The following is a 56859-nucleotide window of genomic DNA, read 5'->3' as shown; positions in this document are numbered from 1 at the left end:
CAATCGGAAAATCGAACCTGGCCCGATATTGCTCGGCGGTTACAGGCGCGACACCAAAATGCTCGCCGCAGCGATTCACGGCGAAGACAGCAAGATCGATGTCGTCGATCAAAGTACCGTTCCAGTCGAACACCACATGCTCGATGCCGGAAAAATGCAGGATATCGTCAATCATTGTCGAGTATTCCGAGAAAGTAGGGCGTTAAGCGCAATGCGCGACACAATTGCCGGCGCATAAACCCGGGCGGGGTTGACCACCAGATTGGTCACTCCGATCTGTGTTTCCAGTGCACGGCGGTTGTCCGCCGAGAGCGAGCCCAGCCCGGCACCGTACCAGTGGTCGAAACGGGTGCGCCATGTGCGTTCCCCCGAGGTTTCCGGGAAACGAAAGTCTTCGGTCGTGGCCATGTTCCAGGCACCGTCGACGACACCGCACAGCAAGCCTTGCAACTGATGGCAACCGAGCGAGCGGTCCAGCAGTGCATCAAGGCGTTGATCGATGCAGTCGGCTTCAAGCGCGCCGATGGTCATGCCCTGGCTGTAAAGCGGATTCATGCTGCTCAAGGCATCACCCACGACCAGCAAACCCTCTGGCCAGCGCTCGAGACGGTCGTAATGAGTACGGCGACTGCCGGGCATTCTGAAGGTAAAGACCTCGGACAGTGGCTCGGCCTCGCGGATGACATCATGGATGTCTGGCACAGGCAGGCCGGCCAGTGCCTGAAGGAACTCGTCCGGATCCTTGCCGGGGAAGTTGCCGAACCAGCCACCGGTGGTGACCATCCAGCGATCGCCCTCGATCGGGCTGATGACCCCCATCGAACGTTGGGCCGGAGCGGTCGGCAGCACCAGCAGTACTTGCCATTGTTCAGCGAAGGCAGGCAGCCGTTTGTAGATGCGCGATGCGTAGCCCAACTCGGTCTTGACCACGCTGTTCTGCACGCTGCCAAAGCCTGCTTCTTTCAGCCAGGAAGGCATGTGCGTGCCCCGGCCACTGGCATCCACCAGCAGGTCGCAGGACAGGCTGCGCTCGCCCGAGCCGTCATCAATGATGACGCCGCTTACCTGACCTGGCTTTTCAACACCTGCAAACTCGATACGCGTTACCCGCGTACCCGAAAGAACAGTGACCTGCGGGACTGTCGTCAGGCAACGGCGCAACTGGTTGTCGATGAGCCTGCGGCTGCAGTAGTGAGCCTCGATACCGCTGCGATAACGATTTTTCCAGCGGCCGCGCTGGTACCACTTCACATCATGTCCGAGGTCCGCTACCTGAGCGCCGTTTTGTTCAAGTGCGCTCAGCAGGCCCGGGAAGATCCGCTCCATGATCTGCTTGCCGCGTAACAGCAACAGGTGCACATGATGCTCTTGAGGGAGGCTCTGACGCGGCCCCGTCTCGTCGTGAAAGTCGCCTTTCTCGACAACGGTGACACGCTCGAAACGGCGTGCCAGTACAGCAGCGGTCAGGCAGCCTGTGACACTGCCGCCAATCACTACCGCATGGCCCGAACGCAGGGCCGGTTCAACCGGGAGAGTAGTCATTGAGCACCTCGGCGATGTAATGCAGATCGTCGTCCAGCAGGTTCGGATGCAACGGCACCGTCGTCAACGAACGCAGCAACCTGGCAGCGTTGGGGCAATCGCGGTGATACCGGGTCAGCAGCGGCAGTTGATAAAGCGGCTGGTTGTCATATTTGCCGATGTCCGATTCGATGCCGTGGCGTTGCTGGTAGTGCACCAGTTGGCGACCGTCATGCCCCACCGATTGCAGTAGCAGGGAATAGGCATTGACCGCGCCGCCTTTGACGACAGGCAGCTCGCGAAACGCCGGGTTGTCGAGCATTGATAGAAGCTGTTCGCGGTTGCTCATGCGGCGTTCAAGATGCGAATAGAGCTGACGCGAGCGCGCCAGCCCCAGTGCTGCCTGCAGACCGCCCAGTTTCAGGTTGATGCCCAGCGATTCGCCCGTCAGGTTGCCGAAACGGGTATAGGCACGGATACGTCTGGCCCGGTCATCGTCATCGGTCATCACGAAACCGCCTTCGCCGGTCGAGATGAACTTGCAGTCATGGGTGCTGAAACAGCTGATATCGCCATGTCGCGCGAGCCACGTGCCGTCCAGCCGGGTCATGTGGGCGTGGGCCAGGTCTTGAATCAAGGTGATACCGGCTTGTTGCAGAAACGCCCAGGTGTCCTTTGAGCGGATCGGATACCCCCACATGGGCACTTCGATGACTGCGCAGGTACGCGGGCCGATACAGCGCTGCAGGTCTTCCGGGTCCAGACCGAAGCTGTCCGGCGCGACATCACAGAACACCGGCACAAGCCCCAGCGAGAGAATCGGCAGGACCGTACAGATCGGGCCTGTCGGTGCAACGATGACTTCATCGCCCGGCTTGAAGTCGACGCCGGCAAGCGCAGCGGTTACCGACGCCGCACCCGAAGAAACGGCGATCACATGCCTGATGCCATACAGCGCCGAAAGTGCTGCTTCGTATTCGTCGACCACCTGCGAAGTGCCTGTCAGGCCCGAATGCAGGGCGCGCTCCAGCTCATGCAGGTCATCGATCGAATGCATCGGCCCTTTCTGGGTAATGGTGCGCATCTGGGTAATGGTTCGCAGGTTCATTGCGCCACCTTGATTCCTACCAGGTCCCACAGCGCATCGTCTGCAAAAACCCGGTCGACCATTCGCCGGAAGTTGGGAAACATCTTCAGGTCTGCGGTTTCCTGCTGGCTGAAGAAGCGCGCATGCTCGACTTCCCTGTTATCCGGGCAGGCAAGCAGACTGGTCGCCGTGACATAAATCAGGTCCAGGTGATAGTGCGGGCCGCGTTTGTCGTCGATGTATTCGCACAGCACTCTGTAAGGCTGATGCAGTACGGTGACATCGGTTTCGACGTCGGCGAGCTCTTCATCGCGCTCGCCGAGCAGCTCGGCATGAATACCGGTTTCCTCGAAAATTTCCCTGAGCACTGCGACGTCCGGGGTTTCTCCCTGTTCTATGTGCCCGCCCGGGTAAAGCCAGACTCCGAGCTTGCGGTGATGCAGCAGCAGCATCTTCCGTTCCGGGTTCAAGACGAACCCGGACGCGGTGAAATGCCGATCCAGTTGTGAGCGATCGAGTGGTTCGGTCATTTATGCGGCACCATACTGGTTGATGCGATCAGCCATGTAGTCGAGTTCCGCCCGGGTAATGTCCGGATGCACCGGAATCGTCGTCATGCCAGCCAGCAGCGCTTCCGCATTCGGGCATTCGTTGCGGTACTGCGCGAGTGCCGGAAATTCATAGAGCGCCTTGCACCCGTAGCGCTTGATGTCGGACGGGATACCGGCCTCGTCGAGGTAGTCGATGAATGCACGGTTGTCGGCGAAGTGCAGCTCAAGGTTCAGGAAGTAATAGTTGGGCACACCGCCCTCGATGATCTTTTTCTCCCGGACCTTGCTGTGGTCGAGCCTGGCAAGAAAGTAGGCTGCGTTCTCTCGGCGTTGCTGGATCTGGCCCGTCAACGATGCAAGGCGGCTGCCACCCAGTGCCGCTGGCAGTGCCGCGAGTTTGTAGTTGAGGCCGAAATCCTTGCCATTGAGGTTGCCGAAACGACTGTAGTCGCGGCAGCGCTGCGCCAGTGCATCGTCGTCGGTGAGAATGAAGCCGCCTTCACCGGTTGCCAGTGGCTTGCGTTCATGGGTACTGAAGCAGGACAGGTCGCCGAACTGCGACAGCGGGCGGCCTTCCAGGGTAGTGCCGTGCGAATGAGCCAGGTCCAGAATGAGTTTGATACCCAGCTCGTGGGTCAAGGTGCGCAACTCGTCGACTTCGGTCGGATAGCCCCACATCGGAATATCGATGATGGCCTTGGTGCGTGGCGTTATCCGCGCTTTTATCGACACAGGATCGGCGCCAAAACCGTGGGCCCGGGTGTCGACAAAGATGGGGTTGGCCCCGGCCGCGATAATCGGGTAAATCGTGCACAGCGGGCAGCTTGGGGTCAGCAGAACGTCGTCGCCCGGACCGACACCGGACGCATAAATAGCCACGCTTAACGCTGCGCCGCCTGACGATACGGCAATGGCGTGTTGTGCTTCGAACCAGGCGGCGAGCTTGCTCTCGTACTCACCGACCACATCGCTGGTGCCCGACAGTGGGCGTTCCAGTGTCAGTTGCATGGTCAGCAGGTCATCGGCGTAAACCGGGCGATATTTATCCGAGACAGCAGGTCGAGCAGTTGCGCTATTGGAAAGACTGGACATTTTTGCAAGCTCCGAAAACAGGCATTGGGTTGGCGTAGAGGGTCAGGCACTCAGAGCAAGGTCTGGTCGAGCCATGGCGTCTGCATTACAAATGCTCTCGATGACCTGGTAGGTCGGTCGCAGGCTTTCGAAGCTCGCTTCATAGGCGGTGTTGGTACGAACGGAATGGAAAAACTGTTCCAGCTCGCCGAAGTAGCCGCTGCGCTCATACCCGGAATCAAGAGGCCCCGGCTGCCATGCGCCTCTCCAGCGTTTGCCCGGACCGGTAGCGCTGGTGCCGTGTTCCGGCTCGTGCATGGTGATGTTCCACAGGTTATTGAGCTCGACCATCATCGAGTTCGAACTGACGATCTTCATGTCGAATTCGAAGTAGGGGAACATGGTGCCGCTGAGCAGGCTGACACTGGCACCCGTGGTGAATTGCAGCTCCAGACTGACCAGCAACGAATCGCCATGACGCTGCACTCGGGATTCGATATCACGCAGCTCGCCGCCGCCGAACGTGACGCCCAGGTCGATCGTATGAATGGCCTGGGCGAGCAGGAAAGACCTCAATGTCGAATCGAGGCCCCAGAGTGGCGATGTGGGCTTGCTGGCGTAGTGGTTGAGCTGGATATGCACGATCTGGCCGAATTGCTCGGCACTGGTCATCTGGCGCAACTGGCGCATGGGCTTGGCAAATTTGAAGTTCATGCCGACGCCGGTGATCACTTTCGCGCGGCGACTTGCATCGATCAGCTCTTCCAGCTCGGCAAGGGTGAAGCAGGGCGGCTTCTCGACAAAAACATGCACGCCTTTGGCCATCGCCTTGAACGCAAGATCGCGATGAGCCTGCGGCGGGCAGGCCATGACAACGGCATCGAGTCCGGCTTCTGCGAGCATGTCGTCGAAATTGTCCGTGATCATCACGTTCGATACGAAACGATTGATCTGCTCGGCTCGACTGCGATCACTGTCGCAGACCGCCACAATACGAATGTCCGGCATTTGCAAAAGCGTGGGCAGCAGATTTTCCTGCATCTGTGCGCCGAGACCAACGATGCCAACTTTGAGTCCAGTCATAATCATCTCCGTCTTGAAAAGTCAGATGTAGTTCATTGGAAAACAAGGGTGAGCGCGTACACGAATCCCGTGACGGATTACCCGCAGGGCAAACCGAATGAGTTCGATGTTCGTCTTGAGTCGGTAGAGCCGGGCAGTGATGCCCTAAGGTGTGGGGTCAGTCTGGTAGCGAAGGCTGCCATCGCTTGTTGCAGACAGGCCTGTGACGGGCGTCATCAGGTCAGGGCCGTGGGGAGTCCGGGGTATTCTGGACAAACCACTGTGCTGGCTGCCTGTCAGGGTATGGACATGAAAATCGAGGGGGTTCAAGAAACCGGAACGCCGGGAGCTTTTGTTGTTCTGACTGATTCCAGGGAGGATCAGTACACGTGCGCAGTGCTCATGCGGGGCAGCGAGCGGGGAGTGACAGCTTTCGTTCGGGCAAGTATTCATCTATTGAATCCTCCTTGAACATCCGATTCTTCCATGGCCGCTGAGTGATCCTGCAGGGAACATCTCAACAGTTAGTTGCACTAACCTAGTGCGGAAATGAATCTACCCCAGCCATTTGTGCATAGCAACCAGCGGCCATAGACCGAAAACACATAAGGAAATGTTATGCAGATTATGCTTTGGTATTAAGTTTTATGAAACATTTAGCAATGCTTTTGATATTAAAGGACTTTTCCAGATTCTTTTTTTCAAATACTGGCTTTATGCCTTCTTTGGTTAATGGAATTATTCATGTTCAAAAGCGTTTTGGAACCTGCTCGAGGTGAGCGCCTGACATATGTTTGTTTAACTAATCAGTTTTTGAAATGCCGGGTTGTCGACTCGGTGCAATCCGATTCCAAAAAGGAGCATGCATGACCTCTTTCAGCACCGCAGCCCAGGATGCCAAGGCTCGGGCGGAACAATCCTCAACGCGTATAGCGTTTTTCATTGCCGGTTTCAGTGTGGCGTCCTGGGCGCCACTGGTGCCTTACGTCAAACAGCGGATGGGCCTTGATGAGGGCACGCTCGGGCTTTTGTTGCTGTGCCTCGGCGTAGGCTCGATTCTCTCGATGCCGTTGGCCGGTGCGCTGGCTGCGCGGTTTGGCTGCCGGCGGTTGTTGGTCTGCTCGACGGTATTGATCTGTCTGTGTTTACCGCTATTGGCGACGATATCCAGTCTGCCGCTACTCATCGCCACGCTGTTTCTGTTTGGCGCGAGCATGGGGGGTTTGGATTGCACGGCCAACGTTCAGGCTGTGATTGTCGAGCGTGCCAGCGGCAAGACCATGATGTCGGGGTTCCATGGCCTGTTCAGCCTTGGCGGTATCGTCGGCGCTGCCGGTGTAGCCGGTCTGCTCAGCCTGGATATTTCACCTTTCCAGTCGATGCTCGTCGTGGTGATGCTGACCTTGATGGCGCTGGCCAAGGCCGCTCCGAACCTGTTGCCTTATGGCAGCCCGTCCGACGGACCTGCCTTTGCGATCCCGCGTGGCGTGGTGCTGTTCATCGGTCTGCTGTGCTTCACCGTCTTCCTGGCCGAAGGTGCAATGCTGGACTGGAGCGCGGTGTTCCTGACGTCATTGCGCGGCGTCGAAGCGTCCTACGCCGGGCTTGGCTACGCAGTCTTTGCGGTGACCATGACGCTGGGGCGGCTGTCTGGCGACGCCATTGTGCGGCGGGTCGGCTCCAACCGGGTCATCATTCTGGGCGGCTTGTGCGCTGCGGGTGGCCTGGCGGTTGCCACGCTGATTCCGGTCTGGCAGGCGGCGTTGCTGGGTTACGCATTGGTGGGGGCAGGGTGCTCGAACATCGTACCGGTCTGCTACAGCGCGGTCGGTCGGCAGAAGACCATGCCGGAAAGCGTGGCGATCCCGGCGATCACCACGGTCGGTTACGCCGGGATTCTGATTGGTCCTGCGGCAATCGGTTTCATCGCCCATGTCAGCAGCCTTGAGCTGGCGTTCATGATCGTTGCCGTGATGTTGCTGGGCGTGGCAATAGGCGGCAGCAAACTCAGGACCTGATTCTGACTACAACGTGCGCGCCATCCCCGACACCCGGATCGAACTCCCGGGCTGCTCGGGGATTTCCGCGCGCAGTCGTGACGGGCTGCCCATGTCCTCGCCCTGAATGATGTCTATCAGGCCACCGTGCGGCCAGCCTGTATCGCGCAGATAACCCCCCAGGGCAGCCGTGGCCGCACCGGTAGCCGGGTCTTCATAGACGCCACCGAAGGCAAACGGGTTGCGAGTGTGGAACAGCTGTTCGGTTTCGGCCCATACCAGCAAAATAGTCGCCCAGCCTTCGCGTACCATCAGCTCCCGACCGGCCTGCTGGTCATAGTGCATGGCCTTGAGCTGCGCCCGGTTGTGCAGCGCCAGCACCAGGTGCCCGGCACCGCCGTTGATGTGCGCTGGCTTGATGCGTTCATCCAGATCGCTGTGCGTATAGCCGAATAGCGCCAGGGCTTCTTCCAGCAACTGCGCACCGATCGGCTTGCTGAAGGTCGGTGGCGATTGCAACGCTGCCGAAGTCAGAGAGCCTTGCGCATGGCCCTCGACAGTGATCTGCGCCTGATTGAGTATCAGGTTGAACACGCCGTCGCCTTGCCGTGCCGCCAGCGCTGCGCCCAAAGCGATGGTCGCGTGTCCGCAGAACGGGACCTCTGCCAGCGGCGAGAAATAACGCACCCGCCAGCAACCTTCCACGGGAGCGGCAAACACGGTTTCGGAAAAGCCGACCTCGGCGGCAAGCTGCTGCATGACGACGTCATCGGGCAACGCATCGCCAATCCACACGCCTGCCGGGTTTCCACCGCGATCGCCATCGCTGAATGCCGCCAGTTTGAGTATTTCAGTTGTCATTGAAGGGTGTCCTTGCCGTGGTCAGTGGGCGACAGTGTGCAACGGGGCTGATTTGATAATCCAGTGAGAAGAACTGATGCAGTGCATCTATATGGCTGATGCCTGAGCGCCTGCGCAGACGTCTTCTCTCAAAGCACCTCACACCTTGCCATACGCCGCTGCACTACACGTTCACGCAGTGCGTCATAGGCCCAGTTGAACAGCATGGTGTAAGGCAGAAACATCAGCAGCAGGCCGATATCCAGCCAGAATGCTTCCATCAGGCTGATCGTCAGCCACCATGCGGCCAGTGGCACGACGGCCAGAATCAGTCCGGCTTCGAAACCTGTTGCGTGCAGCACGCGAGTGGTCAGGCTCATGGCAAACCCGTACCTGTTGCGCAGCCTGTCGAACAGGGCGTTGTAGAGCATGTTCCAGAGCATGGCGATGGTGGAGATCATCACTGTCATGGCCCCCATCATTGCCAGCGAATGGTTCATGAGCCAGGCCAGCAGCGGCGCGACCAGAATCACGCCGCCGATCTCGAACAGGCTGGCGTGCAGCGCCCTTTCACGCAGGGTTTTGGACGCTACGGATGCGTGCTGGCTGGCGTGTTTTGGGCTGTTGCTCATGATAAGACTGTCCTTTGTGCTCGTGGGTGGCAGCATTATTATCGGTGTTTGCGTTAACCTGAAAATCAATACCATCGGTAAAGCCGATAAGAGAGTGTCATGAGTTATTCGCCGGAAGCCCTGGAAGCCTTCGCCCAGATTGCCGCGCTGGGTTCGTTCAGTGCGGCTGCACGCCGTCTGGGCAAGAGTCAGTCGACGATCAGTGAAGCAATCGCCCGCCTGGAGATCGATCTTGGGCTGGAGCTGTTCGATCGCTCTTCCAGGCAGCCGGTTCTGACCGAAGCCGGGAGGGTCATGCTCGGCCGTGTCGATGACCTGTTGTGCGCCTCGGACCGACTGCGCCGCGCCGCTGCACGGCTTGCGGCAGGCGTCGAGCCAAGGCTGACGCTGGTGCTGTCGGACGCCAACCAGTTCGCCGATTTCGAGCGGCTGATGACCGAGCTGGATCAGCGCTTTCCGGAGCTGGAGATGGAATGCGTATTCGCCGAGCACGGTGATGCCATCAGCCTGGTGCAGTCGGGCAGGGCATCATTGGGGCTGCTGTCGGCGCAAGCCAGCTACCCACCGGAGATCGGTCACGCGACCATCGACGAAAGTGCCGATTTCGGTCTGTTCGTCTCGCATAAACATCCACTCGCCGCGCTGGAACGGGTCGATTATCAGCAACTGGCAGGTTACCGCGCATTGCGCCTCAACACGCTGGTCGAGCACAGCATCCCCACCGACGACCTGCCCACCAGCGGCCATCGTCATTGGTCAGCGCCCAATTACCTGCTGTTGATGGACATGGCTGCCTTCGGTTTTGGCTGGTCGGCGTTGCCGCGCTGGCTGGTGTCGCGCTATTCGGGCGGGCTGCTCAAAGAGCTGAAGGTCTCGGGCTGGCCGCGTCGCTCGGCGGTCGATGTCATCTGGTCATTCCAGCGCAGCCTGGGGCCAGCAGGTGCATGGCTGCTGGAGTCGCTTGTGCCGTTTGCCGGAGAGTAAACGGATCGGCTCTCATAACCGGCAGTCAGCAGTCGCGGGGCTTGCTGATTTCCAGCTATAAAGCACAGACTTTCAACACTGTCGGGCAGGGTAACGCATGACATTCGACTGGCACTCCGATCCTGTTACACGTGATACCCCGGTGGACGACCGCTACCGAAATACGCAGAACGTGAGGCGCTTCATGACCGGACAATGCGGGCCGTCGTTCAGGTTCAACCGGCCATTCATGGCGTGGATCACTAATGGCGAGCCTAAAAACATGGGCCAGGTCGTGGATGAATGGTTGCGTCTGCGAACAGCAGGATCGGAATGAGCTGACGTCGTGTGCTGTTGGAGGGCTGCCCGCCCGGGCTCGCTCTGGCTGTATCGAGAAGCACATACCGCCCTGACTTTCGAAAATCATCGATTTTCGAATGCAAAATGCCATTATTTTTGCAACTGAGCGTTTTTTCTCGTAGCGTGCTCGTGCCGCCCTGCCTGAAGGGAACGCGGCGTAACCAACACCGCAGGTGCCTCCGCCGTGACCCCGACAGATCTACAACATCTCCAGAGCCGATTATCGGCTCTGGAGCAGGAAAACGCCTCGCTTAAAGAGCGCCTGAGCGTCAGTGGTCAGGAGGCCGAAAACGCTCTGGCGCACTCTCAGGAGCGTTATCGTTTTCTGTTCAACGCGATGGATGAAGGCTTTTGCATCATCGAGTTCTTTGACGGCCCGCACGGCCCGTTGAGCGATTACATTCATATTGAAGCCAACCCGGCTTACGAGTATCACGCCGGCATTCCCAATGTGGTGGGCAAGAAGCTGCGCGAGATGGTTCGCGAAGAGGCGGATGGCTGGGTCGAGTTCTACGGCAAGGTATTGCGCACCGGTGAGCCGGTCCGCTTCGAGCGCGAGCTGGTGGCGACCGGACGCTACCTGGCACTGACCGCGTTCCGCATCGAGCCGGCCAGCCGCAAGCAGGTAGCGGTGTTGTTTCAAGACATCACCGAACGCAAGCGCGCAGAGCTGGCGTTACAGCAGATGAATGAAACGCTTGAGGCTCGTATTGTCGAGGCCGTCGCCGAGCGCAATGTGCTCGCCGATGTCGTCAATGGCACCAATGCATTCATCCATGTCATCGACGCCAATTACCGCTGGATGGCCATCAATGGCTCAGCGCTACGCGAGTTCGAGCGTCTTTTTGGCGTCCGTCCTCAGGTAGGCGACAATATGCTCGACCTGCTGGACGATTGTCCGCAGAGCAAAGCGGGCCTTAAACAGCGCTGGACGCGGGCGTTGGCAGGCGAGGAGTTTGCCGAAAGCGTCAGCTTCAGCGATTCGAAGGATCCGGCCAGCCACTTCGAAATGCGCTACAGCACGCTGCGCGATGCACAAGGCCAGGCCATTGGCGCGTATCTGTTTGCCTACGACGTCAGCGAACGGTTGCGCGAGCAGGAACGCCTGGCTCAGGCTGAGGACGCCTTGCGTCAGTCGCAGAAGATGGAAGCGGTTGGTCAGTTGACTGGCGGTATCGCCCACGATTTCAACAACCTGCTGACCGGTATCACCGGCTCGCTGGAACTGCTCAAGACGCGCATGAGCCAGGGCCGTTTCACTGAAATAGATCGCTATATAGGGGCTGCGCAGGATGCATCCAAGCGTGCTGCTTCGCTGACTCACCGCCTGCTGGCGTTTTCACGTCGACAGACGCTGGACCCCAAGCCGGTCGATATCAACCGGCTGGTGATCGGGATGGAAGAGCTGATTCGACGTACGGTCGGACCTCACATCACGCTGGAAGTCGTGACCTCGGTCGGGTTGTGGTCGACGTTCATTGACGCGCCGCAACTGGAAAACGCGCTGTTGAACCTGTGTATCAATGCCAGGGATGCCATGCCGCGAGGCGGGCGAATCACCATCGAAACCGCCAACCGGTGGATTGACGAGCGCGGCTCCCAGAGCCGGGAGCTGACACCGGGGCAATACCTGTCGCTGTGTGTCAGTGACACCGGTACCGGCATGTCGCCTGAGGTTATCAACCGCGCGTTCGACCCGTTTTTCACCACCAAGCCACTCGGGCAGGGCACGGGTCTGGGATTGTCGATGGTGTACGGTTTTGTGCGCCAGTCCGGTGGGCAGGTGCGTATCTACTCTGAGCCCGAGCAGGGCACGACCATGTGCCTGTACCTGCCGCGTCATTACCTTGGGGTCCCGGAAGAAGTCGAGGCTGTCGAGACTTGCGAATCGGCGCCTGCGCAGACCGAGCGTACGGTGATGATTGTCGACGATGAGCCGACCATCCGCATGCTGGTGGCCGAAGTGCTGGAGGATCAGGGGTATATCCCGATCGAGGCGGGCGAGGGCGCGTCTGCGCTGAAGATGCTGGAGTCCGATATGCGTATCGACCTGCTGGTGACCGACGTCGGGTTGCCTGGCGGCATGAACGGTCGGCAACTGGCGGATGCCGCGCGCATCATTCGACCAGACCTTAAAGTGCTGTTCATCACCGGTTACGCAGAGAACGCCATCATTGGTAACGGCCATCTGGATCCGGGGATGTGGGTGCTCACCAAGCCGTTCACCATGGACGCGTTCGCCAGCCGCATCTACGAAATGATCGAGCGCAAGGATTAAGCCCAAAACCGTCAGCGGGCAGGCAGCGTCTGGAATTCGCCTTTCGACAAGCCCTGCACGTCGTTGCCCATGCTGTCACGGATGGTCAGGTCGGCGCCTTGGTCGGTCAACGCCTTGAGCACTTCAGTGCGTTTGAACAGCGCCGCGTACATGGCCGCCGTCTGCCCGGCATTGTTGGTCAGGTTTGGGCCGCAATCGGCCTGAACCAGGCGCTTGGCGATGCTCAGTTCACCCTTGAAAATCGCTCCCATCAGTGCGGTGTTGCCGCGATTGTCCTTGGCGCAAGGGTCTGCACCGGCATTGATCAGGCGTTCCACAGAGTCTTCATGGCCGTGATAGGCCGCCAGAATAAGGCCGGTATAACCTTGTTCGTCACGCACGTTGAGGTCGTAATGGGCTTCGATGAAGGTGTCCAGCATCGGGTTGTTGCCTTCACGGGACGCGTCGAAAAACAGCGTGCGCAGCTGGCTGGCGGTCTGTTCAGCGGTCAGTTCGGGGGCGGCTGCCGGGGCAGGTGGTGTTGCGTTTGCGGCTGCAGCAAACAGCAGCAAGGCATAGATCAGATTTTTCACAGGCGTTCTCCTGGCTGGAACCGCCCCGGCGTCGGAAACGCCAGGGCGGGACATCAGATCATCAGTCTTTGAGGCTTGCAGCCAGCGACTTGACCTTGCTCAGATCGCCCTTGGCGACTTCGGTTACCCGAGTGCCATAGTCCGGATCTGCCTTGTACAGGAACGACAGCATGATGTTCTTGCTTTCGGTGTCGGTGTCAGCCAGCGATTCACCAAAGCTCTGTACCAGGTCGGTCTTCTCTTTAGGGCTGTAGGAGCGATACAGATCACCCGCCTGCTTGAAGTTCTGCTCACGCGTAATCTTCGCCTGCTGGGTGGTGCCGCTGATCGGCAGTTCGCTGTAGCGCGCTTTTTCGTCGGCTGGACGTGGCTCCAGACGGCTCGGCTCATAGTTGACGCCGCTGGTGGTGTGACCGGTATTCAGAGCACCGTCCTGATTACCGTTGTTCACCGCAACCTTGGGCTGGTTGACCGGCAGGCTCAGACCATTCGCGCCCAGGCGATACATCTGGGTGTCGGCGTAGGAGAACACACGGCCTTGCAGCAGACGGTCCTCGGAAGGCTCGATACCAGGAACCAGGTTAGCCGGGGCCATGGCGACCTGTTCGGTTTCCTGGAAGAAGTTGTCGACGTTCTTGTTCAAGACCATCTGACCGATTTTCTTCTCAGGGACGTCAGGCCAGATCTTGGTGGCGTCCAGTGGGTCGAAGTCGAATTTCGACAGCTCTTCAGGCTTCAGGACCTGAACGTACAAGTCCCATTTCGGGAAGTCGCCTTTTTTGATGGCACCGACCAGATCGTTGGTCAGATGGCTGTAGTCCTTGGACTGGACCTGAGCGACTTCTTTCGGATCGAGGTTCTTGATGCCTTGCAGGCTTTTCCAGTGGAACTTGACGTAGTGCACTTCGCCTTTGGCATTCACCAGTTTGTAGGCGTGTACGCCGTTGCCGTCCATGAAGCGATAGCCTGCAGGCGTACCCTCATTTGAGTACAGCAGGGTCAGCGTACGTGTGGCTTCCGGAACATGCGAGAAGAAGTCAAAGCGACGCGAATCGTTGTCCAGGTTTGTACGCGGGTCAGGTTTGAAGGCGTGGACCATGTCCGGGAACTTGATGGCGTCACGGATGAAGAAGGTCGGAAAGTTGTTGCCTACCAGGTCCCAGTTACCGTCTGCCGTGTAGAACTTGGTGGCGAAGCCGTGTGGGTCGCGCAGGGTTTCAGGCGAGTGGTTGCCATGGACAACGGAGGAAAAGCGCACGAAGACCGGGGTTTTTTCGCCCGATTTGAACACCGTGGCCTTGCTCAGATCGCTGATATCGGCCGATGCGGTGAACTCACCTTTGACGCCCGTGCCGCGGGCATGGACCACGCGCTCCGGGATACGCTCGCGATCAAAGCGCTGCAGCTTTTGCAACAGCTGCACATCTTGCAGCAGGACAGGCCCTTGGGCGCCTGCAGTCTGAGAGTTCTGATTGTCGCCGACGACGGCACCATTGTCGCGAGTCAGGGTGTCTGCTGCATAGGCGGTCGGAACCGTAACGAGACCGACTGCAGTCAAACACACCATGTGTCTGGACCAGTTTAATAACGGCATTTTGAATCCCTCATATTTTTAGTAGGCCGGTTAATCTTAGGCGCGTGAGGGCAGGGCGGTGATTATAAAAATATATCGGGGTGATTAAGATAAATACTGAGAGGGGAAAGGAACCGAGTAAAAAACTTTCACAATTAGTTGAATAATTTCCTTGGGTATGAGGAAAACGGGCTACAGGTGAACGTATAAAAAATCATGGTTTTATTTATGTATCATTATGAAAATAAAAGAATTTTTATTAAATGTTGGTATTAATAAAAGGCACGTTTAATCACGCCATTCGGGGTTAATAGTAATCATTATCATTTTGAAAGCTCTTCATTAATACAGTGCTTGCGCCCCATTGTGGAACGATCGTGCAACTAAATAATGTGACATTCAAGATTGCTGGCTTTTTGATATTGTCTTCTGAGGTCGTCGTATAAGTTACAACTAAGTTATCCTGCGGCAAAGTGACATTATCGGTTTTGAAAGCGTTGACGCGCTATCATGTGGCCACACCTTGTGCAGCCACGCCGCGTTTAATGGAGCCCCTCGTCTCATGCCCACCATCATGTTGCTACAAACCCCGCCACCGGAGTTCATCCGTAGCCAGATCCAGCAGATGGTCGTGGACTACGTGACCGACATCAGCATGGTAGCCATTTCGCCGAGCAATCCGCTGTACAACCTTTATCAGTATGGCGTGGGGTATGAGGTGCATCTCTACCTGAATGCCATGGACGGCTCACAAAACCTGGCGGTCGAACTGATCGTCGCGCTGGACGATGAGGACCCGGAAACCGTATTGGGGTTTTTACTGTACCTGCCTGTGCAGGATGATCCACAGGCTTGTGCCGTGGCCTATATGGCGGTGCGCGAAAGCCATCGTCGCCAGGGCATTGCACGCTCGATGCTGAATAAAATGGTCGGTCGCTACCCGCACGCAGAACTGTATTGCGTAGTGGGCAAGGTGGCGTATTTCGAGGCGATGGGCTTCCAGGTCCTGGGCGCGCGCGGCCCGCAGGTCATCATGAATACCCTGGATCACGGAACGGACGGCCTGCTTGCGGTCATGGACATCGCTCCGGTCTACAGCTCGGTGGAGGTGCGTCAGATTCATGCGTACCTGCTCAAACAGCACGGCAAGAGCGCGATGCTCGATGCAGAGAAGCAGCGTGACCGCCATCTCGACCGCATGACCCGGGATGCCAGGGCGTTCGCCGAGCAGCGTCTTGAAAACCCTGGCGTGCCGGAAGGTGTTGCGCAAGCGTCAAGGCTGCACTGACAGCCAGCGTGTGGCGCAGGCAGACCTGTATTGATAGACGGAAGTAGTTGCACAAGCGCTATCTATCAAAAAGTGGGGAGTGCGTTGGAACGATCCAAATGGAGTGAAGTCATTATGACATCACGACTATTTGGTCACTCTCAGGCACGGATGTCGCCCCTCATTCAGCAACAGGTAAGCCCCATGAATTTCCTGCGTCAGTCCAAGTTTTCGACCAAGCTTCTTTCGGCATTCATTTTCTGTGCTCTGATCACACTGGCCGTTGGTGGCCTGGGCATGGTCGGGGTTACCCGCTTGGGCAACGCGCTTGAGCTTACTTTTTCCAACAACCTTGTTTCTGTCAGCAACACCAATGAAACGCTGACCAGCCTCACCGCACACAACCGTGGACTGTACCGTTTGCTGGATGCGCAGGATGGCGGTGTCCCTGAAGCCGACAGGGAACGTGTTCGTCAGGCGTTGAGCGAAGATCTGGCTCGCGCGCAGAAAGTGTTTGCGACTTACCGTGCAACGCCTCTGGAAGATGACGAGCGTGCCGCCGGTGACCAGTTTGAGCTGATGATGCCCGGCTACGTTGCCGGAGCCCAGCAGATCGTCGACCTGATAAGGGCCGGTGATAACGACGCTGCCCGCACCCGACTGAACACGCTGTCCTCGGAAAGCTTTACCAAGTTGCGTAGCTATATGCGCACTATAATCGACTCCAACAACCGTCAGATCAAAGAGGGTGCTACGGCGGCTGCCGATCTGCGGAACTCTTCGGTGATGATGCTGGAAATCGGCGTAGTCATCGCCTTCCTGGTAGCAATCATGCTGGGACTGTCGATCACCCGCATGATTACCCGGCCGTTGGCGGTAGCGGTGGCAAGTGCTCAGCGCATTGCCGGTGGCGACCTGACCCAGCCGATTGTTTCTGACCGTGGCGATGAGGCTGGGCAGCTGCTGGACGCGCTGTCCGACATGCAGACCGGTCTGAAAAATACCATTCAACAAATTGCCAGTGCTTCGGACCAGTTAGCCTCTGCTGCCGAAGAATTGAGTGCGGTTACCGATGAAAGCACCCGCGGACTGACTCGCCAGAACGACGAAATCCAGCAGGCTGCGACTGCTGTGAATCAGATGACTGCTGCGGTTGAAGAAGTGGCGCGTAATGCCGTGTCGACGTCCGAAGCGTCGAAGGCTGCAACCGATGATGCAGTCGATGGTCGTGGTCAGGTGGATCACACGGTCAAGGGCATCACCACCATGGTGCACGAGATTACCGAGTCCACTGGCGCTGTATCAGAACTGGCCGGGCACGTGCGGGAAATCAGCAAGGTGCTGGATGTTATTCGCAGTATTGCCGAACAGACCAACCTGCTGGCCTTGAATGCCGCCATCGAAGCCGCGCGTGCCGGCGAACAGGGTCGTGGTTTTGCGGTGGTGGCTGATGAGGTTCGTGCCCTGGCGCACCGTACCCAGGCCTCGACAGTGGAAATCGAAGGCATGATCAGCACCGTGCAGTCCGGGGCCGATGGCGCTGTTGCGGCGATGGGCAAGAGCCTGTCACTGGCCACCGATACTCAGGAGCTGGCGCTGCGTGCCGGTGCCGCGCTGGAAAAAATCACCCTGGGTGTGGCGACCATCAACGAGCGCAACCTGGTCATTGCTTCCGCTTCCGAAGAGCAGGCCCAGGTCGCCCGCGAGGTGGACCGCAACCTGATCAACATTCAGGACCTTTCGACCCAGAGCGCCGCAGGTGCCAACCAGACCAGCGCTTCGAGCCAGGAACTGTCGCGACTGGCCACCTCGTTCAATTCGCTGGTCGCCAACTTCAAGCTTTGAGTTGTTTCAACACGGTACTGTCTGGCGCACGTCTTTGCCTTTTCGGTGGCTAAATTCCGCACTGGCATGAAAAAGGCGTTGCGCCCGACCGGGTCATTTCGCGCATCATAGGCGGACTCAGCCCGAGAGAGACTTTTCATGCCTGTCATTTTCAACACCCTGCGCCTGTCGCTCCCGAGAGTATGGTTATCATTTATGGCGCTGCTGTGCTCTGGAATCTTTTCCAGTGCTGCGCTGGCCAGCGATGAAACGCAACTGGTCGAATCCATCAACGCCTATCGCGGTCAGGCACAACGCTGTGGCGAGCAGGTATCCATGGAACTGCCGCCACTGACCAGCGATGCACGTCTGGTGCTGCCCGCCAGTGGCAATCTGGATCTGCAACAGGCGCTGACGCGTGCCTCCTATCCAATGGTTACCGTGCAAGCGATCAGTCTGTCCGGCCCCAATGACGCTGACTCGGCACTTAAAGCGGTGCTGGAGAGTTTTTGCCGGGTAGTGCTGGACCCGCAATTCGTCGACATCGGGGTTAGCCGGCAAGGGCGAGACTGGCGCATTGTCCTGGCACGCTCGCTGGTGGCTTCGCGTCTTGGCGATTGGCAGGCAGAAGGGCAAAAGATTCTGGAAATGGTCAATAACGCCCGTACCCAGGCGCGCCAGTGCGGTACGCAATCCTTCGCTGCTACCACGCCACTGGTCTGGAACCTCGTTCTGGGCACTGCCGCACAACGTCATTCGCAGGCAATGGCCAATCAGAACTTCTTTGACCACAAGGATCGCGACGGCCGCACGCCTGGCGATCGGGCCGAGCTTGCTGGCTATATAGGCCTGCAGGTCGGTGAGAACATTGCCGCAGGCCAGGACAGTGCGCGCAAAGTAGTGGACGGCTGGCTGTTGAGCCCGGGCCACTGCGCCAACCTGATGAGCCCTGATTTCCGCGAGCTGGGAGCAGCCTACGCGATGGACCCGAAAAGTGACGCAGGGATTTACTGGACGGCTATGTTCGGCACGCAGCAGTAGCGCCTGCCGCGGCCTTGAACCGATGCGTTAAAAGCGGAATGCCTGACGGCCGATGAGCAGCCATTGGCCGTTCTGCTTTTGCCAGATCTGGAAGTTCTCGATTTCGGTCGGCACAACCTTGCCGCTGTTCACTGCCTGTGCCGAGAAATGATTGCGCACCAGAGCGGTGTCGCCGGAAAGGATGATTTTCTGATTGAGCATCTTCAGGTCGTTAAAGGCGCTCTTGCCGGTTTCGATGTCTGCGATGAACGCTTTCTTGTCCTGAATGTTGCCGCTGGAGTGTCCATACGTGAGGTTGTCGGCGGTCAGCGCATTGAGTTGCTTTATGTCCTTGTGCCACATGGCTTGCGTGAGCTTGTCTACCGCCTCGGCAACATCAGTCTCGTCTGAAGTTGCCGCTGCGGCGTAACCGGTAAACAGGCACAGAAACGCCATTAGCAGTGTCAGCTTTTTCATGTTCATCCCTTTTCTTGTCATTATTGAATGTGAGCGAAGCCCGCGCAGATGACTAATTCATCTGTCGTCGTACAACTTAGATCAGGGCAGGCCATTCGACAAGGGGAGATGCCGGGAAGCGCGCTTCCCGGCGATAGCGCTTAAACGCGGAACTGTTTGGTGAGACGGTTCAGGCCTGACGCCAGCGTCGACAACTCGGCAGTGGCGATGGCGGTCTGATTGGAACCCTCGGAGGTCTGACTGGACAGGTCACGAATGCTGACCAGGCTCCTGTCGACCTCACGAGCGACCTGGGCCTGCTCTTCGGCAGCGGTAGCGATCATCAGATTGCGTTCGTTGATCTGGCTGATGGATTCGGTAATTTCGAGCAGCGCCTTGCCGGCACCATTGGCCATCTCCAGAGTCTTGTGTGCCTGAACGCTGGTCTGCTCCATGGATGTAACAGCGTTACCGGTGCCGGTCTGGATCGAGCCGACCATCTGTTCGATTTCGCGGGTCGATTGCTGGGTACGGTGCGCCAATGCCCGTACCTCGTCCGCGACCACGGCAAAACCTCGCCCGGCTTCGCCTGCACGGGCTGCCTCGATCGCAGCGTTGAGTGCCAGCAGGTTGGTTTGTTCGGCGATGGCGCGGATCACATCCAGCACCTTGCTGATGTCCGTTGCCATGACCGCCAGGCCCTGCACCTCGGTTGAGGTGATCTGCACTTTGGAGACCATCAGGTTGATCGCCGTGACCGTCTCATCGACCTGCGCACGTCCGGCCATGGCTGCGGTGCTCGATTGAGACGTCACTTCCGATGCTGATGCAGCGTTGCTGGCGACTTCCTCTACCGCCGCGCTCATCTGGTTGACGGCCGTAGCTGCCATCTCGATCTCGTTGCTCTGGCGCTGAATGGTGCGCGACGCATCTTCGGTGACAGCGTGCATTTCTTCGGAAGTGGCGGCCAGTTGGGTGGAAGAGTCGCCGATCAGGGTCAGGGCACTGCGCAGGTTGGATTGCATCAACGCCAGTGCGGCGATCAGTCTGGCCGCTTCATCACTGCCGTCTTGCGGAATGTCTTTGCTCAGGTCATTGGCCGCGATGCGTTGCGCAATGTTCAGCGACTCACCGATTGGCTGGGTCAGGCTGCGGGTATACATCCAGGCCAGCAGAAGGGTAGCAATCACGCCGACCGCGATGAAAATACTCACCATCCACAAGGTTTGCTGATAAGCAGATTCGGCTTGATCACCCGCTTTTTGCGCTTTGCTGTCGTTGATGCCGATGAGTTTTTTCTGCGTGTTTTCGACCTGATCCGCCGCACTTTTCATGTCGCCATTGGAAATGGCAACTGCCCCTTCCAGATCGCCCGCTGCAACAGCGGCCAGGTAGCGATCCTGGGCTTTTTGATAGTCGACATTGGCTTTGACCAGCTCGTCGAACGTCTGACGCCCTTGAGGGGTAACGATCAGTTTGCTGAGGGAGTCCGAAAGACTGGCGATCAATGAGCGGGATTGTTGAATGTCGCTAAGTGCCTTGGTCCTGCGATCCTGCGGCTCAAGGGGGTTACGAAGTCGGGCATTGTTGCCCCTGATGCTCACAAACTCCCTGTCCAGGGAACCGAGCAGTTTTACGCTGGGCAGCACGTTGGTTTCGATGAATTTTTCTGCAGTGTTGAGAAGTGCTGCCTGACGCAGGGCCAGCAGGCCCAGTGCAACGATCATCAGGCAGAAAATACCGAAACATAAAGCCGAACGCGGTGCAAGATTGAGTTTTCGCAGGATCATTATTACTTCTCCGAAGTGGGCAATAGGCTATCGCCTGCCTTCGGGATTTCTTTACGTGCGGCACGAATCTGGAATCAAGGTCTGGATCAGGTTATCCGGATAAATCGTAAGCAAACATGTCGTGCACCGGCGGTTTTACATTTTAAACAGCATTTAAAAAGGCTGCCTGCCGCAGCCCGGTGAATCAGCGCTTTTCCATGCCCAGCATGAAGGTATCGACTGCTCGTTTGACCATGCTCTGAATCTGCTCGACGCTCAAGCGTGCGGGTGCTTGCTGATAAAGGCGAATGTCGGTTTCCGCGGTCAGCAGCGAGGTGAGTTGCAGCGCTGCGATATGTGGGTCAGTGGTACGTAGCTGGCCACGTTGCATGGCCGCATTCATCAGCGTCGTCACTGTCTGCAGGAACTCCCTGGGGCCTGAGTCATAGAACATAGTACCGATGTCGGAGTGCCCGGATTCGGCTACTACCATGCGGTACACCGCCAACGCGCTGTCATCATTGATGAGTACCATGAGCATTCGCTCGCCGAAGCGCGTGAACAACGTTCGCAGGTCTAATTCTGTATCGGGGTCCTTGTCGACAGAGATCGCCAGTTCTGAAACGGCCTCGGCAAGATGAGCGGTTGCAACCCTGTTGACCACGGCGATGAACAGTTCCTCCTTGGAGGGGAAGTAACTGTAGATCGTTGCTTTGGAGCCGCCCATCCGTTTGGTGACTTCATTCATCGACGCACGTTCGTAGCCCATTTCAAGGAAGACGCTTGCTGCGGCATCGATGATGGCTTCGCGGCGTGCTTCAGTACGCACCTTCATTTATATCCTCAATCCCTTAGTGAACCGGGTAGTACAGTAAATGCAAAATTCTCTAGACTGGAACTGAACCGTTCGGTACGATTTCAGCCGGTTCCAAGGAGCTTACTGGAAAAGACAGCGCAGATAAATGCCGACGGATCGAGGCGCTCTATATTTTGCAAATCCGATGGCTGGACCCAGCCATCCATTGCCCGAATTGATTCAACGATGGAGTGAACAGGTCCATGAACGTCATCGATTTCAAGAAACCCGTCAAACGCTCTTTTCGTGGTAATGCAGCAGTGGCGCCTCAGCTTGAGAAAGTGCTGACCGTCATTCTGAAGACCGACGTTCCTGTGCTTATGGGCATATGCAGCGATGGACTGCGTAGCAACAGCAGGATTCTGGGCGGTGAGTTCCATGCCGAATATTTCAGTGGCTCGGTGCTGGCTGGCGGTAGCTGTATGCAGGTTGAATTGTCATCCGAGCTTGCCTTTGTGGACACTTGTTTCACCCTGGTCACGCAATTGGGTGAATTGATCAGCGTTGAAAGCCGGGGTGTCCTGCTCATGGACGAAGTGGGTCAGCAGGAATTGCAGAACGGGGTCTGGCCGATCAGTGACGGCCATTACCAATGCACGTGCACGCCGCGCTTCAAGGTTTCCCTTGGGCCTAATGAATGGCTGGAAAAGAGCGCCTTCATTGGCAAGACCGAATACATTCAAGACAATGAAACGCTGATCAGTTTTTACCGGATGAAGTCCTGATTCGTCCTTTTGGTTGGGCGTGGGGAGGCCTTTTCAGGCCTGCCCCGTTGCAACTACTTAAAAGGTGACGCTGGCGCTTAGGCGCGCGGTGCGCGGCTCGCCAACGTTGACCTGCAACTGGCTGTCGGTGCTGGAGGGGTAGTACTGCTTGTCGAACAGGTTATCCACGTTCAATTGCAGGCGGGTTTTATAACCGGCCATCGGCACATCCCAGCGCAGGAACGCATCAGCCACGGTGTAGCTGCTCATGTAGAACGTGTTTGCGTTGTCACCCGCCCGATCACCGACATAGCGCGCGCCACCACCGGCATGCCATTCGCCCAGACCGGACGGGACTTGCAGATGGTGGGTGAGGTACAGGCTGGCAGTGTGCTTGGGTGCCTGACTCAGACGATTGCCCTCGTTTTTGGGGTCATCGAGCACTTCGGTATGTGTGTAGGCATAAGTTCCGATCATGTCCCAGCGCTCGGCGATGCGGCCTGTCACGTCCAGCTCCACGCCCTGTGAGCCCACTTTGCCAGCCGCCTCGCTGACGCCGGTAGTAACGGTGGTCACGACATTTTTCTTCTCGATGTCAAACACGGCGAGGTTGAAGTTGAGTTCCGGTGCCAGTGCATATTTGGCCCCGACTTCGTAACTACGGCCTTCTTCCGGGTCGAAGGTGGTGCCGTCATCGTTGACGGCCTCATTGGGAACGAAGGAGCGGCTGTAGTTGCCGTACAGCGACAGGTCTTCATTGACCTTGAATACCACGCCCGCCATCGGCAGGAATATATCGTCATTTTTGTCCAGGTTAGTGTTGCGGCTAGCACCAAGGCCTTGTTTGATGTACTGGTCATAATGCTGATAGCGACCACCCAAGACCAGAATCCAGCGGTCATTCAGGTGCCAGTTATCCTTGAGGTACAGGGAAGATGAGGTCAGTTGATTGCTCAGGTTGCTGTTCGCCGCGCTGACCACACTGGGCTCGGCCAGGCTGCCATACACCGGCGAAAAGATATTGAAGCCGTTTTGAGCCGTGTTGCGGTAGGTCTTGCCGCGATACTTGTCGGAGTCTTCCTGCTCGGCACCGATCAACAGATCATGTTGCTGGCCAAGAATCTCTTGCTTGCCGATGAAGTCCCAGCTGGCATAACGCGTTTCATAATCATAGTGGCCGCCATTGGCCTGACGACGCAGCACACCGCTGCTGGACAATGTGCTTGGCTGGGCTATCGAGAGGCTGTAGCGGTCGTTGTTCCAGCCGTAGGTCAGACGGGTTTTCCAGTCATCACTAAGCTGATACTCGAAGCGCGCGGTTGCGGTTTCGCTGATGCCCACGGTATTTGACCATTTTTCGTCGAGCCGCTTGTCATAGCTGATATCGGCCGGATGACCACCCGTGAACACCGTGCCGCGGTCGAACGGGCTGATGTAATCGTTGTATTCGTAGGCGAGCGTCAGGCTGGCGCGCTCTCCGGTCCAGGACAAAGAGGGCGCGATCAGGGTGTGCTGGTCGACGCCATAGTTACGCCAATAGTCCTCGCTCTGACGCTCTGCCACCAGTCGGTAGGCCAGCCCGGAATCGCCCAGCGGTCCGGTGGTGTCGATGCCGAAACTGCCACCGCCTTCGCTGTAGGCCGAGCCACTGAGCGTGGTGCTTTGCACATATTGCGGTTGTTTGCTGATCACGTTGATCACGCCACCCGGCTCCATCGCGCCGTACAGCAGCGATGCCGGACCTTTGAGTACTTCAACGCGCTCGGTGGTGGCACCGAAGTTTTTCGATACCACCGAGCGTACGCCATCGCGCAGGACCGAGCCGTCGTCGTTGGTACCGAAGCCACGCTTGATCACCGAGTCCTTGGTGTTGCCCAGCGTGTTGCCCTGGCTGACGCCGCTGACAAACTTCATCGCATCGTCCAGCGAGCGCACGTTGTAGTCGGCGATGGTCTGCGGTGTTACCACATTGACCGACTGTGCCTCCTCCTTGAGCGGCACATCACTCTTGCTCGCGGTGCTGGTGCTTTCTGCGCTGTAGCCTTCCCGGCCTTCGGTAGCGGCGGCGGATACCTGGGTGGCAGGCAAGGTTGCGGTTTCAGCAGCATGCACTGCGCCGCTGGCGCACATCGCCAGTGAAAGTGCGGACAGCAAAAAAGAGCCGGAACGGCGAGGACATTGGGAGGAGGTGCTCAAGGGAAATGCTCAGCAAGGACGTTAATAGCAATAATTGTAATTTGATACTGATTCTCATGTAAATAAATGATTGAGACCGTTGCTCTGCAAACAAGGGGCCTCTCAGGTCATTAATGAGTATCGACGTTGGCGTCAATCCGCTTGCCCATGCTGATGATGGGCTCGGACGTGTACCCCAGTGTTTGATAAAAGGCCTGCACACTTTCGTTGAACGTATGAATCTGCAGGTTGATCTTGACGCAGCCAAGGTCCGCAAGAGCCTGTTCTGCGTGCCTGACCAGTGCTGTTCCCAGTCCTTTGCCGCGCTGGTGCGGGGCAACCGCGACCGAATACAGCCAGCCGCGATGGCCGTCGTAACCGGCAAGAATGGTCCCGGTCACGCGGCCGTCCATGACTGCGACGAAAAACAACCGGTCCCCGACAGCCAGTTTCTTGTCGATCGACAACTCCGGGCGGTTATGCGGCATGGGGTCATTGAAGACTGTCTTCCACAGCTCGATGACGGCAAGGCGGTGATGCGGATCTGAATACTCGACAATGCAGTTCATTGCGCGGTCCCTGAGTGATGAGCCCAGAGACTACTGCGTCGTGTCCGGCCATGTCTAACCAGCGTTCTTTGCCGGCTGGTCCTGTGTCGTCACCCTGGGCAGTGATGTGGGTGTATCGAGCAACGTACGGATGGCCCTACTATAGGCGGGCTGGCCGATCTGCATGCTGTTGTTGTGCGTACCGCCAGGCACCAGTATCAGTTTCTTGGGTTCCTGCGCCGCTTCGAACAGCTGCTCGCTGAAGCGTGCCGGTACGTAGCGATCCTCGGTGCCGTGCACGATCAGCACCGGCATGTGGATGTCTGCAATCTTGTCCAGAGAGTCGAACTTCTGCGACAGCAGCCAGCGCACAGGCAGCGAGGTATTGGCCAGTGCGGTGGCCACATCGGCCAGGTTGGTGAAGGTAGATTCTATTATCAGCCCGCGGGCCTGAATCGGTGTGTTGTCCTTTTCTGCGTCATTGCCCAGTTCGGCGGCCAGATCCACCGCAACTGCGCCGCCCAGCGAGTGCCCATAGATCAGCCTGCGCTGCGGATCGGGCTGCAGTTGTTTCAGGCGTGCCCAGGCAATGCGTGCATCTTCGTACACCGACTTCTCGGACGGCAACTGGCCCATGCTCTGCCCGAAGCCCCGATAATCGATTGCCAGTATCGAGTAGCCCTGCGCCTTGAGTTGCTGGATACGGAACAGCTGGCCGGTCAGGTTCCATCTTGAGCCATGCAGGTACAGCACGGCCGGTGCGTTCTTGTCCGATGCGGGCCACCACCAGGCGTGGATATTCTGCGATGGTCCAAATGACGGTGCGCTGAGTTCGATCTCCTGCACATCGGCGGGCAGACCGCTGTACCAGCTTGCGGTGCCGGGCTCGATGCGAAACACCAGCTCGCGCTCCTTGTGCTCAAGCACTGCACAGCCGACCGGGAGGCCGATAATGATGGCTAACATGCAGACCCATTTGATCGGACGAGCCTTGAAGCGAGCCAGGGGCGAAATCGGCATAAGACGCATGTTCCAGTCAACAAAGTGAAATAAATGCCGGTTCTGCGTCAGGGTTGCAAGACGAGTCGCCAAACATGGGTTACAGGATATTGCACAGAGGGGGGGCGGGTACGTTTTCAAACTGAGCAATCGCGATGTACACGCAAAACCCTACGCTTCAATACGTTGCGCCAGAAGGTCCGAATGCAGTGTCAACAAAGACGCTCATTAGCACAATTCGTTATTGAGGTGCCTTTTTCGATAGCCGGGGATTATGCTGTGATGGAGCGGGCGCTGTATTTTTGTCACCTGTCGTCGCCCGAGTCGCTGATCAGCTTGACGTTTACTCGCGCTTTCTTCAATTTCTTCAAGAGGTTACCGCCCATGTTCCATCACCGTCCCCTGGAAGAAAAAGACATCCCCACGATTTGCGAACTGCCGCAGAATGCCGACGAACTGTTCTACATGTTCCCCAGAGCCACTTACCCGCTGACCGCCGAGCAACTCAGCGCAGCGCTGGAGACCCGTCACGACTCGACCGTCATCGAGATGGATGGCGAAGTTGTCGGGTTTGCCAATTTCTCTCAATGCGAATTTCGCGGCCGCTGTTCGCTGGGTAACGTGATCATCGCTCCGAAGGCCCGCTCCAAAGGGGTAGGGCGCTACATGATCACCAGCATGATGGGGATCGCCTTTGACAAGCACGAAGCGACTGAGCTGATTGCATCCTGCTACAACCACAACGTCCCCGGATTGCTGTTTTACCCGCGGATGGGGTTTCGCCCTTACGCCATCGAAGAGAAACGCGATAAACAAGGCGCACGAGTGGCGCTGATCCATCTGCGCCTGTCTGGCTCGGAACAGTAAGTTTTTCATGCGGGCGCGCGCCCGGCCATTGTTGCATCGGCCCGGGCGTGCCTTTTATCTTTAAGCCGTTTTTCAAGTGACTCGATAACAGTGTCTGGTTAATTTTTCAGATAACTCCGCCCCGGCCGTCGACCGTTCGTCAGTATTAATGCTGTTTTCTGGTGTCACGTTTGTGCGCGGTGATTCATGTCAGGCGGTAGTACGCTGGAAATCATTACGGTGAATCGTTTTTTCTGCTGATTCTTCAATAAGGAACGGCGTTAAAAGGGGTTGGGTTATTCGGTTGTGGAAGTTGCTATAAGGGGCGCGTGAGGTGTATAACTCGTCTAAGCATAACGCGAGTGACGACAGATAATTGGCGGGCTGGTCTGGGCCGTTTTTAAAAGGGTCATCAACAATAAAAATTGTCAAAATTTGTCATGGTCGGGACATGCTTACACCCATAAGGAGATAAAGAGATGATTACGAGTGGACTGTCTGAGTTAGAACTCAGGAGTATCGTTGAACGTGCATTCCTGCCGTTGCGTTGCACCTGCACCATTGCCAACGATCAGATGACGGTGCAAATAAGCGATCCAGTGTCCGGGCGCACCCATCGCCAGACGAGCCTCCCGCTCAGCCGCATCAAGACCGTGCGGGATATCTCTGCGCTGGTAGCCGGGTTGCGTGAAGAGCCGGCAAAAGCCAGGGCGTCACAAGCGCATTACAGCGCTGCCTGATACTGCTTCATCCCCCTGATGCCTTGGCATCACGCAGCAAGGCCTCGATCAGTGTTGATCGGGGCCTTGTCGTTTGTGCGGTTGTGGGTTTTAGTTTTTCCGGGCAAAACTCGCCGTTCCGTCGCTCGTCAATTTAACAGCGCCGGAGTCATGCTGTTTCAGGGCCGGGCGATAAAAAAATAAGAGAAATTCATGAAACTTTTTAACAATCTTGGACTGTACGCCCGCCAAGGGTTTAAAAAGCACAAGCGCCGTGAAATCATCAGCTTACAGCGCAACCCTGAACTGTTTGCGCAACGCTTTGCCTATTTGACACTTTTGCGTTTCTTTGCAAATATTCGATTGCCTCCTGAATGCGTAACGCATTGTCACGCTTTTCCACTTGATAAAAACGCCGCCTTTAAAAACGGGCGGTAGCATTGGGCAGTTTTATTGCCCACTCCGTTACTGCAAGATCCCGCCTGTTTTACGTGTTGTAACTTTCTGTAAAAAACACTGTTTCATGACGACTCATCACTTCGGTGAATGAGCCTTTGTCGGTGTTCGGTTGTATGTGTTTCGCCTCGAATCGTGCAGGGACGCTGGTTCGCCTGATCAGCCAGGCACTCGATCATCCAGAACTTCTGTGCTGCACCAACGTATGAAATGACGATGGAGCATCATCATGTTTGATAACGGTATGGAAACAACCTGCGGCTGCGTCGTCGGAGGGGCCGGGCTCGCCGGCATGGGGTTTTTGTTCAATGCCCTGAAGACCGGCGCAATGCCTGGAATTGCCGCGAAAGGATTGATCGTCATTGATGCAGGCGACCGGCCCGGAGCAGGCGTGCTGGGAGAGTATCGGATTACCGCCAATTCTGTGGGCGATGTATTCATCGATTGCCTGCGCGATCCGGCGTTGCGTGAGGTATTCGAGCCGCTGGAAAACTCGGCAGCGTATTGGCGTATCAACGCGCAGGCGCAAAGCGCGCCGCAGTTATCTGATGCCGGTCTGCTCATGGCCGAGGCCGCCAGGCTGGTACTCGACCACATCATGCAGCGCTACGGAGTAAAAGTCTGGTCCGGTACGACCATTGAAGAGGTGGTGAGTGACGGCGACACATTCTGCCTGCACGTTGACGGTCCGCACGGCAAAAGACGTGTGCGCTGCCGGGTGCTGGTACTCAATCTGGGTGGACGTCAGGACCCTCAACACCTGATTGACGCTCTCTCAGGGCAGGGGCTGGCGTTGCCGGGCAATGTGAATATTCAAAGCGCCGACAGGTTGCTGCGTATGAATGCGGTGCAATTACGCGAAGTGTTCGGTCCCGCGCTGGTCGGTAAGGGGAGAATCACGATTGTGGGTGGGTCACACAGTGCATTTTCAATGCTGGAAAATCTGGCAGATGCACTGGAGTTCGCGGGTTTGCAGGAACTGACGCTTATTCATCGAAGCCGCATCAGGCTGTTTTACGAAAGTGTCGAACAGGCAATGGCGGCTGGTTACCTTTTCGATACTCAACACGATGTGTGTCCGGTATCAGGTCGGGTCAACCGCTCCGGCGGCTTGCGCTATCGGGCGCTGGATATTGGACGCGAGGCGCTGTGTAGCGGCCGTGTCGGCAAGACGGGGGTGCGCGTGCAGATGCTGCAGACGTTGGGTGGGCGACCTGATGACCACGAGCTGGCCCGGCTAGCGCTTGCCGGATCGGCGGTGGTTGTGCAGTGCTCTGGCTATCAACCCGTGCTGCCGACGCTAAGAGATGCCCAAGGCAACTTCATCCATCTGCGCGAGACAAAGGGCGGTCTTGAATCCGACGCTTGCGGCTGTCCGTTGGACCAGCAGGGGCGTCGACTGAAGGGCCTGTATCTTTTTGGTCTGGGGGCCGGGCTTGGCGTCGATCCGCATCTGGGCAGTGAGCCCGCCTTCAATGGACGTATTTACGGTGTCTGGCAGTTTCACCATGACGCAAGCCGAGCAGTGGTTGAGGCCGTCACCAGCAGGCTGTCCTGTCCCACTGCTGTTGCCGTGGTACCCGGGCTGGACTTGTTCATGCAGGCAGCGCTTCACATACAGGCGGTTTAGGCAGCGATTACAGGGATGGGTAAACAGCACCATAAAAAACGGCGTCCCAGGGACGCCGTACGGCTGTTTGCCAGTAAATGGCAAATCAACATTGAATAAGGGGGTGCTGCAGGAATTATTGTGGGTCCTGGTTTGGAGCCAGTTCTGCCTGGATACGTTTGTAGATTTCTTCACGATGCACTGAAACATTTTTTGGTGCATTGATGCCCAGGCGGACCTGAAGCCCTTGAACGCCAAGAATCGTGACAGTGATCTCGTCACCGATGTTTATGCTTTCGCCTACTTTGCGAGTGAGTATCAACATAATCTTTTCCTTGATGGCCTCTTGAAAACGCCTCTCTCAAGAGGCTGGCGTTTGCCTTTGCGTGGTGATTGTTGCCGAGTGCATCCAAATGCATCCGTCTTATGACGTCACATGGGTGAATTAAATTCCCTCGGTTCATTTTCTTGTCATCGAGATTTGCATCTGCGATACGACGAGCGCGCCAATTCTGCCCGTTTCGACGTGAAAATGCCCGTATTTACTGGCGTCATGTAAAAAGTATCGTGAACCGCTGCACGCTTTGAGGTCGTCATCGTCTCACTCGACGAGGCGGGATAAGCCCATCTCGGCATGAGTGTAAGCGTAGGCATGACTTTGCGAGATTGCTCGGACTTTCTGAAAATTCAGTTGAAAGTGTTGAGCGGGGATGTAGGAAAGGGCTGCCGGGTTACTGTTGCTTCTACGCTCCGGCGCGTTAACCCTGTCAGAGACACTGGGTGCCAGATTCGGAATGCGCGCTGCGGCGCAGAGATGCGATGTACAGCAAGGCGTTGGCCTTCGCGGGTTTCATAGCCCGCAAAGGCCCTGCCTGTAATGGGCTTAGAGCGCCATCGACAGCAACATGATGAAGATCAGGCCGACCACCGACAGGATGGTTTCCATCACCGTCCAGGTCTTGAAGGTTTCGGCAACCGTCATGTTGAAGTACTGCTTCACCAGCCAGAAACCGGCATCATTGACGTGCGAGAGGATCAACGAACCGGCACCGGTTGCCAGCACCAGCAGCTCGCGGTTGACGCCGGGAATCAGGCCGACTACGGGTGCCACGATACCTGCACCGGTGATGGTTGCCACGGTAGCCGAACCGGTTGCAATACGGATGACGGCAGCCACCAGCCAGGCCAGCATGATCGGGTTGATCTGAGCCTGCACAGCCATGTGTCCGATCACGTCGCCCACGCCGCTGGCGACCAGCATTTGCTTGAAGCCACCGCCTGCACCCACGATCAGAACGATTGCCGCAACCGGTGCCAGGCTCTGGTCCAGCAGTTTCATGATTTTTGTACGGTCAAAGCCACGCGCTGCACCAAAGGTGTAGAACGCCAGCAAAAGCGCTGCGAGGAGGGCGCTGATCGGGTGACCAATCAGGTCCATCCAGATGCGGAACATGTTGTTTTCCGGCAACACCACATCGGCAAAGGTCTTGAGCAGCATCAGGAAGACCGGCAGCAGGATGGTCACCAGCGTAATGCCGAAGCCTGGCAGGTTTTCAGTGCTGGACTCTTTGGCAATCTGGTCCATCAGTTCCTTTGAAGGCGTGCCAGGAATGCTTTTGGAAATCCAGTTGCCGAAGATCGGGCCAGCGATGATGGCCGTCGGCAGTGCAACGATCAGTCCGTAAAAAATGGTCTTGCCAATGTCGGCACCGAAAATGCCGATGGCCAGCAACGGCCCCGGATGTGGCGGAACCAGACCGTGCACCGCTGACAGGCCTGCCAGCAGCGGGATACCGATCTTGACGATGGATACGCCGGTACGACGGGCAACAATGAACACCAGCGGGATCAGCAACACAAAGCCGATCTCGAAGAACAGCGGGATGCCTACCAGAAAGGCCGAGAACATCATTGCCCAGTGCACTTTCTGCTTGCCGAAGGTACGTATCAAGGTTTGCGCAATCTGGTCTGCGCCGCCCGAGTCGGCCATCAGCTTGCCGAGCATGGTGCCCAGACCGAGAATAATACCGACGAAGCCCAGCACGCCACCGAAGCCGTCCTGGAAGGATTTCATGACTTTTTCAACCGGCATTCCCGAGGTCAGGCCAAGAAAGCCTGCCGCCAGGGTCAGCGCGACGAAAGGGTGCACTTTGAAGGTGGTGATCAGCAGCACCAGGCCGACGATGGTCACCAACGCATCGACGAGCAGGAACGTCTCATGGGTCATACCGAACATGGGTGTTTCTCCGGTTTATTGTTTTAAGGAGCTGTTAACAGCGCCGACGTTTTTATCGTGTGTACGCAAGACAGCGCTGTCTTCTGCGCTCACGCCTTTATCAGGCGTGGGAGTCTTTCCACCATGCTGCGGCTTGTTCACCGATGACAGCGATAGGCTGCGATGCATCGACGATCAGTGTCAGCGGCTCGCCATAGGGCGGCTCAAGGGTTGCGAACTGGCTGTCCACCAGACTTGCGGGCATGAAATGCCCCGGCCGGTGCGAGCAACGTTCGGCGGCAAGTTCCTTGCTGAGTTCCAGAAAAACAAAGCCCAGGCCAGGCACGGCATCGCGCAGACGCTGGCGATAGATAAGCTTGAGCGAGGAGCAGGTCAGCACAGGGTGCTCGCCGTTTGCCAGGGCAGCAGCCATCTCTTCGCCCAGGCGGGTCAGCCAGCCGGCGCGGTCTTCATCGTTGAGAGGGGTTCCGGCGCTCATCTTTTCGATATTTGCCGGGGGGTGGAACGCATCGCCTTCGATCAGGCGACCGCCGCTGTTGCGGGCGATCTCGGCACCGACGGCGCTTTTGCCGCAGCCAGAAACACCCATTACCACAAGGGCGGAAATAGCAGTATTCGCAGTTGTCACAGTAGGCACCTCATCTGGAGACAGCGCTGTCTTTGTCCGGTGGACATCAGGCTCAGCCCGGGCTGTTCCAGTTTTTGTCGTTGTTTTGAGCTCATCAATAAGCATTGGAGGCTGTTCTCCGCGGCGACCCTGACCGGGTGGCCCATGTGAAACCAGCGATAAAGCATTGTCACCTTCCATGAGACAGCGCTACCTTATGGGGCATTCGACACATTTGGCAACCCCTATGTTAGTTGGCAACGCATGATCCGCATTGGTTCCCGCTCTACTGGTCGCCCTACGCTCAATGAGGTGGCGAGGCTTGCCGCCGTGTCGCCGATCACGGCCTCCCGGGCGCTGCGCGGCGTTACCACCGTTGCGCCGGAGCTGGCGGAAAAGGTCCGCGCTGCGGCACAGACCCTGGGCTATGTCGCCAATCCTGCAGCCAGGGCGCTGGCCTCTTCCTGCAGCCAGACCGTCGTGGTGCTGGTGCCTTCGCTTTCCAACCAGTTGTTTATCGAGACGCTGGAGGCCATTCAGGAGGTGTTGCGTATCCGCGGTCTGGACGTGGTGATCGGCAACTATCACTACTCGCCCGACGAGGAAGAGAAACTGCTGCGCAACCATCTGGTCAATCGTCCGCGGGGTATTCTGCTGACCGGTTTCGACCACACCGCAGCGTCGCGCCAGATGCTTGAAACCAGCGGCGTACCTTGCGTACACATGATGGAACTCGATACTCGACTGGGTACCTATTGCGTTGGCTTCTCGCAACAGCAGGCGGGGGCCGAAGCCGCACGCCATCTGTTGGGCCGTGGTCGCCGTCGACTGGCTTACATGGCCGCTCAGCTCGACCCTCGCGTATTGCAGCGCGGGGCAGGGTTTCGCCAGGTGCTGGAGGAAGCCGGGCTGTTCGACCCCGAGCTGCAGGTCTCGACGCCTCAGTCGTCCTCGATTGGCCTGGGTGGTGAGTTGTTTGCCCGCCTGCTGGAGCAACATCCGGATGTCGACGGGGTTTTCTTCTGCAATGACGACCTCGCGCAGGGCGCGGCCCTTGAGGCTTTGCGTCTGGGCGTCGCCATTCCCGAACGCGTATCGCTGGTGGGCTTCAACGACCTGCCCGGTTCTGCCCACATGGTGCCGCGCCTGACCTCGATACGTACGCCCAGGGAGGAAGTCGGGCAGCGCGCGGCACAGCTGCTGCTGGGCTTGCTCGACGGTGTCACGCAGCATCCGCAGGTGGATCTGGGGTTTGAGCTGGTGGTACGGGAAAGCTCCTGAGTCTTTCTTAAGGCCAGCCCTGCATGCTTTCCCCCGGGCCATCACGCTGACCAGTGGTCGTTGCGCTACGGGCTTTCCCGCCGCCGGGCTGGAGTGCCCGACGGCCCTGTCCTGCAACCCTGCCGATACCCTCATTCGAACGGTTTCGGCGCGTCCGGACTGTTATTTCTGACAGTACCCATCCCCTCGTGTTGAGTATTCAATGACCCTACGTTTTTGGATCGGAGCGGCATAAGTGTCTTGGCCGCATCGTTGGATGACGGGGATATATCTTCTTATCTATTCCCCGTCCTGGCGGTCTTACAAGACCTATTGAAGGGTGAGAGAAATGCAAAAAAAAGCATCTCAAAACGTTAGAGCTCTGACTCACATTGCAGACCCGGTCGGTTCAGAAGTCCCTCTGGACATCGCCTGGTTGACCGGCATCATCCCGCTGGGCTTTGTACCCGCTGAGATCGTTATCAGTCCCGATGAAACTACGCTGTATGTCGCTCATGAGAGTGGCCGCGAAGTCAGCGTGGTCGACATCGCCAGTGCAAGCGTGGTTGGCAGTATCAAGCGGGCAGGCGCGGGTGCGATTACCCTGAGCCCCGATGGGAAACGGCTTTACACCATTGGTCAGAAGAGGTGCTACGTGGTGGACACGCGCTTGCGCGAGGTCATCAGGATACTTCCGGCTGCCAACGTCAACCGCATCCTGTGCAGCCCGGATGGCCGGTTTATCTGCCTGTCCTTTCAGAATGCGCTTGGCGGGCTTATCCGCCTGATCGAGACCGAGAACTACACGGTCGAAAACGAGTTTGATCTGGGTGCCCTGACCAATGCGTCGCTGGCCCTCGGGATCAGCCCCCTGAATGACCGGTTTTACGCGACGATGCTGGTCGACCGGACGGCACCCACCGATGTCCTTGCGATCAGCAAGGTGGATTACCTGCAGCATGATATTCCCGGCTTTTCCGATCCGCGGTCGATGGCCTTCAGTTCCGATGGCGCCTGGCTGTATGTGGGCGGAATCGACGAGGTCTACATTATCGATGCCGCCACCAACAAAATGTTTTATCGGGAGAAGATAGGTACCCAGGGCTATCCGGTAAAAGTCATAGGCGTCACGCCGGATGAGCGCTATGTATATGCGATCTACACCTGCAATTACGACGTCTACCGGATCGACACTGTGAAGGGAATCGCCACCTGTATCGCCTACTTTCCTTCGGTGGGCGGCGCGGTACTCAACAGGACCGGTACCTATATCTACTCCTCCCACCCGGACATGAGCTGGATTTCGATCTACAGGCTGTAGTTGCTCCCGTCAAACCTGCCACGGCCGATGACGCAGGCGCAGTGGCCGGTTGTCTTTGTCATCGGGGGCCTGCACTGTCAGTCGGCATTCAGCGCCGCGATGCCGGCCTTGGCCACTTGCGCATCCTGCTCGGCCTTGACGCCGGAGACACCCACCGCGCCAATCACCTGGCCGTCAACGATGACCGGCACGCCGCCTTCCAGCGAGGTCAGCAGCGGGGCGCTGAGAAATGCCGTACGCCCGCCATTGACCATTTCTTCGTAACCTTTGGACTCACGTTTGCCGAGTGCCGAGGTACGGGCTTTTTCGATCGAGATATAGCTGCTGATCGGCGACGCGTCGTCCAGTCGCTCGAACGCCAGCAGATGGCCGCCGTCATCAACGACAGCGATGGCCACAGCCCAGCCATTGGCCTGGGCCTCGTCGCGTGCGGCACCGAGCATCAGGCTCACTTCGGTCTGGGTAAGGACGGCTTTGATTTTCATGGGTTGCTCCGGAGCAGTGGTTATTGGATAGGAGTTCAGCGAGATTCTGGAGTGCCAAGCGCTTCGTCAATCAGCTCGATCCAGTGCCGTACCGCAGTGCGGTTGGCGCTGGCCAAGTGAGTCTGACAACCGATATTGGCGGTGGCGATGACCTGAGGCTTGCCGCTTTCCAGCGCGCTCATACGGTTGTCGCGCAATTGACGGGCCAGGGCTGGCTGAGTGATTGAATAGGTGCCGGCCGAGCCGCAGCATAAATGGCCGTCCGGCACTTGGGTCAGGTTGAAGCCTAGACGAGTCAGCACGCGTTCCACTTCACCACCGAGTTTCTGTGCGTGCTGCAAGGTACATGGGCAGTGGAACGCCAGTCGCGTGTCGACCTTGATGCCGAGGGTTTCCAGCGGCTCGTCACGCAGCACTTCGACCAGATCCTTTGTGCACGCACTGATGCGCTTGGCCTTGTCTGCATAGGCGGGGTCGTGGCGCAGCAAATGACCGTAGTCCTTGACGAATGCACCGCAACCGCTGGCCGTCTGGATGAGGGCTTCGGCACCGCCTTCGAGCGCGGGCCACCAGGCGTCGATGTTGCGCCGCGCCCGGTCCAGCCCCGCGTCCTGTGCATTCAGATGGTAATCCACGGCGCCGCAGCATCCGGCGTTGCCGACTGCAGTAATACCGATGCCCAGACGATCAAGCACCCGTGCCGTGGCAGCGTTGGTATTAGGTGACAGACCTGGCTGCACGCAACCTTCAAGCAGCAGCGCCTGACGTGCATGACGAGTGGACGGCCGAAGCCCGGCAGGATGGACTGTTGCAGGCAGTTTGATTGCCAGTGTCTGCGGCAACAAGGGCCTGAACTTCATGCCCATTCCGGTCAGCAAACGGAACAATCCGGCATTGGGAATTACCTGGCGCAGGCCTTCGCGCAGCAACCGCTGGCCAAGCGGGCGGGGCACCAGGGCCTCAACCGCTGCACGGCCGATGTCCAGCAGGTTGTGATAATCCACGCCGGACGGGCAGGTGGTCTCGCAGTTGCGGCAGCTCAGGCAGCGGTCCAGGTGCAAGCGGGTTTTTTCGGTGACTTGCTGGCCTTCGAGCACCTGTTTGATCAGGTAGATTCTGCCGCGCGGGCCGTCCAGCTCATCACCCAACAGTTGATAGGTCGGGCAGGTAGCGTTGCAGAAACCGCAATGCACGCAACTGCGCAGGATGCGTTCGGCCTCTTCGGCGCGGGGCAGGGTTCTGGCGTGTTCACTCAATGTGGTCTGCATGCTTAAAACTCCGCGTACAGTCGGCCGGGGTTGAAAATGCCCTGCGGGTCGAGCCGGCCCTTGAGGGCCTGGTGGTAACGCAGTACAGGTGTGGCCAGCGGCTGGAACGGGCTGTCGACAACGCCCTGGCCGTAGCAGGTCGCATGCCCGCCAGCCGCCGTGGTGATCGCTCTAATGGTTTCGCCGTCTGCGTCGGATTTCAGCCAGCGTTGTGCGCCGCCCCAGTCGAGCAGTTGTTCGCCTGGCAGGTCCAGCACAGCGCTTTCGGCAGGTACGCAGAGCCGCCATAAGGGTCGCGGGTCCAGAAAAAAGGGCAGACGCTGCTCATTCAACTGCTGCCAGTACGCGCCATCGAACACTTCGCCACCGAGCCGCTCATGAGCTGCTGCCACCGAGCCTTCGCCGCCTTCAAGACGCAGGCGCAGTACTTGACCGTCGTGGCAGGCTGCGCTGATGGGCATCGGTTGCTGACCCCATTCGGCGAGGCGGGCCAGGGCTTGCGAGCTGTCCATCTGCAGCGCGATGCTGCTGCACAGACGCGGTTTGGGCAGTACCTTGAGCGACACCTCGGTCAGCACCCCAAGGCAGCCGAAACTGCCCGCCATCAGGCGTGAAACGTCATAGCCTGCAACGTTCTTCATGACTTCGCCGCCGAAGCGCAAATGCTTGCCAAGGCCGGTGATGACCCGGGTGCCCAGTACGAAATCACGCACCGACCCGCTCCAGGGGCGGCGCGGGCCCGACAGTCCCGCTGCGACCATGCCGCCGAGCGTTGCGCAGCCAAAATCGGGCGGCTCGCAGGGCAACGTCTGGCCTGCGGCGTCCAGCACCTGCATCAGCTCGCTCAGTGGCGTACCGGCACGGGCGGTGATCACCAGTTCTGTCGGGTCATAACTGACGATGCCACGGTGTTCGCGGGTATCGAGCACCTCGCCTGCTGCCTCACGGCCAAGAAAGGCCTTGCTGTTGCCACCCTGAATACGTAACGGCGTGCTGTCCCGCAGCGCTTGATCGACCCGCTCGAGCAGAGCCTGGCTGACGTCTTTGTCCATCTCGCTCATCAGAAGCGCTCCAGTTCGGGAAACGGCAATTGCCCGGCATGAATATGCATGGCACCGAATTCCGCGCAGCGATGCAGGGTCGGGATATTCTTGCCGGGGTTGAGCAGGCCGCTGGCATCGAATGCGGCCTTGATGGCATGAAAAAAAGTCAGTTCGTCACTGTTGAACTGCGCGCACATCTGGTTGATCTTCTCGCGACCGACACCATGCTCGCCGGTGATGCTGCCGCCGACCTCGACGCACAGCTCGAGGATCTTGCCACCCAGCGCCTCTGCGCGCTCCAGTTCACCCGGTTGATTGGCATCGAACAGGATCAACGGGTGCATGTTGCCATCGCCAGCATGAAACACATTTGCCACGCGCAGGCCGTACTGCGCTGACAACTCCTTGATGCTGCGCAATACCCCTGGCAACTCGCGTCGCGGGATAGTGCCGTCCATGCAGTAGTAATCCGGTGACAGACGGCCCACGGCGGGGAAGGCGTTCTTGCGACCGGCCCAGAAGCGCACCCGTTCGGCCTCGTCTTTCGCCTGACGCACTTCGGTCGCACCAGCCAGTGTCAATACCTCGCGAACCCGTTCGCAATCAGCATGTACATCGGCTTCGACCCCGTCCAGCTCGCAAAGCAGGATGGCTTCTGCATCAACCGGATAGCCTGCATGAATGAAATCCTCGGCGGCGCGAATCGCCAGATTATCCATCATCTCCAGCCCGCCGGGGATGATGCCAGCGGCAATGATATCGCCCACCGCTCTGCCTGCTTTTTCCACGGAATCGAACGCCGCCAGCAGCACTTTGGCCACCTGCGGTCTGGGCAACAGCTTGACCGTGACTTCGGTAATGACACCGAGCATGCCTTCGGAGCCGGTAAACAGTGCCAGCAAGTCGAAGCCCGGTGAGTCCAGCGTGTCGCTGCCCAGCGTCATGGGCTCGCCTTCGACGGTCAGTATCTCGACCTTGAGCAGGTTGTGCACGGTCAGTCCGTATTTGAGGCAATGCACGCCGCCCGCATTTTCTGCCACGTTACCGCCGATGGAACAGGCGATTTGCGAAGACGGGTCGGGTGCGTAATACAGACCGTGGGGTGCTGCTGCCTGGGAAATGGCCAGGTTGCGTACGCCGGGCTGGACTCGTGCCAGACGAGCAGCCGGGTCGATAGCGAGGATCTGATTGAAGCGCGCCATCACCAGCAGCACGCCTTTTTCCAGCGGCAGTGCGCCCCCCGACAACCCGGTGCCCGCGCCGCGAGCGACCACCGGCACGCGACGCGCATGGCACAGTTTGAGCAGCGTCTGCACTTCTTCGACATGCCGTGGCAACGCCACCAGCATCGGCGTGGTGCGATAGGCCGATAACCCGTCGCACTCGTAGGGGCGCAGCTCTTCGGCGCGGTGCAGGATGTCCAGGTCGGGCAGTTGGCGTCGTAGCTCATGCAGCAATTGCTGCTTGTCGACCGCGGGCAGCATGCCGTCGATGCGTTCGTCATAAAGAATATTCATGCAGGCACCCAGCGTTGTTTTTATCGGGTTAATGCATCCTAGCTCATTCAGCACAAGGCTTGAGTTGACAGCGTCAGGCGGATCGCGCAATTTACGCATTACGTAATGTGGTTACGAAAATAATAAACACAGCACCCGTGCGTCAGGCAGGCGACTTCCGTGGACCTATTCACTTACTACCGCTCGACCTCAAGTTACCGTGTGCGTATTGCGCTGGCCCTAAAAGGGCTGGATTACGCTGCGATCCCGGTCAACCTGCTGCTTGATGGCGGCGAGCAGCGCACACCCGGCTACAAGGCGGTCAACCCGCAGGGCAGGGTGCCTGCATTGAGGCTGGACGATGGCGTGGTCATCACCCAGTCACTGGCGATCATTGAATACCTGGAAGAGTGCTACCCGCAGCCTGCGTTACTGGCGCAGGATGCTGTTCTGCGTGCGCGCCAGCGGGCCGTTGCGGCGCTGGTCGGCTGTGACATTCACCCCTTGCACAACGTTTCGGTGCTCAACCGGTTACGCGGTCTGGGTCACGACGAACCCGCTATTCTGAGCTGGATCGAGCACTGGATCGGCGAAGGTTTGCAGGCCGTCGAGCAGTTGATCGAAAAGGACGGTTTCTGTTTTGGTACGAGCCCCGGCCTTGCGGACATTTACCTGTTACCACAGCTGTATGCAGCCCATCGCTACAACGTCGAACTGAGTGCATACCCGCGTATCCAGCGGGTCGAGCGTCTGGCCATGCAACATCCGGCCTTTCAACAGGCACACCCTGATGCACAATCGGACAAGCCGGAGTAGGCTGCCCTCATGAAGATTCTTGGTCTGCAACTGATATTCGGTGATTTTCTCGCGCGCAGCGTGCGAGGGATCCCGTGTGCGCCGCCCGCAGGACAGTGATTGCGCTGGTTTAACCACTCTCACTTTTCCTGCAAGGAGCCAGTCATGGCTGATCTCTACGAAAACCCCATGGGCCTGATGGGCTTTGAATTCATCGAATTCGCGTCACCGACTCCCAACAGCCTGGAGCCTGTGTTTCAGATGATGGGTTTCACCAAAGTCGCGACCCATCGTTCCAAGGACGTGACCCTGTATCGTCAGGGCGCGATCAACCTGATCCTCAACAATGAACCGCATAGCCTGGCCTCATACTTTGCCGCCGAACATGGCCCTTCGGTATGCGGCATGGCGTTCCGCGTGAAAGATGCGCAGAAGGCTTATAACCGGGCACTCGAACTGGGTGCACAACCGCTGGAAATCGCCACCGGCCCCATGGAATTGCGCTTGCCCGCCATCAAGGGCATCGGTGGCGCGCCGCTGTACCTGATCGACCGTTTCGGTGAAGGCACCTCGATTTACGACATCGACTTCAACTTCATCGACGGCGTCGACCGCCACCCGGTCGGTGCCGGCCTTAAATTCATCGATCACCTGACCCACAACGTGTATCGCGGTCGCATGGCGTACTGGGCCGGGTTCTATGAAAAGCTGTTCAACTTCCGCGAGCTGCGCTATTTCGACATCAAGGGCGAATACACCGGCCTGACCTCCAAGGCCATGACCGCCCCGGATGGCATGATCCGCATTCCCCTGAACGAAGAGTCGTCCAAGGGCGCCGGGCAGATCGAAGAGTTCCTGATGCAGTTCAACGGCGAAGGCATTCAGCATGTGGCGTTCTTTACCGATGACCTGATCAAGACCTGGGACGCGCTGAAGGAAACCGGCATGCGTTTCATGACGGCGCCGCCGGATACTTACTACGAAATGCTTCAGGGAAGACTGCCCGATCACGGTGAGCCGGAAACTGAACTCAAATCGCGCGGCATCCTTCTCGATGGTTCTTCAGAAGGCGGCGAGCGCCGATTGCTGCTGCAGATATTCTCCGCAACCCTGATGGGCCCGGTGTTCTTCGAATTCATCCAGCGCAAGGGTGATGACGGGTTTGGCGAAGGCAACTTCAAGGCGCTGTTCGAGTCCATCGAACGAGACCAGATCCAGCGCGGTGTACTGACGCCGGACTGAGCATAAGAAGCATCCGCCTTGCGCGATCAGACGAGCCTGCTCAGGCTCGTTCTGAGTCATTTGTGCTTGAGCACGTCAGCCTGCCGATTGTGAGACGAGATATAACGCTCGGTAAATTCATGCGCCGGCATGGGACGACCATACAGATAGCCCTGACCCTCGTCGCACACATAATGACACATCAGACTTTCCTGCTCGCGGGTCTCTATGCCTTCTGCCGTGACCTGGAGATTGAAGCCGTTCGCCAGCCTGATAACGGCCTCGATGATAACTTCGTCTTTTTTGCTGCGCTCAACGCCACTTACGAATGAGCGGTCGATTTTCAGCCGTGTCACCGGATAGTCTTTCAGCAGGCTCAGGGACGCATAGCCGGTACCGAAATCGTCGAATGCAATGCCCACACCCAATGAGCGAAGGTGGCGCAACGGTTCCATAATGCGTTGTTCGTTTCGCAGGATGATGTTTTCCGTGATCTCCAGCTCGAGTGAGTGTGCCGGCAAGGAAAAGTCTTCAAGCGCACTTTCAACCATTTCCGCAAAGTCACGCATGCGAAACTGAGCGGCGAACAGATTGACGCCGATGCGAAATTCGTCACAGCCGGTGTTTTGCCATTGCGCTGCCTGCTCACAGGCTGAGCGCAGGATCCATTCGCCCACTGGTACCGCGAGAAGACCCGCTTCCAGTGCAGGTAGAAAAACCGCCGGGGACACCACACCCAGTGTCGGATGGTTCCAGCGAATAAGGGCTTCGGCTCCGGTAATACGACCGTCCGCAAGGCGTACCTGAGGCTGATAGTACAGCTCGAACTCTTTGTTGGCCCACGCCTGACGCATTGATGAGCTGAGCGCGCCTCTTCTTGACGCGGTCTGTCGATGCTCGGAGGTGAAGGTGCGAACAAGGGAACGTCCGTCAGACTTGGCCTGGTAGAGCGCCAGATCCGCATTGCCGAGCATTTGCTCCTCGTCGTAGTCGCAGCCGGACCTTACGGAGACGCCGATGCTGGCGCCGATGTAGATTGAATTGTCTTCAAACTCAATCGGTTCCTCGATGACCGCGATGAGCGCCAGGCCCAGCCTGGTCGCGTTGTCAGGGTCTGCCGTGTCTGACAGGAACACGACAAACTCATCGCCGCCCAGACGCGCGACCATATGGCTGGCCGGGACGTTTTCGCGAAGACGAAGAGAGGTCACCTGGAGCACAAAATCACCCGCAGCGTGGCCCAGCGTGTCGTTGACGTCTTTGAAACCGTCCAGATCGATCAGCAGGATAGCTGCTGGCAGCTGCGCATCGCACGCCTCCTTGATCCGCCTTTTGAGTGTCGATCGATTGGCAAGCCCGGTCAGATGATCGTATTCAGCCGCATGCTTGAGTAATTTGTCCGCCTCGACACGCTGGGTGACGTCACGAATGATCGCTCCGAATTGTGGCTCGCCGGCATACGTCCATTGTGAGAGCGAGAGCTCGATGGGGATTGTATGACCGTCGCGATGGATGGCCGTCAGGTTGATGGATTTTCCGATAATGGAGGCCGGGCCGCCTGCAGACACCCTCGACAGACCTGCATGATGTCTGGAGCGCATTTCGGGCGGAATAATGATATCGAGAGGCTTTCCCATGGCGTCCTCGGATCGATGCCCGAAAATGAGCTCGGCCGAGTTGTTCCATGAGATGATCCGGTTTTTGCTGTCCGAGCAGATAATCGCGTCGGGTGAAGTCGAGGTGATATTCATGAAGCGGGCGTGGCTGTCTTCATTCTCGAGCGCGAGCCGACGCAATTCCATTCTTTCGATGACCATGACCGCCAGGTCCTGAAGAACCAATTGATCTCGCTGCGAGAAAGTCTCCCGAGGTTTATTGTCGATCAGGCACAGGCTGCCCAGCACATGACCGCTGGCGGTTATCAGCGGCGCCCCGGCATAAAAGCGAATATAGGGAGCGCCTACTACCAAGGCGTTTGAGCTGAATCTCTCATCCTGCAATGCATCAGGCACCAGAAAAACGTTACGGCCCATGAGCGCAAAATTACAGAATGAGACGTCACGGCCCGTTTCGCAGACATCGAGGCCGATACGCGCCTTGAAGAATTGCCGATCGCGATGAACCAGCGAAATCAGCACAATGGGCACATCGAAAATCCGCGATGCCATTTGCACGATCTGATCGTATTCGTGCTCAGGTGGGGTATCCATCAACGAAAAAGCATTCAAGATACGAATACGTTCTTCGTCATCATCGCCGACCGGGTAAGTGTTCATTTGAGGCTATCGCGATAAGCTGATCGCAGCTGAAACACGAAGCGACCGATGTGCAAGGCCGCTGTGCCGGCTGCGGTGACAGCACCGTGCCAACATGCGCTTGAGCCACGCCGGAAAAGCAACGTTCGATACATTGGCATTGGAGCACCTCTCACAGTAGCGTCTCGGCAGCTGTTTTCGGACAGCTCAGAAGCTGTATCGTCAAAAAGCCGGATACCTGTAATGACTTCTTGAGCAACTAGCCTGCGGGGCATTCATTCAACTAAGCCCCGCGTGACCTCGGTGTAACAACGTATTCGGGTTAGTGGCGCTAAGGTATGGAAACTGCATGGCGGGTTTCACTGCCAATTTGATGACAACCCTATGAAACGGCTTTCCTTTATTTCGACGAGGCTTACACCTTCGGCGCTCAGCAAAGCGTTGATCGGCTTCATTGCCCTGGTCTGTCTATCGCTGACCCTGGCTACCGTCTGGCAGATGAACCAGTCGAAGCTCGAGCGCGCGGCCACCGCCAGGATTGCGGTGTCCAATATCGTGCTTGCCGCTGAGCAGCAGGCTCAAGACACCCTGCAACAGGCTGACAATACGCTGCGTGACCTTGTCGAGCGTGTGGAACAGGACGGGGTCGCAGGCCAGCAGCAAAGCCGCTTGACCAGGCTGATGGCTCAAGACCTGATAAACGTCAAAGGGCTTCAGGGGCTGTTCATCTACGATGCTCAGGGCAACTGGGTCGCCAATTCCTTTGCCAATGGCGTGCACACCAGAAACAACGAAGACCGCGATTACTTCATTTACCATCGCGATAACCCTGCCCCGTCCATTCATGTAGGGTCTATCGTAGAAAGCCGTAATACCGGGGATATGGTCATCCCGGTCAGTCGGCGTATCAATGCTGCGGATGGCAGTTTTGCTGGCGTTGCACTGGCCACCGTACCGGTGGCTTATTTCCAGGCGTTTTTCCAGCGCATGGATGTAGACGACAAGGGGGTAATCTTTCTCGCTCTGAGCAATGGTGACCTGCTGGCGCGACGCCCCACATTAACCGCACTGATGACCACCAATGTCGCCAAGGGCGATATCTTCACTCGCTATCTGCCCTACAGCGACAGCGGCACCGCGGTGATCAACTCCGTGGTGGACGGGGTGGAAAGGATCTACGCCTATCGGCGGGTGTCCGGGTTGCCGATCGTCGCCGCTGCAGGCGTCTCCTGTCAGCATGTGTTCGCGCCCTGGTGGGCCTATGCACACCGGTCCATGACCATCACCGGCATTATTATCCTTGCGCTGGTTTTGCTTGGCGTCCTGCTGTACCGGCAAATCCAGCAGTTGATCAATGCGGAAGGTGAACTGAACATCGCCAGGAACGAGCTGGAGATCATCGCTCACACGGACAGCCTCACGCACCTGGCCAATCGACGCTGCTTCGATGCGGCCTTGCAGCAGGAGTGGGGGCGGGCGAGCCGGAATACTGCAACTATCGCGATCATTCTGCTGGATATTGACTGGTTCAAACAATACAACGACACCTACGGTCATCTGCAGGGAGACGACTGCCTGAAGCAAGTGGCTGGGCTCATAGGCAACAGTCTTGACCGGGCTGGGGATATCGCGGCACGTTACGGCGGCGAAGAGTTTGTCATTCTGCTGCCTGAAACCGACCTGGCAGGGGCGCTGAAGATCGCGGAAAAAATCAGATCATCCGTTGAAACCAATCGTATAGAGCACTCGGCCAGCCCGCTGGGCAAACTGACCATAAGCTCGGGCGTGGTGTCGATCAACGCAGCAGAGAAGGATGGACATACCGCCGCGTTGGCGGAAGTGGATCGGTTGCTTTACCTGGCCAAAACCAAAGGGCGTAACCGCGTCGAAGGTCGGCTGATTCACGGCTGGCATGGAGCGAGCCATTTTGCCAGGGTATCAACCGCCTCTTCCTGAGTCAGTCTGACGGATGGCTACCGCCCATACGCTCGCTGATGGCCTGCGCCGTTTGCAAAAGCCGCCTGGCCGCCAGATTCTGCGTCTCGTCGTTCAACACCGATCCCGGCCCAACCACGGTAATCACGCCCACCAGCTTGTCACCCATGGCGAACAGCGGCGAAGAGGCTGCGTTTATGCCCGGCATCAGCAAGCCCTGAATCTGGTGAACGCCCGTCGTACGGATCTGCTCAAGATGCTGCTTGACGTCGCGCAACTGGTCGGCACTCAGCAAAGGCACTTCCTGCTCGCGAAGCGCAGCGGTTTCGCGCTCGTTCAGAAAGCTGTCGAACACCAGGCCGGTAGACGAGCCGAGCAACGGCAGCACCGAGCCGATCTGCGTGACCAGCGTCACCGCACCTATCGAGGGCTCGACATACACCACGGTCGGCCCTTTGTTGCCCCATACCGCCAGGAAGCAGGTCTGGTTCAATTCATCACGCAGGCTGGCCAGCCAAGGTGCCGATACTTTCAGCACATCCAGCTTGCCGAGTGAGGCCAGCCCGACCTGCAACGCTTCGCGCCCCAGCTCGTAGTGATTGTTGACAGCATCCTGTTCGGCAAAGCCACTGGCAATCAGCGCCTGTAGATAACGATGAACCTTGCTGGCAGGCATGCCCAGATGCTCGGCGAGTTTCGACAGGGAAGTGGAGGGCGACAGTTCGGCCAGCGCCTTGAGCACGCCCAGCCCCACTTCGGCGGCCTGAACCTTTTGCTGACGTCCGCCTGTCGGGCTTTCGATGTCCTGGGTCATGGGTGCTGTGCGCCGATCGGGAAAGGCAGCTTTATAGCTTGACCGGCTGGCAAACTCAAATTACGTTATGCGTAATCGTTTTACGTTAAATGATGTTTCACCCGTCTCTGCCCGACCCCATAACAACAAGAGGTCCAGATGGCTATTCACTCCCGTTCCGACGCATTGACTTATCAGTCGGGTTTTGGCAACCAGTTCAGCAACGAGGCACTGCCCGGAGCATTGCCGATTGGCCAGAACTCTCCGCAGAAACACCCGCTGGGGCTGTATGCCGAGCAGTTCTCGGGCACAGCCTTCACAGTCGAGCGCAGCGAAGCCCGGCGTACCTGGCTTTATCGCATCAAGCCTTCGGCAGCCCATCCGCGTTACCAACGCATGAATCGGCAGATCGCCGGTCAGGAGCAGGGCCCGATAAACCCTAACCGGCTGCGCTGGAATGCCTTCGATATTCCCGCCGAGCCTGTCGATTTCATTGGCGGCCTGATTCCCTTGGCCAGCACCTCAGCGGCGGATCAGGCAGACGGTGTCAGCGTCTATGTATACGCAGCCAACACCTCGATGCAGCGTGCGTTTTTCAACGCCGATGGCGAATGGCTGATTGTGCCGCAACAGGGGCGACTCAGAATCATCACCGAATTAGGTCTGCTGGACATCGAGCCGCTGGAAATCGCCGTCTTGCCGCGAGGCATGAAGTTTCGCGTGCAACTGCTCGACAGCAGCGCCCGTGGTTACATCTGCGAGAACCACGGGTGCGCCTTGCGCCTTCCGGAGCTTGGCCCGATCGGCAGCAACGGGCTGGCCAACCCGCGTGATTTTCTGACGCCGGTGGCCTGGTTTGAGGACAATCAGCAACCGATGGAGCTGGTGCAGAAGTTCCTCGGTGAACTGTGGTCGACACACCTGGAGCATTCACCCTTTGATGTGGTGGGCTGGCACGGCAACAACGTTGCGTACAAGTATGATCTGCGGCGTTTCAACACCATCGGCACGGTCAGTTACGATCACCCGGACCCGTCGATTTTCACTGTGCTGACTTCACCAGGGGCAACCCACGGCCAGGCCAATATCGATTTCGTGATCTTCCCGCCGCGCTGGATGGTGGCGGAAAACACCTTTCGCCCGCCATGGTTCCACCGCAACCTGATGAACGAATTCATGGGCCTGATCGATGGCGCCTACGACGCCAAGGCTGAAGGCTTCATGCCCGGGGGCGCCTCGCTGCACAACTGCATGAGCGCGCACGGTCCGGATAATGTCACGGCAGAAAAGGCCATTACTGCCGAGCTGAAACCGCACAAAATCGAAAACACCATGGCCTTCATGTTCGAGACCGGCAAGGTATTGCGCCCCAGCCGCCACGCCCTTGGCTGCCCGCAACTGCAAGCCGATTACGATGCCTGCTGGAACGACATGACCAAGACATTCAACAAGGAACCGCGCCAATGACTGGCTCTCTCAATCGTCGCAGTTGGGTGGCATCGGCCAATGAGCACGCTGATTTTCCGTTGCAGAACCTGCCGCTGGGCGTGTTCAGCCACGGCGCTACCGGACCGCGTGGTGGCGTGGCGATTGGCGATCTGATTGTCGATCTGCGCGCAGCGACAGCCGCGGGTTTTTTTCACGGGCAGGCCGTCGAAGCTGCCGAAGTGGCCAGCCGCGATCAGCTCAACGATTTTTTTGCGCTGGGCGCGCCAGCCCGTCAGGCATTGCGCAGCGCATTGTTGCAACTGCTGGATGCGGACAACCCGCAACGTGACAGTGTGCAGGCCGTTGCAGGTTTGCTGCTGCCGATGAGCGAGTGCAGCCTGCACATGCCGGCGCGGGTAGGTGATTATTCTGACTTCTACGTCGGTATTCATCATGCGCTGAACGTCGGCAAGCTGTTCCGTCCGGACAACCCGCTGCTGCCCAACTACAAATATGTGCCGATTGGCTACCACGGCCGGGCATCGACCCTCTGCACATCCGGTACGCCGGTCCGGCGGCCCAATGGGCAGACCCTTGCGCCGGGTCAGGACGTTCCGGTTTTCGGTCCCTGCAAACGCCTGGATTACGAACTGGAGCTGGGTGTGTGGATCGGGCCGGGGAATGCGCAGGGCGATGCCATCGCGATTGACCGGGCCGCGGAGCACATCGCCGGGTTCTGCCTGCTCAACGACTGGTCGGCGCGTGACATTCAAGCGTGGGAATACCAGCCGCTGGGTCCGTTTCTGTCCAAGAGTTTTGCCACGACGATCTCGCCCTGGGTGGTAACCGCCGAAGCGTTGATACCCTTTCGCAGCGCTCAGCCAGCGCGTCCGGAGGGTGATCCTCAGCCGCTGCCGTACCTGCTTGATCAGAATGATCAGCAGGGTGGCGCGCTGGACATCGAACTGGAAGTGCTGCTGCTCACCGCGCAGATGAAGGCCGAGGGGTTGAAGCCTTACCGGCTGGGTCTGAGCAATTCGCTGAACATGTACTGGACCGTGGCGCAGATGGTCGCGCACCACAGCGTCAACGGCTGCAAGCTGCAACCGGGCGACCTGCTCGGCACCGGTACGCTTTCCGGTCCTCAGGCAGGTCAGCACGGCAGCCTGCTGGAGATGACCGCAGGCGGCAAGCAGTCAGTGGCGTTGCCCAACGGTGAAAAGCGCATATTCCTGGAAGCCGGCGACGAAGTGATCCTGCGTGCCCGTTGTCATCGGGAAGGGCAGGTGTCGATTGGCTTTGGCGAATGCCGGGGCGTCGTGCTCGACTGAAAAAATGAATCAGAAGCGTCAGGGAGTCACTTCGTACCAGCCCAGAAACATGTTCAGCGCCGACTCGACCACATCACTCTGCTCCTGAGGGTTGAGCAGTGCGGCATTGAAGGTCACCTGTGGCCAGAATGCGAACGACTTGAGCAGCGCGTGCATCTGCGTCGCCGCAAAACCGGGGTCGACCGGCTTCAGACGACCGCCTTTCTGGGCTGCCCGGATCCACGCGCTGAAGGTTTCTTCGCGCTCATTGATACGGGCCATCCACACTTGAGCGCGCTCGGGTGAGTGAATGGTCGCGCCCACCACGACACGCGCCAGGTCGAGAAAATTACTGTTGGTGAGGTTGCGCATCTTGCCCCACAGCAGGTCTCGAAGTTGCTCGCGCAGACTGACATTGGGGTGATAAATCACTTCCGATTGTGGCGGAGCACAGTTCCACAGACGCTGCAGCATCTCGGCGAACAGTTCTTCCTTGCTGGGGAAATGGTTGTAGACCGTGCGTTTGGACACCTCGGCCCGAGCAGCGATGCGGTCCATGCTGGTGACCTCGAAACCACGATCGCCAAATTCGGCAATAGCTGCCTGGACGATGGATTCGCGTTTCTGATCGGTGAGGCGCATGGGTGCGGTCATAGGTTCGCTTCAAACGGACGTTTAGAGAAAGTTACACTCAGCAGTTTACTTGTCGCCAAGGATCATGCAAGCTTAAAACTACACCGTGTAGTGTAAAACACTGTTACATATTTTTCATCGCGCATCCTGCAACGGGATCACGTACAAAGTATGCACGGCTGGAGCCTCAACCTGTCCCCAGGAGTCAGCAAACCATGGCCTCGACACATCAGAAAAAGGATGCTTCTTCACTGCCTGTCCTGTCCCGTCATGAGGGGCGATATCGGAACCACGCGACGATGAAACCGGCGAGTCTGCTGCGAACACTCCGCATTTTCTGGGATCAGGCATTCAATAAGCCCAAGGATACGCGCCCCGCAGGCGAAATTCCGGTACAGCCGCTGTCGCGTCAGCAGTTGCTGGCAGCGCCGAACAACACGGTGTACCGCCTCGGGCATTCGACGGTCCTGCTCAAATTGCGCGATCAGTTCTGGTTGACCGACCCCGTGTTTGCCGAGCGCGCGTCGCCGGTGCAGTGGGCAGGGCCGCAGCGCTTTCACCAGCCGCCGATCAGCCTCGAAGAGTTGCCGCCGATCAAGGCGGTGATCCTTTCGCACAACCACTACGACCATCTGGATCGTATGGCGATCAAGGCGCTGACCGACAAGACCGAGCATTTTCTGGCACCGCTTGGTGTGGGCGATACGCTGATTGAATGGGGCGTACCCGCGCACAAGGTCCGCCAACTGGACTGGTGGCAGTCCACCGAAGTGGCGGGCATCGAGTTTGTCGCTACGCCGTCGCAGCATTTTTCCGGGCGTACGCTGCTCGACAGCAACCGCACCCTGTGGGCGTCCTGGGTGATGATCGACGGCGATCAGCGGATCTTTTTCAGTGGCGACAGCGGCTACTTTGATGGCTTCAAGACCATCGGCGAGCAATACGGGCCGTTTGATCTGACGTTGATGGAAACCGGGGCCTATAACGTCGAATGGCCGCATGTGCACATGCAACCCGAGCAGACGCTGCAGGCACATCTGGACCTGCGTGGTCGCTGGTTGCTGCCGATTCACAACGGCACCTTCGACCTGTCGATGCACGCCTGGCACGAACCGTTCGATCGTATCCTGGCGCTGGCCTGGGAGCAGAATGTCTCGATCACCACGCCGATGATGGGCCAGCCGTTTTATGTGCAATACCCGTGTCGCGGTTTGACATGGTGGCTGGGCGTCGATGAAGTTGCCGAGCCTGAACCCGAGCCCGAGCAGCACGGCCGCGTAACGAACTGCAAATGCCCTCGGCAGAATGCCTGAAACTGCCCGCGCCATTGCTGAACTGATTTTTAAATAGCAGCACCCAGATTTTGATTTGTCATATGAGCACGCGCCCGGCCTAATCCTGACCATCAAAAGTGATGGTGACGGTATGCAGGTGCGTAGCTCGGCGGTTCGGAATATGGGGTTGATGGTCAGTATCGTACTGGTGGCGCTAAACCTGCGCCCATCGATGGCTGCGGTCGGTCCGTTGCTTGCGGCGATTCGTCTTGAGGTGCCGCTGGGCTTCGGGATGGCGTCGTTACTGACCATGCTGCCGATCATGGCCATGGGGCTGGCGATGTTTTTCGGCATCGGCATTGCGCGTTACCTGGGGACGCATCGCAGCATCCTGCTTTCACTGGTGCTTATCGGCCTGGCAACCCTGGCGCGTCTGGTTCTCGATTCTGCTGCCGAACTGATTTTCAGCGCTGTGCTGGCGGGTCTCGGCATTGCCTTGATTCAGGCGCTGATGCCCGCATTGATCAAATCGCGTTTCAAGGTCAACGTCTCATTGTGCATGGGCCTGTATGTGACTGCGATCATGGGCGGAGCGGCTCTGGCCGCATCATTCAGCCCATTGGTGATGAGCAGCAGCGGCAGCTGGCGTGTCGGTCTGGCGGTGTGGTCGCTTCTGGCGCTGTTGGCAGTGTGCTTCTGGTTCGCCCAGCGGCGCGTGTTGCAGGTCGACGCTTCAGGCGCTGCCGGGCCCCGGCAGGCTTTTTCCCACATGCCTCGGGCCTGGATGCTGGGAGTTTTCTTTGGCCTCGGTACTGCGTCCTATACCTGCGTGCTGGCCTGGCTTGCGCCGTATTATCTGGAGAACGGCTGGAGCGAGCAGGATGCCGGGCTGTTGCTGGGCTTTTTGACCCTGATGGAGGTCGTATCGGGTCTGCTGGTTCCGGCGCTGGCCAACCGCAGTCGCGATAAACGCGTGGCGCTGGCGGTGCTGCTGGTGTTGATGATGATCGGTTTTACCGGGCTGATTCTGCTGCCGCAGCGGCTGGGCCTGCTGTGGACCTGCTTGCTGGGCTTGGGTATCGGCGGTTTGTTTCCGATGAGCCTGATTGTGTCGATGGACCATGCCGATGATCCTCGGCAGGCAGGCGGCCTGACCGCATTCGTGCAGGGCGTGGGTTACCTGATTGCCAGCCTGTCGCCGCTGTTTGCCGGAATAATCCGCGACCTGACGGGCAGCTTTGCAGGCGCATGGTGGTCACTGATAGCGTTGGTCGCGATCATGCTGTTGATGGTGGTGCGGCTCGATCCCCGACGCTATGCTGAGCACCTGCGCAGCGCCGGCGTCAAACCGGTCATTATTGGCGAGGGGGCGGCATGATTGCATTTTGATGCTATCTTGTTCGCGTGGACCTGATCGTCCGGTCGCAGTGCCAGCGAGATGCCTCAATGCTCAACAGTAATGCCCTGAGAAAGCTGGACATGCAGGACCTGATGGTCTTTGTCTCGGTTTATGAACAGCGCAACCTGACCCTGGTCGCAGATGCGTTGCATGTCAGTCAGTCAACGGTCAGCTACTGCCTGAAAAAGCTGCGCGCCAACTTCGAAGACGATCTGTTTATCTGCACCCGCAATGGCATGCGTCCGACCCGCAAGGCATTGGCCATGCACACCCATGTGCAGCAGATTCTCGAGTCGGTCAACTTGTGTCACGACGGCCTGGGCCTGTTTGATCCGACCCGCATGCAAACCACCTTCACGGTATGTGCCCCCGAGTATTTCGAGCTGCTGGTATTGCCGCACTTGATGCGCGACTTTGTCGCCGCTGGTTTTTCGGTAACGGTCAATGTGCAGAAGCTTGAGAAGCAGTTGCCCGCCGAGCAATTGAACGACGGTCGTTTTGACCTCGCCCTGTGCTTCGGACCGGGCTTTCACCGAGTCCCGGACAGCTTGGTTTCACAAGTGTTGCTTGAAGATGATCTGGTCTGCGTCATGGACGCCCGGTTCGCGCCGCTCAGCGCCCTGATCGACATTCAGACCTTCATCGGGCATCGCCATGTGTACCCGACGCCATGGACGTCCGACACCAACATGGTCGATGGCTGGCTGCAACGGCAGGGGCTGGAGCGCAACATTGTCGCGCGCGCGAACAGTTACCGCGCGGCGTTGCAATTGCTCGAGGGCACAGATTTCATTCTGGTGCTGCCAAGGCGCATTCAGACCCTGCTGGGCAATGAGCCATGGATTGCCGTGTTCGAGCTGCCGCCGGATCTGCCTGGTTTCAGTCTGGACATGCTGTGGAGCGCTCAGGCCGATCAGGACGAGGCCAGTGGCTGGCTGCGTGAGCAAGTCGTGAAGGTCTGCGCCGAGCGCGGTCTGCTCTGACGCGTGGTCAGTTGCCAGACTTGTCTTTCTGCGGGTCTGGCGAAGTACCAGGCCGCGGTTGCTCGCCCTGTTGATTGAGCTGTTTGTTCTTCTCGCCCACTTTACCGGCGTTTTCCGGTTTGTGATCGAGGTCTTCGCGTTTGGATTCATCTGCCATGACCGTACTCCAGATTATTGGGCTATCTGTTGGTTGGTCACTGAAGGTTCTGCAAGATTCGATTTATATGACACGCGGTCCGGAGCAGTCTTTTTCGGCCCCGAACCGCAAAAACGTGTCAGCTCAGCAGGGTCAATACGTCTTTGGCAGCCTGTGCGGAGCTGGCCGGGTTTTGTCCGGTGACCAGCTTGCCGTCGGTCAGTACGTAGACGCTCCAGTCATCGCCCTTGGAGTAGTCACCGCCCAGTTCCTTGAGCGTGTCTTCAACCAGGAAAGGCACGACATTGGTCAGGCCAACGGCCTCTTCTTCGCCATTGGTGAAGCCGGTGACGCGGCGGCCCTTGACCAGCGGCTGACCGTCCGACGCTTTTACGCGGCGCAGCACGCCCGGCGCATGACACACCAGACCATGAGGCTTGTCTGCCTTGGCGAATGCTTCTATCAGGGCGATCGAGTGCTTGTCTTCGGCCAGATCCCACAGCGGACCGTGGCCGCCAGGGTAGAACACTGCATCGAAATCCGCAGCGTTTATGCCCGACAGAAGGCCAGTATTGGCCAGCACTTTCTGGGCATCGGCATCTTTGGCGAAACGCTCGGTTTCCGGGGTTTGTGCATCAGGCTCGTCGCTTTTCGGGTCTAGCGGCGGCTGACCGCCAGCAGGCGATACCAACGTGACCTCGGCACCAGCATCCTTGAACACATAGTAGGGCGCTGCGAACTCTTCGAGCCAGAAGCCGGTTTTCTTGCCGGTGTCGCCCAGTTGGTCATGGGATGTCAAAACCATCAGGATTTTCATATTCGTGCTCTTCATTGAAGGGTTGAGAGTGTGTAGACACACAAAAGCCTGAAGGGTTGTCAGAATATTTTACGACCATAACGTTTCAAGGCCGGACTTCAACGTTGTGGGTACGTCAAAGCCCGGCCTTGCTTCAGCCGCTGATCATTGCCCTGCAGTTCATTGCTCTTTGCTGAGGTCCACCAGCGGCTCTTTGCGCACCTCAGTCTCGCGACCGTCCTGAATGCTCTTGACCTGGCCAAGCGCCTTGTCGACCGCGCCCTTGTCAGCCAGCAGGCTGTAGCTGATCTGGAACTGACGTTGCTCTTTGGGCGCAATGGTCGGTACCAGATTCAGCGGACGCTGGAAGCGGCGGTTGTAGGAGAAGCTGGTGCCCGGTTCCAGTCCGGTCACGTAACCCTGGCCTTTGGTGTCAGTGTTTTTCCACAGTGAGAACACCGGCAATTGCCTGGTATTGAAACCGACCGACACACCCAGGCTGCCTGCCTTGTTGTGCAGCACGGTCAGCGTATCGCCCTTGGCATCGCCATAAGGCACGACGTTGTAGACCGTTTCGTCATAATCCGGCGTCGGTGCACGGTAGGTCTGCCAGTCGCCCAGATCACCCTTGGCCTTCTCGTTGAACGGTGAAACCTGCTTGACCGGTGCTTCGAAGCGCGCCCCTTGCTCAAGGAACGGTGTGCTGAAGTTGCTGTGGTACAGCGCCTGGTATTCCTTCGGATAATCGCCATTGTTGGTCAGCGTATCGTTGAGCGAAAAGCTCGTGCTGCCTGGCTCGGTGACCAGTTCGGTCTGCACCGAAAAGTCGACCTTCTTGAACGCCTGCTCCTTCAGCTCACCCTTGAGGCGGATCGCATAAGGCGGCTTTTCGTCGATCTGCAGCGTCACTTTGCTGGCCGGAATGTTGGCAGCGCGGCCGTGCAGGGTCAGCAGTTCGCCATTGTCCATGCCCGGGTGACCCACCCACTCGTAGCCGCAACGGGTCACCAGTTCGTTGAAACCCTCCAGCCAGCCCAACCCGCCGCGGCCATTGAGTTCGATGAAGGCCGGATTGACCACATCCTTGACCGGCGAATCCCAACCCATGCGTACATCACCCACCGATGCCTGCAGCACGTTCATGCCGCGGGTAGGTACCACCGAAAGCTTCATTGTGCCGTTATCGATATCGATGATGCTCACGCCTTCCTGACGACCGCCGTGCAGGGTTCGCATCGTGACAGTGAACGGCTTGTCGGTCTTGACGCCCAGTTGCTGACTGGTGATCTGCTGATTCTGCGCAGCCTTGTCGGTGTCGAGCAGCACGTAGTCCCAGGCAAACACACTGGAAGCGGCTGTGAGGGCGCCGAGGCCTACGAGCAGGGGAAGGGATTTCATGGTGGTGGTCCTTCTGTAATTATTGGAATTATGGTGCTGCCTATCGTTTGAGCAGCTATTTAACGCCTAGTTAATCGATTCAGCAATGGGCCGATTCCAGACAAAGTGCTTTTCAATCAACATGGCACTGAAGACGCAGAGTGCGACGTTATCGAAGTAACTCGCCGAGGGACGAAAAGGTGACCTGAGTCGAGCCCCAATTCACCTTACACCACAGAACCGGCATGTGACGCGGAGCGTCACGAACTGCATTCCTACGCGGAGCGTTGGAACGATGGTCAGTGGTGTCTGAGTTGGTTTTAGCCGAACTGCCCTGAAGCGCTTTTTTTGACCGCGATGGCACTGACGACGCAGAGTGTGACGTTAGTGACGGCTGAGTCCTGGCGCTGATCCGGGGGTAGCCTGGCAGGACGCCAGGCTAGCCGCACCGGACCATGGATGGTCCGTTGCGGCGACCCCCGGATCAGTGCCAGGGCGAAGGAACCCGACGAAGTCGGGCCGGAAACAGGAGCGAGGGGTTTTGCCTACTTTGGCCCCATCAAAGTAGGTCGCCGAGGGGCGAAAAGGTGACCTGAGCCGAACCTCAATCCACCTGAAATAACAGAACCGCCGTGTGACGCAGAGCGTCACGAACTGCATTCCCACGCGGAGCGTTGGAACGATGGTCAGTGGTGTCTGAGTCGGTTTTAGCCAAACTGCCTTGAAGCGCTTTTTTTGACCGCGATGGCACTGACGACGCAGAGTGCGACGTTAGTGACGGCTGAGTCCTGGCGCTGATCCGGGGGTAGCCTGGCAGGACGCCAGGCTAGCCGCACCGGACCATGGATGGTCCGTTGCGGCGACCCCCGGATCAGTGCCAGGGCGAAGGAACCCGACGAAGTCGGGCCGGAAACAGGAGCGAGGGGATTTGCCTACTTTGGCCCCATCAAAGTAGGTCGCCGAGGGGCGAAAAGGTGACCTGAGCCGAACCTCAATCCACCTGAAATAACAGAACCGCGGTGTGACGCAGAGCGTCACGAACTGCATTCCTAC

General features: G+C 58.1%; 51 protein-coding genes and 1 pseudogene (1 of these 52 running past the window's edge). 23 read left to right on the top strand and 29 right to left on the bottom strand.

The features are described from left to right. The 6 genes in view from KP808_RS16260 to KP808_RS16235 are tightly spaced (at most 42 nt apart) and all read right to left on the bottom strand, a layout consistent with a single transcriptional unit that may run on beyond the window. Positions 1-175: the 5' portion of an HAD family hydrolase gene (locus KP808_RS16260; RefSeq protein WP_058409089.1), read on the bottom strand. Its footprint begins 524 nt before the window's first position; the window shows 175 of its 699 coding nt (coding positions 1-175); it begins with the start codon at positions 173-175; its stop codon lies beyond the left edge, outside the window. Then, on the bottom strand, positions 172-1542 hold the full coding sequence (locus KP808_RS16255; RefSeq protein WP_058400942.1) for an FAD-dependent oxidoreductase: 1371 nt from the start codon (positions 1540-1542) through the stop codon (positions 172-174). Before KP808_RS16255 ends, KP808_RS16260 begins: the two co-directional genes overlap by 4 nt. Then, entirely contained in the window at positions 1523-2629 is a 1107-nt protein-coding gene (locus tag KP808_RS16250) for a DegT/DnrJ/EryC1/StrS family aminotransferase (RefSeq protein ID WP_219169533.1), read from the bottom strand. Before KP808_RS16250 ends, KP808_RS16255 begins: the two co-directional genes overlap by 20 nt. Beyond that, positions 2626-3138, bottom strand: a complete 513-nt coding sequence (locus KP808_RS16245) for an NUDIX hydrolase (RefSeq protein WP_058400944.1) — start codon at positions 3136-3138, stop codon at positions 2626-2628. The genes KP808_RS16250 and KP808_RS16245 overlap by 4 nt, the downstream gene beginning before the upstream one ends. Next, positions 3139-4251 (bottom strand): DegT/DnrJ/EryC1/StrS family aminotransferase, encoded by a 1113-nt coding sequence (locus tag KP808_RS16240; protein WP_058400945.1) that lies wholly within the window; start codon positions 4249-4251, stop codon positions 3139-3141. A gap of 42 nt (positions 4252-4293) precedes the next feature. Next, positions 4294-5313 carry a Gfo/Idh/MocA family protein gene (locus KP808_RS16235; protein WP_058400946.1) on the bottom strand — a complete coding sequence of 340 codons (1020 nt, stop codon included), beginning with the start codon at positions 5311-5313 and terminating at the stop codon, positions 4294-4296. 845 nt (positions 5314-6158) lie between these two features. Here KP808_RS16235 and KP808_RS16230 point away from each other — a divergent pair. Further along, positions 6159-7310 (top strand): MFS transporter, encoded by a 1152-nt coding sequence (locus KP808_RS16230; RefSeq protein WP_230016487.1) that lies wholly within the window; start codon positions 6159-6161, stop codon positions 7308-7310. Positions 7311-7316: 6 nt separating this feature from the next. Here KP808_RS16230 and KP808_RS16225 read toward each other — a convergent pair whose 3' ends face one another. Together KP808_RS16225 and KP808_RS16220 are read right to left on the bottom strand one after the other, a co-directional pair. Continuing rightward, a complete protein-coding gene (locus tag KP808_RS16225) occupies positions 7317-8150 on the bottom strand; it encodes a PhzF family phenazine biosynthesis protein (protein ID WP_230016486.1) in 834 nt (277 codons plus the stop codon). A 128-nt stretch (positions 8151-8278) separates the two neighbouring features. Continuing rightward, a complete protein-coding gene (locus KP808_RS16220; protein ID WP_230016485.1) occupies positions 8279-8761 on the bottom strand; it encodes a multidrug/biocide efflux PACE transporter in 483 nt (160 codons plus the stop codon). A gap of 99 nt (positions 8762-8860) precedes the next feature. On the opposite strand from KP808_RS16220, the gene KP808_RS16215 reads away from it, so the two are divergent. The 3 genes from KP808_RS16215 (at position 8861) to KP808_RS16205 (ending at position 12362) form a co-directional block, all read left to right on the top strand. Next, on the top strand, positions 8861-9745 hold the full coding sequence (locus KP808_RS16215; protein WP_054996450.1) for a LysR family transcriptional regulator: 885 nt from the start codon (positions 8861-8863) through the stop codon (positions 9743-9745). A gap of 97 nt (positions 9746-9842) precedes the next feature. Beyond that, positions 9843-10061: a DUF6434 domain-containing protein gene (locus tag KP808_RS16210; protein WP_058400950.1), complete on the top strand. Its 219-nt coding sequence runs from the start codon at positions 9843-9845 to the stop codon at positions 10059-10061. A gap of 207 nt (positions 10062-10268) precedes the next feature. After that, positions 10269-12362: a hybrid sensor histidine kinase/response regulator gene (locus tag KP808_RS16205; RefSeq protein ID WP_058400951.1), complete on the top strand. Its 2094-nt coding sequence runs from the start codon at positions 10269-10271 to the stop codon at positions 12360-12362. A gap of 11 nt (positions 12363-12373) precedes the next feature. Here the strand turns inward: KP808_RS16205 and KP808_RS16200 are convergent, their stop codons facing one another. Beyond that, positions 12374-12934 carry an ankyrin repeat domain-containing protein gene (locus tag KP808_RS16200; protein ID WP_058400952.1) on the bottom strand — a complete coding sequence of 187 codons (561 nt, stop codon included), beginning with the start codon at positions 12932-12934 and terminating at the stop codon, positions 12374-12376. A 61-nt stretch (positions 12935-12995) separates the two neighbouring features. After that, a complete protein-coding gene (gene katB, locus KP808_RS16195) occupies positions 12996-14501 on the bottom strand; it encodes a catalase KatB (protein ID WP_058400953.1) in 1506 nt (501 codons plus the stop codon). Between the two features lie 568 nt (positions 14502-15069). Here katB and KP808_RS16190 point away from each other — a divergent pair. The 4 genes and pseudogenes from KP808_RS16190 (at position 15070) to KP808_RS16180 (ending at position 18639) form a co-directional block, all read left to right on the top strand. Next, positions 15070-15795 (top strand): GNAT family N-acetyltransferase, encoded by a 726-nt coding sequence (locus tag KP808_RS16190; RefSeq protein WP_230016484.1) that lies wholly within the window; start codon positions 15070-15072, stop codon positions 15793-15795. A gap of 114 nt (positions 15796-15909) precedes the next feature. Beyond that, positions 15910-16713: pseudogene (locus tag KP808_RS26230) on the top strand (MCP four helix bundle domain-containing protein); the annotation flags it as partial. Between the two features lie 42 nt (positions 16714-16755). Next, entirely contained in the window at positions 16756-17619 is an 864-nt protein-coding gene (locus KP808_RS26225) for a methyl-accepting chemotaxis protein (RefSeq protein ID WP_404944481.1), read from the top strand. A 138-nt stretch (positions 17620-17757) separates the two neighbouring features. After that, positions 17758-18639 (top strand): CAP domain-containing protein, encoded by an 882-nt coding sequence (locus KP808_RS16180; protein ID WP_230016482.1) that lies wholly within the window; start codon positions 17758-17760, stop codon positions 18637-18639. 27 nt (positions 18640-18666) lie between these two features. Here KP808_RS16180 and KP808_RS16175 read toward each other — a convergent pair whose 3' ends face one another. From KP808_RS16175 to KP808_RS16165, 3 genes are all read right to left on the bottom strand, one after another. Then, complete coding sequence (locus KP808_RS16175) at positions 18667-19095, bottom strand: nuclear transport factor 2 family protein (protein WP_058400981.1); 429 nt, start codon at positions 19093-19095, stop codon at positions 18667-18669. A 140-nt stretch (positions 19096-19235) separates the two neighbouring features. Further along, entirely contained in the window at positions 19236-20801 is a 1566-nt protein-coding gene (locus KP808_RS16170; protein ID WP_407692685.1) for a methyl-accepting chemotaxis protein, read from the bottom strand. A gap of 247 nt (positions 20802-21048) precedes the next feature. Next, positions 21049-21678, bottom strand: coding sequence for a TetR/AcrR family transcriptional regulator (locus KP808_RS16165; protein WP_058400958.1), 630 nt, complete (start codon positions 21676-21678; stop codon positions 21049-21051). A 224-nt stretch (positions 21679-21902) separates the two neighbouring features. On the opposite strand from KP808_RS16165, the gene KP808_RS16160 reads away from it, so the two are divergent. Next, entirely contained in the window at positions 21903-22424 is a 522-nt protein-coding gene (locus tag KP808_RS16160; protein WP_058400959.1) for a DUF3237 domain-containing protein, read from the top strand. Between the two features lie 57 nt (positions 22425-22481). Here the strand turns inward: KP808_RS16160 and KP808_RS16155 are convergent, their stop codons facing one another. The 3 genes from KP808_RS16155 to KP808_RS16145 all read right to left on the bottom strand — a co-directional run bounded on the left by KP808_RS16155 (position 22482) and on the right by KP808_RS16145 (position 26146). Next, entirely contained in the window at positions 22482-24599 is a 2118-nt protein-coding gene (locus tag KP808_RS16155; RefSeq protein ID WP_080396264.1) for a TonB-dependent siderophore receptor, read from the bottom strand. Positions 24600-24709: 110 nt separating this feature from the next. Then, a complete protein-coding gene (locus KP808_RS16150) occupies positions 24710-25147 on the bottom strand; it encodes a GNAT family acetyltransferase (RefSeq protein ID WP_058400961.1) in 438 nt (145 codons plus the stop codon). Positions 25148-25201: 54 nt separating this feature from the next. Further along, positions 25202-26146: an alpha/beta hydrolase gene (locus tag KP808_RS16145; RefSeq protein WP_058400962.1), complete on the bottom strand. Its 945-nt coding sequence runs from the start codon at positions 26144-26146 to the stop codon at positions 25202-25204. Positions 26147-26509: 363 nt separating this feature from the next. Here KP808_RS16145 and KP808_RS16140 point away from each other — a divergent pair, with 363 nt between their 5' ends. From KP808_RS16140 to KP808_RS16125, 4 genes are all read left to right on the top strand, one after another. Further along, the gene (locus KP808_RS16140) at positions 26510-26992 is read left to right on the top strand and encodes a GNAT family N-acetyltransferase (protein WP_057403549.1); all 483 of its coding nucleotides are present in this window, start codon (positions 26510-26512) and stop codon (positions 26990-26992) included. 458 nt (positions 26993-27450) lie between these two features. Then, positions 27451-27711, top strand: coding sequence for a DUF1652 domain-containing protein (locus tag KP808_RS16135; protein ID WP_058400963.1), 261 nt, complete (start codon positions 27451-27453; stop codon positions 27709-27711). A 192-nt stretch (positions 27712-27903) separates the two neighbouring features. Next, positions 27904-28128 (top strand): hypothetical protein, encoded by a 225-nt coding sequence (locus KP808_RS16130; RefSeq protein WP_144439789.1) that lies wholly within the window; start codon positions 27904-27906, stop codon positions 28126-28128. A gap of 247 nt (positions 28129-28375) precedes the next feature. Next, positions 28376-29776, top strand: a complete 1401-nt coding sequence (locus KP808_RS16125; protein WP_230016481.1) for a lysine N(6)-hydroxylase/L-ornithine N(5)-oxygenase family protein — start codon at positions 28376-28378, stop codon at positions 29774-29776. Between the two features lie 115 nt (positions 29777-29891). On the opposite strand, the gene csrA is transcribed toward KP808_RS16125, so the two are convergent. The 3 genes from csrA to KP808_RS16110 all read right to left on the bottom strand — a co-directional run bounded on the left by csrA (position 29892) and on the right by KP808_RS16110 (position 32580). Continuing rightward, a complete protein-coding gene (csrA, locus tag KP808_RS16120) occupies positions 29892-30080 on the bottom strand; it encodes a carbon storage regulator CsrA (RefSeq protein WP_002554157.1) in 189 nt (62 codons plus the stop codon). Between the two features lie 558 nt (positions 30081-30638). After that, complete coding sequence (locus tag KP808_RS16115) at positions 30639-31991, bottom strand: GntP family permease (protein ID WP_055005401.1); 1353 nt, start codon at positions 31989-31991, stop codon at positions 30639-30641. Between the two features lie 100 nt (positions 31992-32091). Then, positions 32092-32580: a gluconokinase gene (locus KP808_RS16110; RefSeq protein ID WP_058400965.1), complete on the bottom strand. Its 489-nt coding sequence runs from the start codon at positions 32578-32580 to the stop codon at positions 32092-32094. A gap of 282 nt (positions 32581-32862) precedes the next feature. Between KP808_RS16110 and gntR the strand changes: the two genes are divergently transcribed. Continuing rightward, positions 32863-33879: an HTH-type transcriptional regulator GntR gene (gene gntR / locus KP808_RS16105; RefSeq protein ID WP_058400966.1), complete on the top strand. Its 1017-nt coding sequence runs from the start codon at positions 32863-32865 to the stop codon at positions 33877-33879. Positions 33880-34207: 328 nt separating this feature from the next. Beyond that, a complete protein-coding gene (locus tag KP808_RS16100) occupies positions 34208-35179 on the top strand; it encodes a WD40 repeat domain-containing protein (RefSeq protein ID WP_058400967.1) in 972 nt (323 codons plus the stop codon). A gap of 77 nt (positions 35180-35256) precedes the next feature. Here the strand turns inward: KP808_RS16100 and KP808_RS16095 are convergent, their stop codons facing one another. The 4 genes from KP808_RS16095 to glcD are packed head-to-tail and all read right to left on the bottom strand — an operon-like array spanning position 35257 to position 39492. Next, a complete protein-coding gene (locus KP808_RS16095) occupies positions 35257-35664 on the bottom strand; it encodes a heme-binding protein (RefSeq protein WP_002554153.1) in 408 nt (135 codons plus the stop codon). Between the two features lie 35 nt (positions 35665-35699). Continuing rightward, positions 35700-36932 carry a glycolate oxidase subunit GlcF gene (gene glcF, locus KP808_RS16090; protein WP_230016480.1) on the bottom strand — a complete coding sequence of 411 codons (1233 nt, stop codon included), beginning with the start codon at positions 36930-36932 and terminating at the stop codon, positions 35700-35702. A gap of 2 nt (positions 36933-36934) precedes the next feature. Beyond that, on the bottom strand, positions 36935-37993 hold the full coding sequence (gene glcE, locus KP808_RS16085; RefSeq protein WP_058400969.1) for a glycolate oxidase subunit GlcE: 1059 nt from the start codon (positions 37991-37993) through the stop codon (positions 36935-36937). Then, positions 37993-39492 (bottom strand): glycolate oxidase subunit GlcD, encoded by a 1500-nt coding sequence (gene glcD / locus KP808_RS16080; RefSeq protein WP_058400970.1) that lies wholly within the window; start codon positions 39490-39492, stop codon positions 37993-37995. Before glcD ends, glcE begins: the two co-directional genes overlap by 1 nt. A 159-nt stretch (positions 39493-39651) precedes the next feature. On the opposite strand from glcD, the gene maiA reads away from it, so the two are divergent. Then, positions 39652-40287 carry a maleylacetoacetate isomerase gene (maiA, locus tag KP808_RS16075; protein WP_058400971.1) on the top strand — a complete coding sequence of 212 codons (636 nt, stop codon included), beginning with the start codon at positions 39652-39654 and terminating at the stop codon, positions 40285-40287. Between the two features lie 144 nt (positions 40288-40431). Next, positions 40432-41508, top strand: coding sequence for a 4-hydroxyphenylpyruvate dioxygenase (gene hppD, locus KP808_RS16070; protein ID WP_122259438.1), 1077 nt, complete (start codon positions 40432-40434; stop codon positions 41506-41508). A gap of 56 nt (positions 41509-41564) precedes the next feature. Here the strand turns inward: hppD and KP808_RS16065 are convergent, their stop codons facing one another. After that, a complete protein-coding gene (locus KP808_RS16065) occupies positions 41565-43763 on the bottom strand; it encodes a putative bifunctional diguanylate cyclase/phosphodiesterase (protein WP_230016479.1) in 2199 nt (732 codons plus the stop codon). Between the two features lie 363 nt (positions 43764-44126). Between KP808_RS16065 and KP808_RS16060 the strand changes: the two genes are divergently transcribed. After that, positions 44127-45698, top strand: a complete 1572-nt coding sequence (locus KP808_RS16060) for a sensor domain-containing diguanylate cyclase (protein ID WP_230016478.1) — start codon at positions 44127-44129, stop codon at positions 45696-45698. Position 45699: 1 nt separating this feature from the next. Here the strand turns inward: KP808_RS16060 and KP808_RS16055 are convergent, their stop codons facing one another. Further along, positions 45700-46491 carry an IclR family transcriptional regulator gene (locus tag KP808_RS16055; protein ID WP_230016477.1) on the bottom strand — a complete coding sequence of 264 codons (792 nt, stop codon included), beginning with the start codon at positions 46489-46491 and terminating at the stop codon, positions 45700-45702. A gap of 138 nt (positions 46492-46629) precedes the next feature. Here KP808_RS16055 and hmgA point away from each other — a divergent pair, with 138 nt between their 5' ends. After that, positions 46630-47937 (top strand): homogentisate 1,2-dioxygenase, encoded by a 1308-nt coding sequence (gene hmgA / locus KP808_RS16050; RefSeq protein WP_230016476.1) that lies wholly within the window; start codon positions 46630-46632, stop codon positions 47935-47937. Next, a complete protein-coding gene (gene fahA / locus KP808_RS16045) occupies positions 47934-49229 on the top strand; it encodes a fumarylacetoacetase (protein ID WP_230016475.1) in 1296 nt (431 codons plus the stop codon). Before hmgA ends, fahA begins: the two co-directional genes overlap by 4 nt. 18 nt (positions 49230-49247) lie before the next feature. On the opposite strand, the gene KP808_RS16040 is transcribed toward fahA, so the two are convergent. Then, entirely contained in the window at positions 49248-49862 is a 615-nt protein-coding gene (locus tag KP808_RS16040) for a TetR/AcrR family transcriptional regulator (protein WP_005754529.1), read from the bottom strand. Between the two features lie 194 nt (positions 49863-50056). On the opposite strand from KP808_RS16040, the gene KP808_RS16035 reads away from it, so the two are divergent. The 3 genes from KP808_RS16035 to KP808_RS16025 all read left to right on the top strand — a co-directional run bounded on the left by KP808_RS16035 (position 50057) and on the right by KP808_RS16025 (position 53497). Then, positions 50057-51154 (top strand): MBL fold metallo-hydrolase, encoded by a 1098-nt coding sequence (locus KP808_RS16035; protein ID WP_044323058.1) that lies wholly within the window; start codon positions 50057-50059, stop codon positions 51152-51154. 112 nt (positions 51155-51266) lie between these two features. After that, positions 51267-52493 (top strand): cyanate transporter, encoded by a 1227-nt coding sequence (locus tag KP808_RS16030; protein ID WP_058409064.1) that lies wholly within the window; start codon positions 51267-51269, stop codon positions 52491-52493. 68 nt (positions 52494-52561) lie between these two features. After that, positions 52562-53497: a LysR family transcriptional regulator gene (locus KP808_RS16025; RefSeq protein ID WP_058409063.1), complete on the top strand. Its 936-nt coding sequence runs from the start codon at positions 52562-52564 to the stop codon at positions 53495-53497. A 7-nt stretch (positions 53498-53504) separates the two neighbouring features. Here KP808_RS16025 and KP808_RS16020 read toward each other — a convergent pair whose 3' ends face one another. The 3 genes from KP808_RS16020 to KP808_RS16010 form a co-directional block, all read right to left on the bottom strand. Further along, the gene (locus KP808_RS16020) at positions 53505-53654 is read right to left on the bottom strand and encodes a hypothetical protein (RefSeq protein ID WP_058428163.1); all 150 of its coding nucleotides are present in this window, start codon (positions 53652-53654) and stop codon (positions 53505-53507) included. Positions 53655-53772: 118 nt separating this feature from the next. Then, complete coding sequence (locus KP808_RS16015) at positions 53773-54450, bottom strand: type 1 glutamine amidotransferase domain-containing protein (RefSeq protein WP_058409062.1); 678 nt, start codon at positions 54448-54450, stop codon at positions 53773-53775. A gap of 159 nt (positions 54451-54609) precedes the next feature. After that, the gene (locus KP808_RS16010; protein WP_058400980.1) at positions 54610-55827 is read right to left on the bottom strand and encodes an aldose 1-epimerase family protein; all 1218 of its coding nucleotides are present in this window, start codon (positions 55825-55827) and stop codon (positions 54610-54612) included. Positions 55828-56859 lie beyond the last annotated feature (1032 nt).

Origin of the sequence: Pseudomonas savastanoi (genome assembly GCF_020917325.1) — a bacterium.
GTDB classification, from domain to species: Bacteria; Pseudomonadota; Gammaproteobacteria; order Pseudomonadales; family Pseudomonadaceae; genus Aquipseudomonas; species Aquipseudomonas amygdali.
Note: the sequence above shows the minus strand (reverse complement) of the source record. Positions and strands in the feature narration are given on the sequence as shown.

Coding starts and splice junctions, on each gene's coding strand:
- KP808_RS16245 (WP_058400944.1), bottom strand. CDS start 3,138: ATGACCGAACCACTCGATCGCTCACAACTGGATCGGCATTTCACCGCG.
- KP808_RS16255 (WP_058400942.1), bottom strand. CDS start 1,542: ATGACTACTCTCCCGGTTGAACCGGCCCTGCGTTCGGGCCATGCGGTA.
- KP808_RS16215 (WP_054996450.1), top strand. CDS start 8,861: ATGAGTTATTCGCCGGAAGCCCTGGAAGCCTTCGCCCAGATTGCCGCG.
- glcD (WP_058400970.1), bottom strand. CDS start 39,492: ATGAATATTCTTTATGACGAACGCATCGACGGCATGCTGCCCGCGGTC.
- KP808_RS16030 (WP_058409064.1), top strand. CDS start 51,267: ATGCAGGTGCGTAGCTCGGCGGTTCGGAATATGGGGTTGATGGTCAGT.
- KP808_RS16060 (WP_230016478.1), top strand. CDS start 44,127: ATGAAACGGCTTTCCTTTATTTCGACGAGGCTTACACCTTCGGCGCTC.
- KP808_RS16055 (WP_230016477.1), bottom strand. CDS start 46,491: ATGACCCAGGACATCGAAAGCCCGACAGGCGGACGTCAGCAAAAGGTT.
- KP808_RS16150 (WP_058400961.1), bottom strand. CDS start 25,147: ATGAACTGCATTGTCGAGTATTCAGATCCGCATCACCGCCTTGCCGTC.
- KP808_RS16095 (WP_002554153.1), bottom strand. CDS start 35,664: ATGAAAATCAAAGCCGTCCTTACCCAGACCGAAGTGAGCCTGATGCTC.
- KP808_RS16035 (WP_044323058.1), top strand. CDS start 50,057: ATGGCCTCGACACATCAGAAAAAGGATGCTTCTTCACTGCCTGTCCTG.
- fahA (WP_230016475.1), top strand. CDS start 47,934: ATGACTGGCTCTCTCAATCGTCGCAGTTGGGTGGCATCGGCCAATGAG.
- KP808_RS16115 (WP_055005401.1), bottom strand. CDS start 31,991: ATGTTCGGTATGACCCATGAGACGTTCCTGCTCGTCGATGCGTTGGTG.
- KP808_RS16170 (WP_407692685.1), bottom strand. CDS start 20,801: ATGATCGTTGCACTGGGCCTGCTGGCCCTGCGTCAGGCAGCACTTCTC.
- KP808_RS16020 (WP_058428163.1), bottom strand. CDS start 53,654: ATGGCAGATGAATCCAAACGCGAAGACCTCGATCACAAACCGGAAAAC.
- glcF (WP_230016480.1), bottom strand. CDS start 36,932: ATGCAGACCACATTGAGTGAACACGCCAGAACCCTGCCCCGCGCCGAA.
- KP808_RS16250 (WP_219169533.1), bottom strand. CDS start 2,629: ATGAACCTGCGAACCATTACCCAGATGCGCACCATTACCCAGAAAGGG.
- KP808_RS16175 (WP_058400981.1), bottom strand. CDS start 19,095: ATGAAAAAGCTGACACTGCTAATGGCGTTTCTGTGCCTGTTTACCGGT.
- KP808_RS16165 (WP_058400958.1), bottom strand. CDS start 21,678: ATGAAGGTGCGTACTGAAGCACGCCGCGAAGCCATCATCGATGCCGCA.
- KP808_RS16145 (WP_058400962.1), bottom strand. CDS start 26,146: ATGCCGATTTCGCCCCTGGCTCGCTTCAAGGCTCGTCCGATCAAATGG.
- hmgA (WP_230016476.1), top strand. CDS start 46,630: ATGGCTATTCACTCCCGTTCCGACGCATTGACTTATCAGTCGGGTTTT.
- KP808_RS16180 (WP_230016482.1), top strand. CDS start 17,758: ATGCCTGTCATTTTCAACACCCTGCGCCTGTCGCTCCCGAGAGTATGG.
- katB (WP_058400953.1), bottom strand. CDS start 14,501: ATGGTGTGTTTGACTGCAGTCGGTCTCGTTACGGTTCCGACCGCCTAT.
- KP808_RS16190 (WP_230016484.1), top strand. CDS start 15,070: ATGCCCACCATCATGTTGCTACAAACCCCGCCACCGGAGTTCATCCGT.
- hppD (WP_122259438.1), top strand. CDS start 40,432: ATGGCTGATCTCTACGAAAACCCCATGGGCCTGATGGGCTTTGAATTC.
- KP808_RS16010 (WP_058400980.1), bottom strand. CDS start 55,827: ATGAAATCCCTTCCCCTGCTCGTAGGCCTCGGCGCCCTCACAGCCGCT.
- glcE (WP_058400969.1), bottom strand. CDS start 37,993: ATGAGCGAGATGGACAAAGACGTCAGCCAGGCTCTGCTCGAGCGGGTC.
- KP808_RS16040 (WP_005754529.1), bottom strand. CDS start 49,862: ATGACCGCACCCATGCGCCTCACCGATCAGAAACGCGAATCCATCGTC.
- csrA (WP_002554157.1), bottom strand. CDS start 30,080: ATGTTGATACTCACTCGCAAAGTAGGCGAAAGCATAAACATCGGTGAC.
- KP808_RS26225 (WP_404944481.1), top strand. CDS start 16,756: ATGCAGACCGGTCTGAAAAATACCATTCAACAAATTGCCAGTGCTTCG.
- KP808_RS16235 (WP_058400946.1), bottom strand. CDS start 5,313: ATGACTGGACTCAAAGTTGGCATCGTTGGTCTCGGCGCACAGATGCAG.
- KP808_RS16125 (WP_230016481.1), top strand. CDS start 28,376: ATGTTTGATAACGGTATGGAAACAACCTGCGGCTGCGTCGTCGGAGGG.
- KP808_RS16160 (WP_058400959.1), top strand. CDS start 21,903: ATGAACGTCATCGATTTCAAGAAACCCGTCAAACGCTCTTTTCGTGGT.
- KP808_RS16100 (WP_058400967.1), top strand. CDS start 34,208: ATGCAAAAAAAAGCATCTCAAAACGTTAGAGCTCTGACTCACATTGCA.
- KP808_RS16110 (WP_058400965.1), bottom strand. CDS start 32,580: ATGGGTGTTTCTGGCTGCGGCAAAAGCGCCGTCGGTGCCGAGATCGCC.
- KP808_RS16240 (WP_058400945.1), bottom strand. CDS start 4,251: ATGTCCAGTCTTTCCAATAGCGCAACTGCTCGACCTGCTGTCTCGGAT.
- KP808_RS16140 (WP_057403549.1), top strand. CDS start 26,510: ATGTTCCATCACCGTCCCCTGGAAGAAAAAGACATCCCCACGATTTGC.
- KP808_RS16025 (WP_058409063.1), top strand. CDS start 52,562: ATGCTCAACAGTAATGCCCTGAGAAAGCTGGACATGCAGGACCTGATG.
- KP808_RS16210 (WP_058400950.1), top strand. CDS start 9,843: ATGACATTCGACTGGCACTCCGATCCTGTTACACGTGATACCCCGGTG.
- KP808_RS16015 (WP_058409062.1), bottom strand. CDS start 54,450: ATGAAAATCCTGATGGTTTTGACATCCCATGACCAACTGGGCGACACC.
- KP808_RS16065 (WP_230016479.1), bottom strand. CDS start 43,763: ATGAACACTTACCCGGTCGGCGATGATGACGAAGAACGTATTCGTATC.
- gntR (WP_058400966.1), top strand. CDS start 32,863: ATGATCCGCATTGGTTCCCGCTCTACTGGTCGCCCTACGCTCAATGAG.
- KP808_RS16220 (WP_230016485.1), bottom strand. CDS start 8,761: ATGAGCAACAGCCCAAAACACGCCAGCCAGCACGCATCCGTAGCGTCC.
- KP808_RS16130 (WP_144439789.1), top strand. CDS start 27,904: ATGAAACTTTTTAACAATCTTGGACTGTACGCCCGCCAAGGGTTTAAA.
- KP808_RS16135 (WP_058400963.1), top strand. CDS start 27,451: ATGATTACGAGTGGACTGTCTGAGTTAGAACTCAGGAGTATCGTTGAA.
- KP808_RS16230 (WP_230016487.1), top strand. CDS start 6,159: ATGACCTCTTTCAGCACCGCAGCCCAGGATGCCAAGGCTCGGGCGGAA.
- KP808_RS16225 (WP_230016486.1), bottom strand. CDS start 8,150: ATGACAACTGAAATACTCAAACTGGCGGCATTCAGCGATGGCGATCGC.